The sequence below is a fragment of the Clostridium moutaii genome (genome assembly GCF_041205085.1).
In the GTDB taxonomy this organism is placed as follows: Bacteria; Bacillota; Clostridia; order Clostridiales; family Clostridiaceae; genus Clostridium_B; species Clostridium_B moutaii.
The window spans coordinates 1-57,671 of the sequence record NZ_JBGEWD010000014.1 but is presented as its reverse complement, the minus strand read 5'-3'; the positions used below and the strand labels follow the sequence as shown (position 1 = coordinate 57,671).

General features: G+C 34.2%; 58 protein-coding genes and 1 pseudogene (1 of these 59 running past the window's edge). 7 read left to right on the top strand and 52 right to left on the bottom strand.

The features are described from left to right. The 21 genes from AB8U03_RS13550 to AB8U03_RS13450 all read right to left on the bottom strand — a co-directional run. Positions 1-606: the start of a capsid protein gene (locus tag AB8U03_RS13550; RefSeq protein ID WP_369705088.1), read on the bottom strand. Its footprint begins 894 nt before the window's first position; only the first 606 of its 1,500 coding nucleotides appear in the window; its start codon is at positions 604-606; its stop codon lies off the left edge, out of view. Between the two features lie 2 nt (positions 607-608). Next, positions 609-2,000, bottom strand: a complete 1,392-nt coding sequence (gene terL, locus AB8U03_RS13545; protein WP_369705087.1) for a phage terminase large subunit — start codon at positions 1,998-2,000, stop codon at positions 609-611. Continuing rightward, entirely contained in the window at positions 1,993-2,379 is a 387-nt protein-coding gene (locus AB8U03_RS13540) for a phBC6A51 family helix-turn-helix protein (RefSeq protein WP_369705086.1), read from the bottom strand. Before AB8U03_RS13540 ends, terL begins: the two co-directional genes overlap by 8 nt. A gap of 285 nt (positions 2,380-2,664) precedes the next feature. Continuing rightward, positions 2,665-3,102: a sigma factor-like helix-turn-helix DNA-binding protein gene (locus AB8U03_RS13535; protein ID WP_369705085.1), complete on the bottom strand. Its 438-nt coding sequence runs from the start codon at positions 3,100-3,102 to the stop codon at positions 2,665-2,667. A gap of 495 nt (positions 3,103-3,597) precedes the next feature. Then, positions 3,598-5,460 carry a phage/plasmid primase, P4 family gene (locus tag AB8U03_RS13530; protein WP_369705084.1) on the bottom strand — a complete coding sequence of 621 codons (1,863 nt, stop codon included), beginning with the start codon at positions 5,458-5,460 and terminating at the stop codon, positions 3,598-3,600. Positions 5,461-5,481: 21 nt separating this feature from the next. Then, entirely contained in the window at positions 5,482-7,176 is a 1,695-nt protein-coding gene (locus AB8U03_RS13525; RefSeq protein ID WP_369705083.1) for a hypothetical protein, read from the bottom strand. Position 7,177: 1 nt separating this feature from the next. Continuing rightward, complete coding sequence (locus tag AB8U03_RS13520) at positions 7,178-7,315, bottom strand: hypothetical protein (RefSeq protein ID WP_369705082.1); 138 nt, start codon at positions 7,313-7,315, stop codon at positions 7,178-7,180. A gap of 58 nt (positions 7,316-7,373) precedes the next feature. After that, positions 7,374-7,826 (bottom strand): DUF669 domain-containing protein, encoded by a 453-nt coding sequence (locus tag AB8U03_RS13515; protein WP_369705081.1) that lies wholly within the window; start codon positions 7,824-7,826, stop codon positions 7,374-7,376. A gap of 72 nt (positions 7,827-7,898) precedes the next feature. Then, positions 7,899-9,590: an AAA family ATPase gene (locus tag AB8U03_RS13510; RefSeq protein WP_369705080.1), complete on the bottom strand. Its 1,692-nt coding sequence runs from the start codon at positions 9,588-9,590 to the stop codon at positions 7,899-7,901. Between the two features lie 23 nt (positions 9,591-9,613). Continuing rightward, positions 9,614-9,937 carry a hypothetical protein gene (locus AB8U03_RS13505; RefSeq protein ID WP_369705079.1) on the bottom strand — a complete coding sequence of 108 codons (324 nt, stop codon included), beginning with the start codon at positions 9,935-9,937 and terminating at the stop codon, positions 9,614-9,616. Positions 9,938-9,941: 4 nt separating this feature from the next. Continuing rightward, positions 9,942-10,238, bottom strand: a complete 297-nt coding sequence (locus AB8U03_RS13500) for a VRR-NUC domain-containing protein (RefSeq protein ID WP_369705078.1) — start codon at positions 10,236-10,238, stop codon at positions 9,942-9,944. After that, positions 10,238-10,729 (bottom strand): hypothetical protein, encoded by a 492-nt coding sequence (locus AB8U03_RS13495; protein WP_369705077.1) that lies wholly within the window; start codon positions 10,727-10,729, stop codon positions 10,238-10,240. The genes AB8U03_RS13500 and AB8U03_RS13495 overlap by 1 nt, the downstream gene beginning before the upstream one ends. A 143-nt stretch (positions 10,730-10,872) precedes the next feature. Then, positions 10,873-12,111 (bottom strand): SNF2-related protein, encoded by a 1,239-nt coding sequence (locus AB8U03_RS13490; RefSeq protein WP_369705076.1) that lies wholly within the window; start codon positions 12,109-12,111, stop codon positions 10,873-10,875. Next, the gene (locus tag AB8U03_RS13485) at positions 12,108-13,181 is read right to left on the bottom strand and encodes a DNA polymerase III subunit beta family protein (RefSeq protein ID WP_369705075.1); all 1,074 of its coding nucleotides are present in this window, start codon (positions 13,179-13,181) and stop codon (positions 12,108-12,110) included. The genes AB8U03_RS13490 and AB8U03_RS13485 overlap by 4 nt, the downstream gene beginning before the upstream one ends. A gap of 95 nt (positions 13,182-13,276) precedes the next feature. Further along, positions 13,277-13,399, bottom strand: a complete 123-nt coding sequence (locus AB8U03_RS13480) for a hypothetical protein (protein WP_369705074.1) — start codon at positions 13,397-13,399, stop codon at positions 13,277-13,279. A 139-nt stretch (positions 13,400-13,538) separates the two neighbouring features. Next, on the bottom strand, positions 13,539-13,682 hold the full coding sequence (locus AB8U03_RS13475) for a hypothetical protein (protein ID WP_369705073.1): 144 nt from the start codon (positions 13,680-13,682) through the stop codon (positions 13,539-13,541). Positions 13,683-13,696: 14 nt separating this feature from the next. Next, a complete protein-coding gene (locus AB8U03_RS13470; RefSeq protein ID WP_369705072.1) occupies positions 13,697-13,843 on the bottom strand; it encodes a hypothetical protein in 147 nt (48 codons plus the stop codon). A 40-nt stretch (positions 13,844-13,883) separates the two neighbouring features. Continuing rightward, positions 13,884-14,066 carry a hypothetical protein gene (locus tag AB8U03_RS13465; RefSeq protein WP_369705071.1) on the bottom strand — a complete coding sequence of 61 codons (183 nt, stop codon included), beginning with the start codon at positions 14,064-14,066 and terminating at the stop codon, positions 13,884-13,886. Continuing rightward, the gene (locus tag AB8U03_RS13460; protein ID WP_369705070.1) at positions 14,053-14,454 is read right to left on the bottom strand and encodes a hypothetical protein; all 402 of its coding nucleotides are present in this window, start codon (positions 14,452-14,454) and stop codon (positions 14,053-14,055) included. Before AB8U03_RS13460 ends, AB8U03_RS13465 begins: the two co-directional genes overlap by 14 nt. Beyond that, on the bottom strand, positions 14,447-15,469 hold the full coding sequence (locus AB8U03_RS13455) for a ParB N-terminal domain-containing protein (protein ID WP_369705069.1): 1,023 nt from the start codon (positions 15,467-15,469) through the stop codon (positions 14,447-14,449). The genes AB8U03_RS13460 and AB8U03_RS13455 overlap by 8 nt, the downstream gene beginning before the upstream one ends. 6 nt (positions 15,470-15,475) lie before the next feature. After that, complete coding sequence (locus AB8U03_RS13450) at positions 15,476-15,694, bottom strand: helix-turn-helix transcriptional regulator (protein ID WP_369705068.1); 219 nt, start codon at positions 15,692-15,694, stop codon at positions 15,476-15,478. Positions 15,695-15,908: 214 nt separating this feature from the next. Between AB8U03_RS13450 and AB8U03_RS13445 the strand changes: the two genes are divergently transcribed. The 3 genes from AB8U03_RS13445 (at position 15,909) to AB8U03_RS13435 (ending at position 18,687) form a co-directional block, all read left to right on the top strand. Next, on the top strand, positions 15,909-16,421 hold the full coding sequence (locus tag AB8U03_RS13445; RefSeq protein ID WP_369705067.1) for a helix-turn-helix domain-containing protein: 513 nt from the start codon (positions 15,909-15,911) through the stop codon (positions 16,419-16,421). Between the two features lie 27 nt (positions 16,422-16,448). Next, on the top strand, positions 16,449-16,886 hold the full coding sequence (locus AB8U03_RS13440; RefSeq protein ID WP_369705066.1) for an ImmA/IrrE family metallo-endopeptidase: 438 nt from the start codon (positions 16,449-16,451) through the stop codon (positions 16,884-16,886). A gap of 286 nt (positions 16,887-17,172) precedes the next feature. Next, positions 17,173-18,687, top strand: coding sequence for a recombinase family protein (locus AB8U03_RS13435; RefSeq protein WP_369705065.1), 1,515 nt, complete (start codon positions 17,173-17,175; stop codon positions 18,685-18,687). 97 nt (positions 18,688-18,784) lie between these two features. On the opposite strand, the gene hcp is transcribed toward AB8U03_RS13435, so the two are convergent. Then, a complete protein-coding gene (gene hcp, locus AB8U03_RS13430; protein WP_369705064.1) occupies positions 18,785-20,446 on the bottom strand; it encodes a hydroxylamine reductase in 1,662 nt (553 codons plus the stop codon). Positions 20,447-20,837: 391 nt separating this feature from the next. Between hcp and AB8U03_RS13425 the strand changes: the two genes are divergently transcribed. Beyond that, the gene (locus AB8U03_RS13425) at positions 20,838-22,391 is read left to right on the top strand and encodes a [FeFe] hydrogenase, group A (protein WP_369705063.1); all 1,554 of its coding nucleotides are present in this window, start codon (positions 20,838-20,840) and stop codon (positions 22,389-22,391) included. Positions 22,392-22,498: 107 nt separating this feature from the next. Here AB8U03_RS13425 and AB8U03_RS13420 read toward each other — a convergent pair whose 3' ends face one another. The 19 genes from AB8U03_RS13420 to AB8U03_RS13330 all read right to left on the bottom strand — a co-directional run bounded on the left by AB8U03_RS13420 (position 22,499) and on the right by AB8U03_RS13330 (position 44,642). Continuing rightward, a complete protein-coding gene (locus tag AB8U03_RS13420; RefSeq protein ID WP_369705062.1) occupies positions 22,499-23,833 on the bottom strand; it encodes a RuBisCO large subunit C-terminal-like domain-containing protein in 1,335 nt (444 codons plus the stop codon). A gap of 80 nt (positions 23,834-23,913) precedes the next feature. Then, positions 23,914-24,291, bottom strand: coding sequence for a DUF1667 domain-containing protein (locus tag AB8U03_RS13415; protein WP_369705061.1), 378 nt, complete (start codon positions 24,289-24,291; stop codon positions 23,914-23,916). A 13-nt stretch (positions 24,292-24,304) separates the two neighbouring features. Next, positions 24,305-25,570, bottom strand: coding sequence for an NAD(P)/FAD-dependent oxidoreductase (locus AB8U03_RS13410; protein WP_369705060.1), 1,266 nt, complete (start codon positions 25,568-25,570; stop codon positions 24,305-24,307). Beyond that, the gene (locus AB8U03_RS13405; protein WP_369705059.1) at positions 25,551-27,050 is read right to left on the bottom strand and encodes an NAD(P)/FAD-dependent oxidoreductase; all 1,500 of its coding nucleotides are present in this window, start codon (positions 27,048-27,050) and stop codon (positions 25,551-25,553) included. Before AB8U03_RS13405 ends, AB8U03_RS13410 begins: the two co-directional genes overlap by 20 nt. Positions 27,051-27,405: 355 nt before the next feature. Further along, complete coding sequence (gene glpK, locus AB8U03_RS13400; protein ID WP_369705058.1) at positions 27,406-28,899, bottom strand: glycerol kinase GlpK; 1,494 nt, start codon at positions 28,897-28,899, stop codon at positions 27,406-27,408. 118 nt (positions 28,900-29,017) lie between these two features. Then, a complete protein-coding gene (locus tag AB8U03_RS13395; RefSeq protein ID WP_369705057.1) occupies positions 29,018-30,016 on the bottom strand; it encodes a sugar-binding transcriptional regulator in 999 nt (332 codons plus the stop codon). Positions 30,017-30,284: 268 nt separating this feature from the next. Further along, positions 30,285-30,755, bottom strand: a complete 471-nt coding sequence (smpB, locus tag AB8U03_RS13390) for an SsrA-binding protein SmpB (protein ID WP_369705056.1) — start codon at positions 30,753-30,755, stop codon at positions 30,285-30,287. A gap of 36 nt (positions 30,756-30,791) precedes the next feature. After that, positions 30,792-32,921, bottom strand: a complete 2,130-nt coding sequence (rnr, locus tag AB8U03_RS13385) for a ribonuclease R (protein ID WP_369705055.1) — start codon at positions 32,919-32,921, stop codon at positions 30,792-30,794. Between the two features lie 189 nt (positions 32,922-33,110). Beyond that, on the bottom strand, positions 33,111-33,344 hold the full coding sequence (secG, locus tag AB8U03_RS13380) for a preprotein translocase subunit SecG (RefSeq protein ID WP_369705054.1): 234 nt from the start codon (positions 33,342-33,344) through the stop codon (positions 33,111-33,113). A 213-nt stretch (positions 33,345-33,557) separates the two neighbouring features. Beyond that, complete coding sequence (gene eno / locus AB8U03_RS13375; protein WP_369705115.1) at positions 33,558-34,850, bottom strand: phosphopyruvate hydratase; 1,293 nt, start codon at positions 34,848-34,850, stop codon at positions 33,558-33,560. A gap of 92 nt (positions 34,851-34,942) precedes the next feature. Continuing rightward, the gene (gpmI, locus tag AB8U03_RS13370; protein ID WP_369705053.1) at positions 34,943-36,475 is read right to left on the bottom strand and encodes a 2,3-bisphosphoglycerate-independent phosphoglycerate mutase; all 1,533 of its coding nucleotides are present in this window, start codon (positions 36,473-36,475) and stop codon (positions 34,943-34,945) included. Between the two features lie 21 nt (positions 36,476-36,496). Then, on the bottom strand, positions 36,497-37,243 hold the full coding sequence (tpiA, locus tag AB8U03_RS13365; protein ID WP_369705052.1) for a triose-phosphate isomerase: 747 nt from the start codon (positions 37,241-37,243) through the stop codon (positions 36,497-36,499). Positions 37,244-37,264: 21 nt separating this feature from the next. After that, complete coding sequence (locus AB8U03_RS13360) at positions 37,265-38,461, bottom strand: phosphoglycerate kinase (RefSeq protein ID WP_369705051.1); 1,197 nt, start codon at positions 38,459-38,461, stop codon at positions 37,265-37,267. A gap of 108 nt (positions 38,462-38,569) precedes the next feature. Further along, complete coding sequence (gap, locus tag AB8U03_RS13355) at positions 38,570-39,577, bottom strand: type I glyceraldehyde-3-phosphate dehydrogenase (protein ID WP_369705050.1); 1,008 nt, start codon at positions 39,575-39,577, stop codon at positions 38,570-38,572. A gap of 52 nt (positions 39,578-39,629) precedes the next feature. Then, positions 39,630-40,655, bottom strand: a complete 1,026-nt coding sequence (locus tag AB8U03_RS13350) for a sugar-binding transcriptional regulator (RefSeq protein WP_369705049.1) — start codon at positions 40,653-40,655, stop codon at positions 39,630-39,632. 130 nt (positions 40,656-40,785) lie between these two features. Further along, positions 40,786-42,147: an RNA polymerase factor sigma-54 gene (gene rpoN / locus AB8U03_RS13345; RefSeq protein WP_369705114.1), complete on the bottom strand. Its 1,362-nt coding sequence runs from the start codon at positions 42,145-42,147 to the stop codon at positions 40,786-40,788. Positions 42,148-42,354: 207 nt separating this feature from the next. Next, the gene (locus AB8U03_RS13340) at positions 42,355-43,194 is read right to left on the bottom strand and encodes a DegV family protein (RefSeq protein ID WP_369705048.1); all 840 of its coding nucleotides are present in this window, start codon (positions 43,192-43,194) and stop codon (positions 42,355-42,357) included. Between the two features lie 20 nt (positions 43,195-43,214). Further along, a complete protein-coding gene (gene trmL, locus AB8U03_RS13335) occupies positions 43,215-43,682 on the bottom strand; it encodes a tRNA (uridine(34)/cytosine(34)/5-carboxymethylaminomethyluridine(34)-2'-O)-methyltransferase TrmL (protein WP_369705047.1) in 468 nt (155 codons plus the stop codon). Between the two features lie 222 nt (positions 43,683-43,904). Further along, complete coding sequence (locus AB8U03_RS13330; protein WP_369705046.1) at positions 43,905-44,642, bottom strand: N-acetylmuramoyl-L-alanine amidase family protein; 738 nt, start codon at positions 44,640-44,642, stop codon at positions 43,905-43,907. Positions 44,643-44,821: 179 nt separating this feature from the next. On the opposite strand from AB8U03_RS13330, the gene AB8U03_RS13325 reads away from it, so the two are divergent. Further along, complete coding sequence (locus AB8U03_RS13325) at positions 44,822-45,403, top strand: hypothetical protein (protein WP_369705045.1); 582 nt, start codon at positions 44,822-44,824, stop codon at positions 45,401-45,403. Between the two features lie 18 nt (positions 45,404-45,421). Here the strand turns inward: AB8U03_RS13325 and AB8U03_RS13320 are convergent, their stop codons facing one another. The 6 genes and pseudogenes from AB8U03_RS13320 to AB8U03_RS13295 all read right to left on the bottom strand — a co-directional run. Continuing rightward, on the bottom strand, positions 45,422-46,309 hold the full coding sequence (locus tag AB8U03_RS13320; protein WP_369705044.1) for a DMT family transporter: 888 nt from the start codon (positions 46,307-46,309) through the stop codon (positions 45,422-45,424). 174 nt (positions 46,310-46,483) lie between these two features. Then, the gene (cobT, locus tag AB8U03_RS13315; protein ID WP_369705043.1) at positions 46,484-47,560 is read right to left on the bottom strand and encodes a nicotinate-nucleotide--dimethylbenzimidazole phosphoribosyltransferase; all 1,077 of its coding nucleotides are present in this window, start codon (positions 47,558-47,560) and stop codon (positions 46,484-46,486) included. Between the two features lie 155 nt (positions 47,561-47,715). Next, positions 47,716-48,096, bottom strand: coding sequence for a hypothetical protein (locus tag AB8U03_RS13310; RefSeq protein ID WP_369705042.1), 381 nt, complete (start codon positions 48,094-48,096; stop codon positions 47,716-47,718). A 599-nt stretch (positions 48,097-48,695) separates the two neighbouring features. Continuing rightward, positions 48,696-49,277 (bottom strand): TOBE domain-containing protein, encoded by a 582-nt coding sequence (locus AB8U03_RS13305; RefSeq protein WP_369705041.1) that lies wholly within the window; start codon positions 49,275-49,277, stop codon positions 48,696-48,698. 218 nt (positions 49,278-49,495) lie between these two features. Beyond that, a complete protein-coding gene (locus AB8U03_RS13300; RefSeq protein ID WP_369705118.1) occupies positions 49,496-49,735 on the bottom strand; it encodes a hypothetical protein in 240 nt (79 codons plus the stop codon). Then, positions 49,686-49,904 (bottom strand): annotated as a pseudogene (locus AB8U03_RS13295) (ABC transporter permease); the annotation flags it as partial. The gene AB8U03_RS13300 and the pseudogene AB8U03_RS13295, both read right to left, overlap by 50 nt. Between AB8U03_RS13295 and AB8U03_RS13290 the strand changes: the two are divergent. Continuing rightward, entirely contained in the window at positions 49,870-50,133 is a 264-nt protein-coding gene (locus AB8U03_RS13290; RefSeq protein ID WP_369705117.1) for a hypothetical protein, read from the top strand. The pseudogene AB8U03_RS13295 and the gene AB8U03_RS13290 overlap by 35 nt on opposite strands. A 36-nt stretch (positions 50,134-50,169) precedes the next feature. Then, complete coding sequence (locus tag AB8U03_RS13285; protein WP_369705040.1) at positions 50,170-50,376, top strand: helix-turn-helix transcriptional regulator; 207 nt, start codon at positions 50,170-50,172, stop codon at positions 50,374-50,376. A 254-nt stretch (positions 50,377-50,630) separates the two neighbouring features. Here AB8U03_RS13285 and AB8U03_RS13280 read toward each other — a convergent pair whose 3' ends face one another. The 5 genes from AB8U03_RS13280 to AB8U03_RS13260 all read right to left on the bottom strand — a co-directional run bounded on the left by AB8U03_RS13280 (position 50,631) and on the right by AB8U03_RS13260 (position 57,623). Continuing rightward, positions 50,631-50,951, bottom strand: a complete 321-nt coding sequence (locus AB8U03_RS13280; RefSeq protein WP_369705039.1) for a DUF2149 domain-containing protein — start codon at positions 50,949-50,951, stop codon at positions 50,631-50,633. A gap of 24 nt (positions 50,952-50,975) precedes the next feature. Then, positions 50,976-51,212 carry a DUF2149 domain-containing protein gene (locus tag AB8U03_RS13275; RefSeq protein WP_369705038.1) on the bottom strand — a complete coding sequence of 79 codons (237 nt, stop codon included), beginning with the start codon at positions 51,210-51,212 and terminating at the stop codon, positions 50,976-50,978. Positions 51,213-51,243: 31 nt separating this feature from the next. Further along, on the bottom strand, positions 51,244-51,945 hold the full coding sequence (locus AB8U03_RS13270; protein ID WP_369705037.1) for a MotA/TolQ/ExbB proton channel family protein: 702 nt from the start codon (positions 51,943-51,945) through the stop codon (positions 51,244-51,246). Positions 51,946-52,189: 244 nt separating this feature from the next. Then, positions 52,190-53,086 carry a molybdate ABC transporter substrate-binding protein gene (gene modA, locus AB8U03_RS13265; protein ID WP_369705036.1) on the bottom strand — a complete coding sequence of 299 codons (897 nt, stop codon included), beginning with the start codon at positions 53,084-53,086 and terminating at the stop codon, positions 52,190-52,192. A gap of 199 nt (positions 53,087-53,285) precedes the next feature. Continuing rightward, positions 53,286-57,623 (bottom strand): fibronectin type III domain-containing protein, encoded by a 4,338-nt coding sequence (locus AB8U03_RS13260; protein ID WP_369705035.1) that lies wholly within the window; start codon positions 57,621-57,623, stop codon positions 53,286-53,288. Positions 57,624-57,671: the final 48 nt, after the last annotated feature.

Sequence of the window (57,671 nt, the reverse complement as noted above, 5' to 3'; positions counted from 1 at the left end):
TTGATTCTTTATATAACCATATCCAAAAGTTTCTACAAGTCTATAATTTCTATCATTAACGGTATAATCAGTATAAAATATAACTTCTTGTATTCTGCCACGTTTTACAGTGTAATCTACTTTCTCACCGCTATAGAATTCTAGTATGGGATACTTCGTAAGGTCGGTGTCTATTGTAATTTTAAAAGCGCCATCACCAGCCACAAGAGTATCTATTATTGTATTTTTAATAAGCTTATCAAATTTATTATCCTCCGAAATCTCTTGCCAAATAGTGTCTTGTGCTTCATCATTAACCTCTATAGTGTTTATGCCACTTATAACTATGTCTGCCAAGGCTTCTACGATTATAGAAGGCATACCACTATGCATTTTTCTTATGTTTAACTTTGCACTAGGTACAGCGGCCCAAAACCTAGACCTACTTACTAAGTCAATTACTGTATTCTTAAAGAACTGATCTAATTCACTAGGTTCACCTCTATACCAAATTCTATTTCTTAATACAGTGGCTTCAAAACTTAAAGGTTCCTGTATAGTAATTGGTGACGCTGGTGCAGGCATTACATTTAACATTTTCATTATCATATTCTTAAACCACCCCATCCTTAACCTCCTAACATAATCATTGTTTCTGCTACTCCTGTAGTTGCATCAGGTGCGTCATCATGTTTGTTATCTCCTTCTCTTTGGTAAGTTGTCATAGCTTTATAATAATCAGGCCACTTATCTCTCCAATTTATAGGAAAATAAATATGTTCCATTATCCATGTGCTATGTGAAAGTATTCTTGCATTTTTATTCTTTGATTGATGAAACCATTTAATAATAGTCCTGAAATTCTTAAGTTCTTGTTTAATTATCTTTTCTACAGCTCTAGCAAATCCACTACCACCGTTATTACCTTCTACCCTACTTCTGTTTACTTTATGTTTTGTGAAAGCTTCTGCAACTGCTTTTTCAGTAACAGCCATAGGATTCTTAGTGTATATAACATCAAGTATATAGGCTTCATGGTTATATACACCCCATATAATATTACATAGATAGTCAGCTCCTTCATCTGCTGTATCTGTATAACTTAATATTTCAGTAAATAAAGGCTCTCCATGTTCATTCTTAGGTATTTCAGTGTAGGTCTTAAAGATTTCATACAATTTACCTTTTAAATCAATAGGTATCTGCTGATAGTTAGCGCTAGCAATATCCTCACCCATAGCTCTTATTTTTGACTTATAACTTCTAAGTGATAGTATTTCATTACATAGCATAGTTCCATCATCTTGAAGGGCTTTCATGCTTATATGCTTTATCTTCTTACCTTCTTCAATGAAGTGTTCTAATGCTCTTCCTGCTAAATCTCCAGTGGCCCATCTAGTCATAATGATTATTATCTTGCCGCCTTCTTCAAGTCTTGAAAGCATAGTATTTGTAAACCAATCCCAGTGCTTTTCTAAAGTATTCTCATTGTTGGCTTCTTCTGCATTTTTAATTAAGTCATCTATCATCATAAGTGAACAACCAAACCCTGTTGCAGTACCTGTAGGTGAAGTAGCTAAGTAATTATTGTATCCTCCATCTAAAGACCAAAGGTTCATAGCTCCATCACCTTTTTTAATACTTACATCTGGAAATATATCTGAATATACTATTCTGCTCTTATCTGCCTTTTCCTCAGATATACCATTTCTAACAGCCTTTGAGAATGATGTTGATAATGTTTCATTGTATGATCCTGTCATTACTTTTTCATCCTGGTTCTTTCCAAATACCCACTCAACAAATAAAGAAGCTGTTCTTGACTTACCATGTCTAGGTGGAAGGTTCAATACAAGTACTTCATCATCAGATTTATAGAAGTTTTGAAAGTCATTGCATAAATCTACAAGATATTTTCTATCCTTTTTATAAAAGTTAGGAGCCATTAAATGGCAAAAAGAAAAGAACTCACGTCTTGCAAGTTCTATCTTAGCGCCTAACACTATTTGTTTTTTATCCATCTTTATCATCAAGAGCAGCTAACTTCTTAAGTTCCTCTGTAGTTAGGTCCTTATATGGATTATTTACTGCGACATTGCCACTGTGTTCAACCTTATCAACTGGTTTTAGACCTGTCCTATCAAGAATATCTTTAGCAGCATAAAACCGGACTATTTCACTTCTGGCTTTCAATAACTTTTTCATGGTTCTTGCAGCGTCCTTGGAGGTATAATCAACGCTCTCTTTTACATGTTTGTCGTATTCAACTTTAAATTCTTCATTCTGTTTCCACTTACATATAGTCTGTTCTGATACTTTAATTTCTTCTGAAATTTGTTTCTGGTTGAATTCACTTTCAACCATTAGTTTTATGCACTTTAGCTGCTTCTTTGATAGCATGATTATACCTCCCATCTATTAAACTAAATTAAAATTTTAAAAAGACACCCAGCATACGTCGGGTGTCTTATACAAGATATAGTAATTATTATATTTACGGTTTCTCGCATTGACAGCCCCATTTAACCCTGGAGCTACAGGCTTTATTTACCCCGCCAGCATTGTTAAGATGCTTGGCGGGTTCTATTATAAAGAGGGTATTGTTATGTCTTATTAATTATTTCCTATGATGTTATAATAACACATAACATATTATATTGAATTAAGTTAGACATTATAAAAAACTTATATTTTTATAATAAAAATCATAGGTATTAATTTATTAATCACCTTGCTTTTAAATTGCATACAATACGTATCATTAATATTTAATCTTATTGCTACTTCTTTAAAATGAAGTTTATCAAAGTATCTAAGTTCAATCAATTTCCTTTCATTTTCAGATAGTGCATCAAGTGCATTGTCTATTTTATCAATCAATCTTTTTTTACCATCTCTCATATTTTGTAAATAGCTTATTTGTTTTTCTTTAGATATTATTTCATTTTCTACACTAGAGTTAAATTTATTTGTAGGTGCTGCCTTTTCTTCATATGTTATAGATCCACATCCTGTATATTCCTGTTGTAAATCTTCCATATCTAAATCTATATTTTTAATTTCTGCTTTAATATTTTTGTAATTATATAAGATACCTTCTAATTTTCTATAATTATCACGCAATTAATTCATCTCCTTTTTGTGCCAGATGGATGCCAGATGAATTTGACTATCTGGCATAGTATTTTAGGCATTGATATTACTAACTTTACAGGCATTAAAATGTCCTTATTTTTTGTGCCAGATATATAATAATTTCTTTATTATATATAATAATTTTTATTTTATTTTTTCTTATATATAAAAGAATATAAAATCATCTGGCTATCTGGCACAACAATCGCTGTATCTATTGATATTACTGTGCTGAAAGCTATGCCAGATAGTACAATTTTATCTGGTTTTTACTGGCATCTACTGGCATATTTTACGAAGTTTAACCTAAAATAAGTAAATATTGTATTGAAATGGGCTAAAATTTATAGTTTTAACTCAAATTTGTAAAAATAACTATAGCCATTGATATCACTTGTCTAATAATAGTTTTTGCAATTTTAATTACTTAATCCTTCACATTTAAAGAAATACCATGTTAACTGTTGATATTACTTGGAAACGCTAATTTTGTTTGAAAATTCTAATTCCTTTAACTCTGCTCTTAGTATTAAAACCATGTTTACATATTTCTTTACTGAATTGAATATTACTAAGAGGTTTATAGCCATTTTCTATGCACCAGGTTGAATATTTTAAATGAATATCTTTAGTAGGCTCATTTGCTATATCATCAATCCCAACATCATCTATAAATGCTAACACAGGATTATTTATAGCTTCATACTCTTCAAGTGCTGCCTGTACACATTCAACCTCTGTAAATTCATTATTATAAATAATTCTTTGGAGTCCATCCAATGCTAATTTAAGTAAATACTCCATAGCTTCATTAGTAAGTAACTTATCTTTTATAAATGGATCATAATCAGGATCATGTTTACTGAATGTTGCATTAAAAGGTATTAATAATAAGCGTCTTTTTAATCCATTGCTTTTATCATTAATACGTGGAATTTCATTTGCACTAAATATCAATTTGCTATAATTTTCAAAATCAAAAGGATCCCTGCCTTTTCTTTCAACATTAATGGTTTCTCCAGTCACTAATTTCTTAAAAGTAGCGTTATCATCAATATATTTATTACTTATATCATCACCGATGTTTGCAAGCTTACCCTCTAACTGAGCAGGCTTAAATCTTTGACTTAATTCTTCTAGCCCTAAAGATGAGTAATTCTCTTTTCCCAAAAAATATTTAATCATATCTAAAAATGTTGATTTTCCATTCTTACCTTCTCCGGTTAAAATAATGCATTTACCCAACTCATTACGCCTAAATAAGCAATATCCAATACATTCCTCTAATAAGGCTCGTAGCTCCTTATCATTACAGCTTATCTTATTTAAGACACTATCGACTGATTTATTATAAGCATTAGGATTATAACTCCAGGATATTTTATTTTTTATAATGAATGTTGAATTTAAATCTTCTAATTTTTTACTTTCTAAATTATAAATTCCATTTTCAACTAAAATATATTTGGGATTGGACATTTTGGTTTCCTGACATAATAAGTCCAAATATCTTAACACCTCGGTTCTAATTGCATTAGTAGAGTTTTTAATATACTTGAGCATTACTTTTTCAATTTGTTTCGTATCACTTGTATAAACATTATCCTTTAAAACATGCAGCATATCGTTTATTTTTATAATTTTTTCATTATTTTTCAAATATGTTGCCAACTCTTCATATTGGAGCTTTCCCTTTTTATAAAAACTCTGTTTTAAAAAAGCTTCATCTCTAAGTATTGTTTCAATTTCTCGTTCTGGTAATGGTTCTTGAAGAATATATTTATTTATAATTTTTACTGTTTCCCTTATTTCCTCTTTTTCAAAACCACTGGATTGTAGAGTTAAAATATAATTAAATAATGTCTGGTTGCGGCCATCCCCTTCTTTCATATCTGTAAAATCAATTACTTTTTTAGTAAGAGGAAATAACCATCTCGGTAATTCTTCAAATTCATCATATTTTCGTTGAAACTTACGTCTTTTCTTTTTTAATTTAAGAGGTATTACAGCATTTTGAATTCCTAATCCAACATCAATTTTTATTCCGAGTGGTGTATAATAGCCTTGTTTTCTACGATCTATACCGGGATTAATAAAATAAAAATGCTTGCCTCTATCAGTTTTTAATACATTACACTGTATATCTAAATCTTTTATTATTTTTAATAATATTTCAGATTCTTCTTCACTATCTACATCAATTTGAATTAAATTATCTGCTAATACACCACCATAACTGTCTAACTTCTCTACTTCATCTAAATTATAAAATTTTGTTCGGTTTTTATATTCCTCTTGAGGTACTTTACCATCTTTACCACCTGTAGGTATATATCCTTTAAACAAGTTATCTCACCACTCTTTTTTTTAGTTATTGACCCCAAAATCGCTTAATCTTTTACGTGCAGCTTCTATATACCATTTATAATCTAATTTTCTTGGTATGTTTGTTCCCTTTACATCATCATTGGTTATAAAACACCTTTCAGGAGTATTTGCGAATTTCTCCGGATTCTTACCATCTGCTTTTAATTTGAAAACGCCTTTGTCATGCCTGGACCTTGAAGCAAATACTCTTAAACACCTTTCATTCAAAATTTCATCTCCGTACATGGCAGTTTTATATTTACTAGAAGCCTTAACTACTTTTTGAAACTCCAATAAATTATTACAACTATTTATTGTTTTTTGTACTGAAATATCTTTAATAAAATAATTAATTAAAGCTTTATTGACTATTGGTAAATCATAATCCAAAGTACCTAATTTTTTAACATAAGCACCTTTAGATTTATAGGAACCATCTTCATGAATTACAATGTAATTATTTACATCTTTTTGAAATATCTTTTTGAAAGTATCCCATTCCAAAGTAAGTCTTGTCCTAACTTCCCATTCATGAGCTATGGATTTTATTTTTTCAAAGGTATTTTTATTATCAATCTTTAGGAATAAACCATCTGTATTACTCTGTATAACTTTGCAATATGGTTCCAATTTTTCTATTAAGTCCAATAACAAAAGTTGTCCGGTTATACACACGTTATTTGCCATAAGAGGATCATATAATTGGTTATATTTATCTTTCATAGCACCGTAGGTACTGTTAAGTACTATTTTATAAGGAGCCTGCATTGGATTTTTTTCTTTTTTTAACTTAAGTCTTGTGGCTCTTATTTCAGCGTATTTTTTTGGTTCAGATACATTCCTACTTAGATAACCATATTCAATCATAATGCTTGGATATAGACTTGCTACATCACAGTTTATATATAATCCTTCATCGCTGTATTTTTCTATTGCTCCATGTAATCCACCCCAGGCAAATATATGAGGTACTCCTGCAACTTTCGTATTTAATTTCTTTGTGTAGTCTCTATTAAGTGGATTCCTATACCAGTCAACGATATATTGATATTTAGGACCTATTTTCAAAGTATCTGGAATAGTAATTTCAAATTCATCATTGTGCTCTCTTCTATTAGCACCAAGTATTATTGCCGATAGCTGCGGTTTAGTTTTGTTTATATATTTAAGAGGCAATTTAAAAGTTTTTATAAGAGACATATGAGAGGAAAATTCCTCTTTCCTTTGAATAAATACACTCATTGTATTTTCAACATCTGATTTACAGTATTTAACGGTTTCTTGTATTTCTGCTCTAGTTAACTTTCTATCTATATTAAATGGAACACTTGTCTCTTTGATATTATTCCCTAAAAATCCCTCCAGCTGCTTTAATGACTGAGTTCTATTGGTCATAACATCATAATTGAATAACTGTATTCTATTAAATAATGAAGAATATTGCCATCCCATTTTATGTTTAACTATTATCCAGTCATTAATTTCTTTTGGATCAAAATCACATAAGATTCCTTTTAAAATATACTGGTCATAACCTCTGCTATTGTATCCACACCAGATATCAGATTTATGAGCTTCATAGAAAATTTTTAATTCTTCTGGATTGTTTATTATTACATTCGTTTTATGAGTATCAGTATCCATTATTACTAATAACCAATCATATTTAAATACTTCAAAGTCATAAAAAAGCATTTTAATTATCCTTTCTTAAAATTTTCTCATATTCAACACATTTATTAAGATAATATTCTGCTATATCCTCCGTTTGTATAGTAGAATCTATTTTTGCCATTTCTATTATTTTTTTATCTTTGTTGATATCCCGTTCCATAAAAAATCACCTTCTTTTTATATTTAAGAAGGAGCGTTAAGCTCCCTCCATGCCTCAATTATTCAGCATCAAATACATCTGTTATTTTATAATTACTAAATCCATTCTTACCTTCACTATAATCAATTGCATATTCAGCATTACCGTCTATGGCCTCATACACGTCAAGAATTAGATCATTATATTGTTTAAAATTCTTAAATTCAACATCAATACCACTATCAAGTGACCTCAAAAATTCATTAGCATTGTGAAGTCCAAAGCCTGTACTCAAAACTTGATTGTAAAATATCAATGAATTTTCATATTCTCCATTAAGTATTTTGAACCATATAGAAAGCATTGGTTTACCTTTCTTAGATTCTTTAAGTTCCATTTTATCGACTTTAACTTCATATTGACCGTGAGGCACTTCTTTAAAATCCCCACCATTTTCAGCTGCTTCTTTTGCATCCCTTGTTAATCCATCTACATCTATTTCCTTATCAAATTTATCCCAAATATTTGCCATTGTTTTATTCCTCCTAAATTTTTATTTATCCCATAAAAATATAATAAATTTCTTTAATTATTAAAGTATTATTCAGTTTTTTCTACTTCTACGTCTTCTCTTAGGCTTTTCTTCGGAAGGCTTGTCAGTATTTTCAACTGTTTTATTTTCAGTAGATTCAGTAGATTCAACTGTTTCATCTAAGTTTTTAGTATCAGGCTCAGCGTTCTCTTTTTTTGGTAAATCAATAACTTTATCTGATTCTACATCAGGAATTTTATTTTTATGTTGTCTCTTGGGTTTATTCCCTTGTTTAGTATCAGTTTTACTTTGAGCATCTTCAAGAGCTTTAATAAATTCATCTTTGTCAAGAGGTATTTTATCTACCAAGAAATTAAATCTTCCTCCCCCAAATATGTTTTCTTTTTTCTCAAGATGTAAATATCTATTTTCACCATCCATATAAGCCCTAACTGTTAAATCTACTGTTCCAGCTAATACATTGGCAACTTTATCATTTATATTAGGTTTTATAGTTGTTAACTTAGATCCATTCTTAAGACTAATTTCTGATGTAACTTCTTTTGATATATAAATTATCTGATACCCTAAATTCTTGAGTCTTTTAATTGTACTAAGGAATTCAGTTCTTACCATGTCCCAACCCTTACCATATCCAGCATCCTGCTCATGTTCAATTCCCAATTTGTCATACATATAAAGTCTGCAATATTCGTATAAGTCCTCTACTAAATCAAGAGCCACCCTCTTAAAATCATTTTGTTTCTTTTCAAGTTCACTAACCACATCCAGGAATACTTCCCATGCAAATTTTCTTTTTGTAAGTCTTCCCTCAACTTTTATTTCATCTGCTATACGAATTACCGGACTTGTAGTGTTATCAGTGTTTCCATCAGTATTCAGAAATAGTAGATTATCAAGTTGATCCACAAAAGTTGACTTTCCAACATAACTCTCAGCATATATCCACATATCCGGGTTAGTATCTATTTTCTTTTCTCTTCTTTCATTTTTAGGTAATAACATATAATCTTCTCCTTTTAAACATAAATTTTTATATTCGCACCAATCACATAAACGTGTTGGTTTTTTCTTATATTCAGACACTTCATGAATATCTATAATGTTGTCATAAAACTCTATAACTTTATTAGGATCGTATGGAATTTCAACTATTTGAATTTGTGATTCTTTAACTATTTCAATAAGTCTCTTCCTGAATTTATATAAATCTTCATCCTGTTTTTGTCTTATATTTGTTTTGGGAATAAATATAAACCCAAGCTTTCTAACCTTAAAACCTTTTTTCTCCAAGAAATATTTATATACATGAAGCTGCTCACTTTCCAAATAATTTTGAATATTGTTACTATATTTAAAGTCAAATATATCTACAGTACCATCATCATTCTTAGTTATTAAATCTAAGAATCCAATGAACTTTGATGTTAGCACTTTATATTCCTGAGCATAGATATTAATATCAGCCAGTATCTCTTTAAGTTTTGGTATCAGTATTTCAAGCTTTATGGCTTCATTTACTATCAGGTCATTTATTACATAATAATTGTTGAAATACTCTTGTATGGCTTGCTTAACATTTATTTCAGCACCTTTATGAAGTGCAGTGCCAACATAAAGAGCATTATCTGGAGCCTGGTCTGGAATAGTTTTAAGCTTATCTATATACCTCAGCTTATATTTATATTGACAATTCTTGAAGCATTCTATTCTACTATGACTAAACTGTGTAATCTTAATCACCTACCTTTTTTAACAAACACATTTTATAAAAACCCTCTAACATTTATAAAATGCACTTTGATTTCCTTTGTAAGATCTTTCATATCAATATTTTTAATTCTTCCTTTATTTACTCCGTCAACCGTATTAATTACATTTTCTTTAACAAGACCTTCTCTCTCAAAATCAACAAAATTAGCTTTTCCATTCTCACCTGCATACTCATTTACATTTTTACTTTCCAATAAATCAACCAGTTCCAGTTTCAGCGAGTCCAAATCTTCTTTATTTCTTTTGTCTTCTTCTTTTAAATCTAATATTTTATCTACTAATTCATCTGCTTTCTCCTGCCATTTTTCTTTATTCATGAATTTACCTCCTTATTAACTCATTCATATCCTTTTTAAAATTTTCAAAATCTTTTGGATACAATATATAAGCTGTTCCTTTAGATTTCTTTATAAGTCTTATTGTCCGTTTTTGTAACTCACTTGCTCTACCTTTAGGAGCCTTAACTTCTATTCCTACAAATTTGCCATTAATACAAGCTATAATATCGGGGATTCCAGCTTTACTATATGGCCCAGCCCAGTACTTAAAATACCAGGTGTTAGGTAACATATCTAAAAATGCTTTTATCTTATTCTCAAACTGCTTTTCTGCTGCCATTATTTAACCTTAAATCGCATAGAGGCTGCTACTGGTGATAAGTGGCTGCATATATTAAATACATCGGGAAACTTTTCTTTAACCTCTTTACTATCTAGTTTGCTTCTTTCTGTTGCAGCAATATAAGTAATAGAAAAATTATCGTTTTCCCATTTATTAATGCTATATCTGTCCATTTCTTCTTTAAGTTTTGCCTTTAACTTTTTTCTATCTTCATCAAGCTTTTTGTACTTTTCTTCTGCTTTTTGAAGTTTAATTAATGTTGGTAAAGCTTTTTTCTGAAATAATTCCAATGCATTGTCTTTAAACTTTATATTCTTTAAAGCTTCATTCCAGCAATTATGGCAAATTTCAAGGGTATTACCATCATCACATTTAACGGCATCATCCGTTAACCCAAAATTATTAGGACATAATATTTCATCATCTACATATTTTAAAAATTCTTCTAATGTCATTTTCTGAGATAGTTCTTCAATTGATTTTGACATTTATAAATCACTCTCCTATTTAATTATTACATAGTCAATTTCACTTAATCATAATATGCATAAATTTTAAACATATAATAATCTATGGTTAAAGCTGATATTATCTAACTTTATGTCTAATTTAAAAAATATTTTCCGACAATTTACGACATTTCCTCAAATAATTTATTTGTATAATCACGTCTTTCCTTAAGTGTCTGGTATATCTGTTCTTCAATACTGTTTTTAGTTATTAAATACCAATAGAAACAACTTCTTTCCTGTCCTATACGGTGAATACGCTTTTTTGATTGCTCAAATAATTCACTCTGTAGTGGTAAACTAAAATATATAATCTTATTGGCTTTCTGTAGATTAAGCCCCATAGCTCCAGCCTGATATTGCACCAGGGTAATACTATCTAATTTTTTATTAAAATTATCTAAATTCTTAATATTTCCATTGACAATACTTATTGGTTTATCTAATTTCTCACATAGTATCTTAATTATTTCTAACTCTTTATTGAAGCTATAAAAAATAATTACTCTGTCTTCTGTAGATTCCAATATATCTTTTAACATAGCTAATTTATTTTTGTTATAGTGACCTGCTAATTGTCTTAAATAGAGCATTTTTGTAAGTGATGTATCTCCGACTAATTCAATACCATCAATAGTAATTAAGCGATCTTTCTTAAATTTTTTATACTCTCTGGTATTCTTAATTTTTACCTCTTGTTCTATCTGTTCAGGTAATTGAAATACTTCATCAGTTTTCATAAATATAGCTCCATGTTCATGTAACTTCCTCTTGAGCCTGTCTACATTCTTATACCCGGTTACTTTTTTAATTTTGAATCCTCCAACATCCAACAGCACATATTTTATAAACTCCTGCCAATATAATTTTTTACTAATTTTCCATCCAAGTAATTTACATTGGCTCCAAAGCTGCTCATATTTTCCACCTGTAGGAGTACCACTCAAGAGAATTACATTTTTAGCTTTCATTTTTAATATGAATTTCGCTCTCTCTGATTTTTCATTTTTAATCATGCTAGATTCATCAAGCATAAGAGTAAAATCTTTTAAGTTCATAAGTTCCGATCTTCTCCAGATAAGATCATAGTTTATGATTATAACGCTGTGTTCCGGTATATCTTGCGTTTTATTATATTTAATAATTTTATAATCATAGTAAGTTTTCATATGCTCATACCAATCATTTATTTTGGATTTTTGGCATATCAGCAAGTTATAAGGTGCATCTAATTCATGTAATTTTTCAGCCCCAACGAAAGTTTTACCAAGACCCATATCCAGATAATAAGCACATTTATTAAAATTTTCAGTCTCATTTAATGCTTTCTCTTGATGCAGATATAATTTAATTTTTATCACTCCTTTTCAAGTCTTACGGGTAATACTAAATCTAGATCGTTGTTTGCCTTAATTACTGCTGGTGATATTCTTGTTGTAAATTGCATTGTGGCAAGTACATTATATTTTCTCAGTGCATCCCTTAAATAGAGTGGATTAAAAGCTATACTAAATGGTAGGTCACCATGTTCTATAACATTAATTCCTATAGAGTCTTTTATATCAGCACTTGAATTATTGTTTTCAATATATAACTTTGTGCGGTCAACAGTGAGCTTGACAAATTCTGGAACTGATTTTTTCAGTTCAAACATGAATTTTAACTTTTTCAAAAGTTCTTTTACATCAATCTCTATTTTATAAAGATACTCATTGGGTATTATGGATTCATATTTTATATAGGCACCATCTAATAAATGGGCTGTAACAGTTATATTATCAATCTGTATAATTACAAAATCTTGCTTTTTGGTAATATAGAAGGTAACTGCATCTGCTGATTTCTTATCCAGTAGTTTAAGAAGTAATTTAACCGTTGGTTCAGATAAGGTTATTGAATTATCTATATCAAATTCTTCACTTTCACTTACTGCTAATCTGTAGCCATCTAGTGCAGCCACCTTATTTTTGTTTATATTTAACCCCGTAAGAATAGGTCTTGTTTCGTCCTGCGCCACAGCATAAAAAGTGCTTTTAATCAATCGGTAGAGTTCTTCCTGTGATACTGAGAGTAATAAGGTCTTTTCATGATCTGCCACATCCAGTATTGCAAAATTGTCGGGATTACCTGGTACATAGTTAATTACGTAGTCGCCATAGTTGATTTTGTTGTTTGATATAGTGATGCTATATTCATTTATAGCTGCTATCATTTTGTGTAAATAGTATGGTATACAAATATTACCCTTTTCCTTTATATCAGCAGATAGCGGCATTCTTATTTCAATTGAACTTATTGGGTCACAAATAAGGCATTCGGCTTTATCGTAAGCCCTTATGAATAATGATTTTTGCTTATTTGCTACACCTTTGACATAAGCTAATTTATTCAGTATTGGTTTTAATTCAGATGTCTTAATACTTATTTTCAACTTTTTAATCCTCCATATTTGACTTATTTTCAACTCTATATTAGAATTGAATTAGCTTTTAATTTGCTTTTGGACCCTCTGTAAAGGGTTCTTTTTTATTTCTCAATTTCAAAAGTCACATCTCTACCGTCTTCTACAATAAAATTCAAGCCTATTTTTTCATGAATTCTAATGCAATCTTCCAGTGTTACATCTTTAGCGCCATTTTTAAATTTCATGCTTCCATCTCCTTTCTTAACATATCCAGCCCTCTCTTTTGCCTCTGTGTTACTGTGGCATATGATATGCCCAAAACTCACCCAAATTTAGGTCTTTCTTCTCTCGTGTGGACATATTGTAGACTTTTTTATATTGCATTTAATCATCATCCTCTACCACTTGTATAATTGGATAATTCCCAACTTCTTGTTTAAATTTCTTTCTAGTAGCATCTTCACTTTCTGCGACTACATAAGTCTCCCTGAACATATCACTTACATATACAATTAAATACTCATTCACCTACCCACCTCCTCCTATTTTCTAAAAGCTTTCCTATATTCTTTAAGTGCCATGTTTTTCAGCTTTTTTGCATATTTCTCAGCATCCACGTGCGATAGACTGAAACTTTCTGCTATAATCCTAGTAAGTTCAGCCATTGTATTGTACTGTTGCTTTAACATTGTTAACACCTACCTTGTAAATTGCTATGTAGGTGTAGCTCTAAGCTTCTTTTAAATCATTAATAATTTTTTTAGCAAAGCATTCCACTATGACCTTGTAATATTCATCATCCGATATATCAACATTTTCTATTATTTGCGAGCTGATTAATTTACCAGTTTTTCTATCAAGTATTTTTTGTTCAAGTTTATACAAGCCCATCACATCCTTACTTAGCTTCAATATCTTTTATAGATAGCTGCCCAGATAATACTTGTTTCCTTAAAGTTACTTTTTTCTTAGATGCATTTAGTCCTTTGTATTTTTTATTCAGCTGGCTTTCTACATTTTCAAGAGCCTTTAAATTTCTTGTTTTATCTACATTCACATACTTGGAAACACCCTCATCTTTATAGTTGAAGCAGGTTCTTATGCCTTTATCATCTTTGTATTTTCGCATTAGGTTATTGGCCGTACGTCTAAGTGCTTGATTTCTAAGTTTACGAATATCAAAAATATAGTGTGGTCTTATAAGCTCCATTACATCATCTGTAGTAATTTCTCCAAGTTCATCCATTTGTTGCAATATGGCTTCTCTTGCCTTTTTCTCAAGACTGCTATAATTACCCATCCTTTTTTACCCCCTTAAAATAATTTTGGATCTCAATTAATCTTTTTATTGCTAAGTTAATAGATTCTAGTTCAAGGTCAACCTCTTTTTGATTTTCAAGTATACAATTCCATGCTTTTAGCGATTCATCACCTGTACTGAGCATTGCAGTTTTATAAATTGTAGTCTGGTACTTCTCTGTATGCTTTAAGCATTTATCAAATTGTTCCTCAGTTAAATTGTTAAAATCCTCAATACCAAAAATATGAGTTTCTTTTGGTTTTCTGAATTTATCAATCAGGATTGTATTTTCAGGAAGATTTTTTTCAAGTTCCTTTTGCTTTTCCTTTTCCTCCCATTCCTGTTTCTCTTTTTCAAGTTCCTCCTGATATTCTTTTTCAAGCTGCTCATTTTTCTTCTTGGTTTCCATTGCTGACTTGGTAAGAATATAAGCATTATTGATTGTTAAATCTCCTGCTTTAACCTGCTTTTTGATATTATCTGGAGCCTGTTCCTCTATAACTTCAACCTTATGAATTGTATCTTCTGATACCCCTGCTATTTTTGCTATTTCTTTTCTTGTATTTACTGGTTTAGTTGGTACTTTAATTTCTTCATTATTCGTTTTTGATGTTTTCGTCAAAAACGAATTTTGTTTTTTGGGATTATGAATATCAGCTTTTTTAACAGCTTCAATTTTATTTTCTTTTGCTTTAGCTTCTATTACAGGCTTGAATTTAAGTGCTATCTGAGCAAGTTCATATTTATTTAAATTCCTTCGGTTCTTCTGATTACTCCAAATCCATTCCATAGCTTCTAATTTATCTTTAAATTCCATTTCAGTTAGGTCAAAGGGTATATTGTTTTTAGTGCAGATATCATAACGATGATACCCATCAATTAATGTATTATTCCAAACTATAAGTGGAGTTAAGCAGCCATTTTTTATAATGTCTTTTTCAAGCTCTGTATTTTGTTCCTCCGTTAGTGGTGGTAACAAATGCTTAAATTCTTCATTTATTCTTAAATCAATCAATTTTATTTACTTCATCTCCTCTTCTTTTAGTTCTGGAAAAACTTCTTTAATATCTGCATTTAACGTCTTACATATTTTTATAGCTGTATCTAATCTAGGAATACATTCTCCATTTAAAATTGCATAGAATTGAGTCCTTCCAACTCCACTGTTTTTTATAATCTGACTAGTAGTAATTCCTCTAGATTTTAAGTCTTGAACCAATTCTTTTATATTATTATTCAATTGTGTACCTCCTTTCATTCGGTTATCCGATGTTCTAATAATACGTTCTTTTACCCGAAGTCGCAATGTTTATATATTCGGTAAACCGACTATTAAGTAAAAGTAGCTCTCCATTACTCTAATTTTCTAATTATTTCTTTAATTACCTATTTACTTTGCCGAATATTTATTGTATAATTCATTATACCGAATAAAATTGAAAGGATTGCTTATTATGAGTAAAATTGGTGATAATATAAAAAATTTAAGAAAACACTTTAATATGAGCATTAGAGAATTATCTGAGAAATCTAAAGTAGGCCAAAGTACTATATCTGAAATTGAGACTGGAAAAGCTACTAATCCTAAAAGCGAAACTTTATCTAAAATAGTAAACGTCTTTAATTTACCTATCGATATCTTATTTGTAAATGACGCTTTAGAGGTACTCGGAAATCCTATAACAAGAGATCGTCTAAAAAATTGGGACAAAAACCATCCTCTTATAGCAGCAGAACTCAAAGAATTTGAGTTAGATAATAAATCCAACTCAAAAGAACATAAAAAGAGATCTGATGAAATTGAATTTAAGACTCCACAAGAAGCTATGCAATTCATATTAAATCAGCCTGCTATTGCTGGATATGGCGGTTTTGATCCTAATAAAATGAGTGATGAAGAAATTATGGATTTTGCTAATGAATTATTAAATCAATTAAAACTACTAGGATATAAATATAAAAAATAGATAACATTTTTGGGGGATGAGGTCTATATGGAATGGATTGATAATATTGTATCTGGATTATTAGAAACATATGATACAAATAATCCGTACGAACTTTGCGATTCTTTGGGAATCAAAATTGTAAAACTTAAACCTAGTAATATACTTTTAAGAAGTAAAGATGCTTTTTATTATAGAGATATAGAAAATAATGAAGTAATATTTATAAGAAATGATTTAAATGAAATATTGGAAAGATTTATTTTATCACATGAACTAGGGCATGCCTTATGTAATCCAGACTTATTATGTGCTGCGTTTAATTTCTCCAATAAAGGTAAAATAGAAAAACAAGCTAATTATTTTGCTTTTAAATTATCTGGCATAAAATTTGATGAAACTGAATTGCAAGGTATGACATTAAAACAAATATCCGCATACACAGGTATTCCATATAATATTTTAAGCCAATTATTTTTAGAATAATGCCAGTAAAAATTTTACTGGCAACTTATCTGGCATGCCTTTCAGTTTAGCAATATCAATAGTTTATAATGCTTCTCTTGCCAGATAACCAGATAAAATGTCATACTTATAAATTACAGAAAAAATAAAGAAAACTTTTTATATATTATATAAAGATAATATATATTATACTGGCATGATTTTTTGAAATTTAATTGCCTTTAACGCATTGATATACCTTAGTTATAATACCATGTCAGATGATCTAAATTTTTGCCAGTAAAATTTTGGAAAGGAGGATTATTTTATGTTATTAGCAGTTGCATATTGTAGATTTTCGTCTGACAATCAGCGTGAAGAAAGCATAGATGCACAATTAAGAGCCATAAAAGAATATGCCAGTCATAATAGTATTGAAATAACTAAAGTTTATATAGATGAAGCTAAGTCAGCCACGACTGATGATAGACCCCAGTTTTTAAAAATGATAGAAGATAGCAAATCAAAGACATTTGATGCTATAATAGTACATAAATTAGATAGATTTTCACGTAATAGGTATGACTCCGCTGTCTACAAGAAAAAACTGAAAGATAACGGGGTAACTCTAATATCCGTACTTGAACATTTAGATGGAAGCCCTGAGAGCATTATACTCGAATCGTTGCTTGAGGGCATGGCTGAATATTATTCCAAAAACCTTGCACGGGAGGTTATGAAAGGTATGAAAGAAACAGCACTACAATGTAAACACACAGGTGGTAAGTCACCCCTTGGATATGACATTTCTCCTGATAAGACCTATATAATAAATGAAACTGAGGCACAAATTGTAAAATTAATATTTAAAATGTATGTTGATGGGTTTAGTTATGCTAAAATAATTAATAAATTAAATATAGAAGGATATAAAACTAAAAAAGGGAAGCTATTTGGTAAAAATAGTATTTATTCTATATTATCAAATGAAAAATATTGTGGTACTTATGTATTTAATAGAAGTTCAAAAAAAGTAAATGGGAAGCGGAATAATAATAAATCAAAGTCAGATGATGAAATTATTAGAATTAAAGGTGGTATGCCTCGGATCATATCAGATGAAGTTTGGAATATTGTTAAAAATAAGATGGTTGCTAATAAAAGGAAAAGCGCTTCATATGGTGCAAAAGAGATTTACCTACTAAGTGGAATTATTTTTTGTGGTAAATGCGGTGGTGCTATGGTTGGTAATAGAAGATATGCTGGTAGAAATAAGACTTTATATTGCGCTTATGAATGTTCAACACGTAAAAGAAATCATACCTGTGATGCAAAATCTATAAATAAAGAATTTGTCGAAGAAGCAGTAATAAATCAATTAATTCATGATCTTTTCGCACCAGAGGCAATGGATAAAATAGTTGATAAAGTGATTGATTATGCGGAAGCCCAATCAAGTCACATCAAAGACGATATAAAACAATTGGAATCCGAATTAACTTCTATACAAAATCAAATTGATAACATTGTTAATGCCATAGCTGGTGGTATGTTTTACTCTTCCATGAAAGAAAAAATGGATAATTTGGAAGCCAGAAAATCAAAAATTGCTATAGAATTAGAAGAAGCTAAAAGGCAACAAAAAATAAATTTACCATCAAGAAAATTAGTTAAATCCTATATACAAAAAGATGCTGATATAAAAGAAAAGTCTCCTGAAGAACAGAAACGTATAATACAAACTTATGTAAAGAAAGTAATTGTATATGAGGATACAATTGAAACAAATACTATTGTGGATTTAAAACTCTTCCCCTCGCCTCCACCAATTTTAATCACATAAAAAAATGGTTTTAACTTAGTTGATTTTACATAATTAAATGATAAAGGGAGCACGTTAAAGTTTACTTCAACGTGCTCTTTATATATAACGGCTTTATTTATGAGCGTATTGGTGAAACATTCAATGAGCTCCTTAAATCATCTTCTGGAGTACTAATAGGCTTTATTTCAAAGGTATCTACTAAATATTGCAACACGTTCGGAGATATAAAAGCTGGTAAACTTGGCCCTAAATATATTCCTTTTATTCCAAGTGACAACAATGCTAATAAATCAGCAACAGCCTTTTGCTCATACCAAGAAAGTACAATTGTTAATGGCAATGAATTTACATCTGTTTCAAATGCATCTGCAAGACCTGTTGCTATTCTAATTGCTGAATATGCATCATTACACTGTCCTACATCTAATAGTCTTGGCAATCCAGCTACTGTTCCAAAATCTAATTTATTGAATCTGTACTTACCGCAAGCTAAAGTAAGAATTATGCAATCTTCTGGAACCATTTTAGCAAAATCAGTATAGTAACTTCTTCCTGGTCTTGCTCCATCACAACCACCTATTAAGAAGAAATGTCTTATCTTTCCTTGCCTAACTGCATTGACTATAGTTTCTGCATTAGATAATGTTGCATGATGTCCAAATCCCACTAGTATTTCTTTTTCTTCTTCATCTTCTTTAAATCCACCTAATTCTAATGCTTTATTTATTATTTCACTGAAGTCCTTAGTTCCATCTTCTAAAACATCTATATGCTTTACTCCATCCCATCCTACAACACTTGTTGAAAATATCCTATCTTTATATGTTTCTCTTGGTCTCATTAGACAGTTAGTAGTCATTAAAATACATCCTGGTATGTCATCAAATTCTTTTTGTTGGTTTTGCCATGCAGAACCAAAATTGCCTACTAAATGTTTGTATTTTTTTAATTCTGGATACCCATGTGATGGTAGCATTTCTCCATGAGTATATATATTAATTTGCTTACCTTCTGTTTGCTCTAAAAGCATTTCTAAATCTCTCAAATCATGACCAGATACTATAATAAATGGACCTTTTTTAATATTAACATTTACTTTATGAGGTGAAGGATTTTTATATGTAGTAGTATTAGCTTTGTCTAAAGTCTGCATTACCTGTACTGCCATATCTCCAACTCTCATAGTCATACGTATCATATCCTCAAGAGTTAAATTATCATTCGTGGTAGACTCAAGCCCTAAGAAATAAATATTATCTACTTGTTCATTATTATATCCAAGAAACCTTGCTTGATGTCCATAGGCACTTATGCCTTTTAATCCATATAATATAGTTGATCTTAAGGAACGAATATCAGCATCAAGATTCTGATCATACATAATGCCTGCTTTTACTGAATCCTTTAGCATCTCTTCTTTTGTATCACTTAGATTATATGTAGCTGCATCTGGATACTGTCCTTCAGGAGCTTGGTCTCTTAAAGCTTCTTTTATCTTTTGTGATTCCTTTAATAGTGTTACGTGAACTTCAGCATCAAAGTTCACATTTGTTAATGTTGTAAATAGACCATTCTCTACAAGTTTTACTATTTCTTTATCAATAATTTTTCCTTGTTCAATTAAAGACTTTGCATAACAAGAAATTCCCTTTAATTGATATATCAATAAATCTTGTAAGTTTGCAATTTCCGGTGTTTTGCCACAAACTCCGCTTTTTGTACATCCTTTCCCTCCAGCTGTTTGTTCACATTGATAACAAAACATTGAATTTTCCATTTGTATCTCTCCTTTATAATAAAAACACTTTTTATTGTATTAGTGTTTCCACTCTCTACCTAAATTATAGATACATCCTTATCAATTACTAAGTCTTAAAACAATATCACTATTGAAAAGCTTCAAAAAAGCATAAATTTCTATCGTTTTTCTTACAACTAATCCAGAAGAATTTTTAAACGTTGATACAAATGCTTTTATAGGTATGGACCCTACAGTAAAACAGTCTGGTGAGTTTACCGGTAACCTTGTGAATTTTATTGTTCATAGAAAAGTTCTCTTTTTTATGATATACTAATAATAATTATTATATAAGTATAAATTTTCACAGCATCCATCATATATAATAAAATTTATACAGAAACCTATTTACATCAAGGAGGCTTTTTTTATGAGTAAACATCTTTTCTCAGATATACGTATTCCAATTGAAGCAGACAATCCAGCTATTAAAAGAATTGAAGAGCTTTGTATTAAATGTGGACAATGTAGACGCGTATGTGAAAATGACATTGCAGTGGGCCGTTTATATAATCTTGAAAGCACTGGCGACATTCCAATTTGTATCCACTGCGGCCAGTGCGCAAATATTTGCCCTGTAAATTCCATTACAGAAGTTTATGAATACCAAAAAGTTGCTGAAGCAATAAATGATCCTAATAAAATAGTTATTTTCAGTACCTCCCCATCAGTACGAGTAGCTCTTGGTGAAGAGTTCGGCCTAATACCCGGCTCTTTTGTGGAAGGACAAATGGTAACGGCGTTACGTGCTCTGGGCGGTAATTATATACTAGATACCAACTTTGCCGCAGATCTTACCATTATGGAGGAAGCTGCCGAGTTAGTTGAACGTATAACCAAAAAAACAAGACCCCTTCCTCAGTTCACCAGTTGCTGTCCAGCCTGGGTAAAATTTGTAGAAACTTTTTATCCTGAAATGATACCAAACCTTTCATCGGTAAAAAGTCCTATTGGAATGCAGGGTCCCACAATCAAAACTTATTTTGCAAAAGAAAATCATATAGATCCTAGAAAAATCGTCAATGTAGCCGTTACTCCCTGTACTGCCAAAAAATTTGAAATTCGCCGGCCGGAGATGAACTCATCTGCGTCTTATAGCAAGATGCTGGAACTCCGAGATATGGATTATGTAATCACCACTCGTGAACTGGCAAAATGGATGAAGAAAGAAGGCATTAATCTAAACGCTCTTTCATCGTCAAAATATGATAAGCTGATGGGAGCAGCTTCCGGTGCAGGCATAATTTTCGGCAACACAGGCGGAGTAATGGAAGCAGCCGTTCGAACAGCTTATTATGTAATCGCAGGTGAAAACCCACCAGAAAACCTTTTTGACTTAAAACCAGTACGGGGTATGGATGGAATTCGCCAAGCTGACTTGAATATAGGAGATATTTCTATAAAATTAGCTGTGGCACACGGAACTGCCAATGCTCAAATTCTGCTTGAAAAAATCAAGTCGGGAGAAGCATCCTATGACTTCATAGAAGTAATGACCTGCCGAGGAGGCTGCATAGGCGGTGGTGGCCAGCCAAAGACAACCGTACCCATGAGTGATGAAATCCGCTCTCAGCGAATTGCCGCTTTATACAACAAAGACAAATCGCAATTTCTGCGTTTAAGTTACGAAAATCCAGATATTAAACGCGTGTACAGAAACTTTTATGGAAAACCACTGAGTGATCTTTCAGGACAACTGCTTCATACAACTTATTTGGATAGAAGCATGAGTCTTGGTGAAAAGGGCATGATTAAAAAAAGTGGACAGGAAAATGAAAAAGTTGAACATAATATTCCTGATTCAGGTAAAAGAAAATTCAGATGTAAGGTTTGTGGATACATATACCAGGGCGATAGCCTTCCGGAAAATTACAAGTGCCCCCTTTGCGGCGTAGGTGCAGACCAGTTTGAAGAACTTAACTGACGTCCTCTGGATAAAAGATTTGATTTTCATGAATTATTTAAAAACATCATTGGAATGAGCATAGATTTGTGTAAAAACCAAGTCTGTACCCATTCCCTTTTTATCCTTTAAATTGCATAGAGTCCCTTTACATCATCTTCTCCATATATACCCCATTTTTCAATTGCAGCACGTAATTCCTCATGATTTTTAGCTATTTCTTTTAAACTCATGCCTTTCATATGACCATCAATTGCCTGTCTGAATGCTCTTGCTCCTGCTGCTGGTCCCATTGGATGTCCATGAATTCCTGCTCCAACTCCCAGCATACAATCATTACCTGCGTCCTCCATAATTCTAGGTACCAGCCCAGGTATCACTCCACCTCCCATAAACGGAAGAGAAGGTTTCAAATCATAAAATTTACCGGTGCAGGCTATCAGGTTCTTTATATATTTAGATACAGTAATATCAAATTTTCCATAAGGAGCTTCCAAAAGCATTGTATCTGCTCCGCACATTCTAGTTAATTTAGTTAACACAACAGAACTTATGCCTTGATACTGGGATATGGTCCAAGAAGCACCAAAACAGCAATGGGATAATATAGGTACATTGATTTTAGGATCTTCTGCTAAAGCTCTAAGTGCCGACAGCCCTACACAAAATGTATCAACCATTATGCAATTGGCTCCTGCATTTATTACTTTCATGGCATCTTCTTTAAGTCTTGATACTTCATCAGTTATATTAACTGCATATAGAGTCTTTTCACCTTTTATCTTATCTGCCTTAACTGCAGCAGCCATATTTTTTTCTACACGTTCTTCCAATTTATTAAATTTTCTATCTCCGCCTATTAATTCATCATCTTTTATGATATCCACTCCACCTACAGCTGCTTCATAGAATAATTTAGCTCCCACATCAGGAGTATAACCTGTACAAGGTTTAATCATATTGTTAAGCAATGGTCTTTCCTTAACTCCTAAAATATCCCTTATTCCCTGAATCCCAAATTTAGGTCCCTTAAATTTAGATACAAAGCTCTTAGGAAAATCTATATCCAATATCCTCAAATATGGCATGGAAGTTATATTACCCGTAATTGTGGCAAAAAGCAGTGGTATATTATCATCAATGTTGGCAACAGGGTAGCCTATTCTTACAATATAAAATCTGGTTCCATTTTCCGAAACACTTTCCCTAATATTAGTCTCATTTTCATAATCAGGCACTTCATATATTCCAATAATTTTTGAAGCATAATTTAATCTTATTTCATCTGTCTCTTCTGGGACATCCGTCCATGAGCCTGTTGTCTGTTCTATTCCAATACTTGCAGCTTTTACAATAGGATCTTCATCTCTAGCTGCACCAATCAAATAAGTAGCTACACACAAATCATCCAAATTTACTCCCTCATATAACGGATTCAATATAGAGCTATAAAATCTGTTCATAAATATTACCTCCACTATTTTTTATTATTAAACTTTTATATTTTCTTCTAACATACGAAGCAATTGTACGTGAGAAGATACTAATCGGTTTTCATATACTTTATATTTCTAGTTGCTATAAGATCCACTCCCGTTCGAGCTATATCAGCTTTTATAACAGCTCCTATTTTTACAGGCGAGTTTACCTCCAATTGACTTATCTCTTTCATACAATCAAATATTTTTTCTTTAAGAATTGGAACCTTTGTTTTAACAGGTACATAGGGCAGTTCTCCGGATTTTACTTTAACAGTACTCGTTAATATTCTTTTAGGTTCCATGAATTCATTTTTTGCATACTCAAGTCCATTCTTACAGCTGTATCCAGAAACACTCTCAATTTTTTTTCCATTATGTTTTATATCTATACCGCATCCTTTTGGACAGCCAATACAAATTATTCTTGTATTATGAATCATTTTTTTCACCTCCCTATTTCCCCATAGAAACATCAATTTGGTCCATATCCTTCGAAAAAAGTCTTGCAGGCAAGGTCACCGTTATCATAGATCCCGGTGTTACTATTTCCTTTTTTAAACTTGATAATTTCCTATCGTTATTATCTTTTACTACTATACTTACATTTTTATCTGGATATTTTACACGCATATATAATTTAATTGAATCCTTAGAATCCTGTTCATACTCTATAAATTGAGGAACAACATACCCGATATTTTTTCCATGACTGACTTTAATCTTTTTATTTCTGACTTTTAAATTATTATTTATATAATCTGCAGCTGATTTACCTGCTATCTCACCTTCCATGGTGACATTATCCACCAAATCATGAACATGAAGCACATTTCCACAGGCAAATACCCAGGATACTTTAGTTTCGCGTTTTTCATTTACCTTTGCCCCTTTTGTTGCATTATCGAATTCAACATCCAGCTTTCTTGTCAATTCATTCTCCGGTATCAAACCTACAGAAAGCAAAAGTGTATCACATTTTACATATTTCTCTGTTCCTTCAATTGGATTCAAGTTTTCGTCCACTTTAGCAACGGTTATTCCCTCTAATCTTTCTTTGCCATGAATATAAGTAACTGTATGATTTAAATACAATGGTATATTATAATCATCCAAACATTGTACCTTATTACGGACTAATCCTGTAGAATAGGGCATTATTTCCAATACACCTTTTACATTAACACCTTCCAGTGTTAATCGCCGTGCCATTATAAGTCCGATATCTCCAGATCCTAAAATCACAACTTCCTTTCCACATAAAAATCCTTCAATATTTACATATCTTTGAGCTTTACCAGCTGTCATGATACCTGACGGTCTATCTCCTGGTATTGTCAGTGCTCCGCGGGTTCTTTCCCTGCATCCCATGGCTAAAATCACTGCTTTTGTTTTTACCTTGAACAATCCGTCAGTACTATTTACTGCAATTATTTCTTTATCATCAAGTAAATCAATTACCATAGTATTGAGTTTAACATCAATATCATTTTTATTTACCTTAGTTATAAATCTATCTGCATATTCAGGTCCAGTTAATTCTTCTTTAAAATACTGCAGTCCAAAACCGTTGTGTATACATTGCTCTAAAATTCCGCCAAGGCAGGAGCTTCGTTCACATATTAGCACATTTTTGATTCCATTTCTTTTAGCCTCTAATGCAGCCGATAATCCAGCTGGCCCTCCACCTATTATCACAATATCATAATTTAATTCTTTCAAAATTTTCTCCCCCTTTCAGTAAAGATAATTCTTTACTTCTTGAAGCTAATATATATGAACCCTTACCTTTCTTTGTAACTTGGAGAGGGGAAATATTTAATTCCTTACTTAATATATTCAATATCTTAGGCCCACAAAATCCTCCCTGGCAGCGGCCCATTCCTGCCCTTGTCCTGCGTTTAATTGCATCTGCATCAGTTGCTGGTATAGGTCGATGTATTGCATCTATAATTTCCCCCTTACTTACAGTTTCACATCTGCAAACAATTACACCATAATCAGGATTCTTTTTTATATATTCATTCTGTTCATCATAAGAAAGTTCTTTAATTACTGTAGGTTTAGGTCGACCCCTTTTATAATTTTCCTTGGTTGAAAAATCCAATTCATAATTCAATCCTCTAATCAGTTCTTCAACCATTTGTGCCACCGCCGGCGAAGATGACAACCCAGGTGATTGCATTCCAGCTACATTGATAAATCCTTTTACGCTTTTAGCATAACCGATAATAAAGTCCTCTCCAGTGGCAGCGGCCCTCAAGCCTGTAAATTCTGTAATGACATCTCCCATCCTAGGCAGCTCAGGGAAAATATGGGAGATGGTTTTCCTATATATCTCCTCCATACCTTTATATGTGGTGGCAAAATTTTCTTTATCATCAATCATTTCAGCATTCGAACCTGCCAATATATTTCCCTCTGTGGTAGGTAAAATTATCATCCCCTTAGATACCTTGCTGGGGGCAGAATATATAGCATGCTTAACAATATGTCCTAATCTTTTATCATATAAAAAATACTGACCTTTTCGTGGTTTAATTTCAAATTCGATATTTTCAACCATACTTGCAATTTTATCTGCAAACAACCCTGCAGCATTTATTATTACTTTAGTTTCAATAATCCCCTTATTTGTTTTAACTGCTTGAACTTTTTTATCCTTCGTAATAATATCCTGTACTTCAGTATTTAATAATACTTTTACCCCATTGATAACAGCATTTTCAGCTAAAGCTATAGTTAATTCAAAAGGATCAATTATCCCTGTATTTGGATTATATAATCCAAATTTAACCTGAGGATTTATATATGGCTCCATTTTAAGCAGCTCTTCTCTATCAATAATTCGCAGACCCTTTATACCATTTTTATTTCCATTTTCCAGCTGATTTTTCATTACCACCATATCTTCATCATTAAATCCTACAACAATGGAACCTAAATCTTTTAAAAATGGTATATAAAGATCTTTGCACAATTGCTCAAAATAAGGATTAGCCTTTAAAACCAACTTTCCCTTTAATTTACTTCCATCAACATTATATCCGTCATGCACCATAGAAGAATTGGCTTTACTTGTACCCATGCAAATATCATTTTCCTTTTCAACTAATACTACGTCCAAATTATATTTTGACAGTTGATGTGCAATTGCCGCTCCAATTACACCACCCCCAATTATTAAAACATCAGTTTTCATACTTACATCCCCTTATCCCCTTCTGAAAATATATCTTATATACATAAGTTTCCCCTCTGTCTCACTCATAGTGATCTAAAATAAAAAGCCCTGGCAATAAGCAGTCATAATAATCACATATCAAAATTAATTCATATGGATTTTACATACACCAGGATTAATAAAATTTATTCTATTTATAAAAGCCGGACCTGAAATGTCCAAAATCATCTTTACACAACAATTCCCTAGCACATGCAATTATTTATTAATATAATTTATTTAATTATATTGTTACATGAATTTATTTTCAATATAGAAAATATTTTCAATAATTAGAATTTGTGTATTAATGTGAATTTATTCATTTAAATATCTATCTGTTCCGGCTCCAATTTAATGCTGCACCAATAGCTCTTCTCCATCCCTTATAAAGTTCATTACGTCTATCTTCATCCATATTAGGCTGAAATACCTTATCAACTTTCCTATTTTTAATTATGTCTTCTTCATCTTTCCAGTATCCCACTGCCAAACCTGCCAGGTAGGCTGCTCCTGCTGCGGTGGTTTCAACTATTTCAGGTCTTTCTACAGGAATACCCAGTATATCTGATGTAAACTGTGTGAGAAGATTATTTTTACAAGCTCCCCCATCTACCTTAAGTATCGGTATTTGTTCACCTAAATCTTCATTTAATGCATCCCTCAAATCTCTTGTCTGATAGCTCAGGGATTCCAATGTAGCACGAATAATGCTGTTTTTATTAGTCCCTCTACTTAGTCCCACAATAATACCTCTTGCGTAAGAATCCCAGTAAGGCGCCCCTAATCCAGTAAACGCTGGAACTACATAGACTTCATCGGAAGTATCTACTTTTTTTGCAAAAAATTCAGAATCAGGAGATGCTTCTATAAACTTCATTTCATCCCGAAGCCATTGAATAGATGAACCCGCATTGTATACTGTACCCTCAAATAAATACTCCACTTTTCCATTTAGCCCCCATCCAATAGTAGTCAACATTCCGTTTTTTGATAGTATAGGTTTGTTTCCAATATTCATTGTCATAACTCCTGCAGTACCATAAGTGATTTTAGACATTCCCCTTTGAAAACAACATTGTCCAAAGGTGGCTGCCTGTTGATCTCCAGCATCTCCTGTAATTGGAATTTCAGTATTAAAAACATCTGTAGCAGTAGCAAAATATCCACTGCTTGGTTTAACTTCCGGAAGCATACTAGCAGGTACATCCAGCATTTCTAATAATTCATCATCCCATTTCAATTCATTAATATTAAACATCAATGTTCTAGAAGCATTGCTGTAATCGGTTACATGAGCTTTACCCTTAGTCAAATTCCAAATTACCCATCCATCAATATTGGAAAAATAAAGTTCACCTCTGTTTGCTTTCTCCTTTGCACCTTCCACATTATCCAATATCCATCTAACTTTTGTTCCTGAAAAATATGAATCTATCAAGAGGCCTGTCTTATTTCTAACCATGGACTCAAATCCTTTATTCTTTAACTCGTCACAAAACTCCGCTGTTCTTCTGTCTCCCCAGACAATAGCATTATATATAGGTCTTCCTGTGTTCTTATCCCAGACAACTACTGTTTCTCTTTGATTTGTTATTCCTATGGCTTTAATTTCCGAGTCACAAATATTTCCATCTGCCATTGCTTTTTTAATAACTTCTATAGTGGTAGTCCAAATTTCAACAGGATCATGTTCCAACCATCCTGATTTAGGATAATACTGGGTAAATTCCTTACTGACAGCGCTTACACATTTTCCATCATGATCAAATAGGATGGCTCTTGCACTGGTAGTTCCCTCGTCAATAGTTAAAATATATTTCCCCATTTTAATATACACCCCTTTTATATAAAATAAACAGCTTACAATATCTTATACCGGTCTTAAATCATGTGAGCATATGTCCATATTTTATATAAAAACATTACCATATTTACTATTATAATTAATTCACATTACTAGTCAGTTCCATTATTGAGTTTCCAAGTACATAATCTATTATAAGCACATCGATCAGTCCGCCTCTTAAAGCTGATAATACAGAAACAGCTTTATTTTTTCCTGAAGCTATAGTTATCTTAGTTTTTATTTTCTTAAAGGTTTCTAGATCTATGGACATAGTTCTCTCTTTTAAATCAGTGTCACATTCTTTACCATTGGCATCAAAAAATCTGAGTATAATATCACCTACCACCTTTTTTTTCTGTAGATTTTTTAATTCATCTTCTGTCAAGTACTCCCTTTTAGATAGTGCAGAATTTAGAGTTGGGTAAAAAGATCCAATTCCACTGATTGAAATAGTGATTTTATCAAACATATCAAATACTCTTTTAATGTTTTTTTCTTTTTTTATAGAATCCGCAATACTTTTATTACTCATGAGTCCTGAAGTTAGAAGATAATACTTTCTTCCATAAAAGGCCTTTGCCATCCTTGATACAAGCGTCCTAACATCCAATTCGCTTTCACAGCATGAAATGCTACCATGAAGAGTTACAAAAGCTGCATCTACTTTCTGACAAGGATTTAAATAACTTATCAGATTATACATTGTACTTCCCCAGGCAATTCCCAATACATCTTCCTCTTTTATAATTCTCTGTATGTATCTAGCTCCTTCTAAAGCAACAAGTTTTTTTATATTTTCTGATTCTAATTTTAAATTATCCATAGAATTATCTACAGGATTAGGAGCTATTATAACATCTTTTAATTTAAAAGCCTGTTTTAATTTTTCTTCTAAACGTATACATTTTATATATGGATCTCTAATAACGAATTCAACTATTTTTTCATCTTTTGCTTTTTTTATAAGACGGGATACAGTAGTTATGGATATATTCAGCATATCAGCTATTTCATTTTGAGGCATATCTTTTATATAATAAAGATATGCTGCCTTTAGAATTATAAATGTAGACTGGTTATACACTTCAGGTCGCATATTTACTCCTGCTTTCATTATAATTTCTATTCTATATTATGGTTTACATTATAATATTCAATTAATATATTATCAATATAGAAAATATTTTCACTATTCACAATTGATATATTTTTCATGTGTCGTATCAATCGCACTCCAATTTTAGAATTAAAATCATATTTAAGAGTTCCTAGTTAAAATTTAATAGTTAACAGTTTTGGTTGATTTTCGGTGTTCGCCAAAAATATTCATTCCCTGTTAACTATCTATTATTATCTATTTTATTCTATCTGTATTTCTGCTTCATCTGCCTGTCTATATCTCTCTTGGCAGATTTCTCCAAAAGTGCATCCCTTTTATCATAATTTTTCTTTCCTTTTGCCACTGCCAAATTCACCTTTACCCTTCCATGTTTAAGGTAAAGAGCTAATGGGACAATGGTATATCCCTGCTGAGCTGTGTATCCAGCCAATTTGACTATTTCTTTTTTATGAAGAAGTAATTTTCTATCTCTTAAAGGATCCTTATTGAAAATATTGCCTTTTTCATAAGGGCTTATATGCATGCTGCGTATAAATATTTCTCCATTTCTTATCTCACCATAGCTATCTTTTAAATTGGCTTTGCCCTCTCTTATAGACTTAACTTCTGTTCCCACTAATTCTATTCCGGCCTCCATGGTCTCTTCAATAAAATAATCATGTCTTGCCTTTCTGTTCTCCGCAAGAGTTTTATTATTAGACTTGACTTTAGCCATAATAATCCATCCCCTTTTCATTTCAATATTCAGTTTCTATTCTTCAATGTCACTTTTTTCTACTAATTCAAAATATATTTCATGGGCGGACATATCCACCTTTAACACACGAATTCTCACTTCATCTCCTAATTTATATATATTCCTGGTTTTTTCTCCCATAAGGCTCAGATGTTTTTCATCATATATATAATAATCATCTTCTAAAGTGCTCATATGAACCAATCCTTCAATTGTATTTGAAAGTTCAACAAACATTCCAAAATTGGTAACTGAAGATACTATACCATTAAATTCTTCACCAATTCTTTTGCTCATATACTCTGCTTTCTTCAGATCATCTACTTCCCTTTCAGCATCCTGAGCCAGTCTCTCCATATCAGAAGATTGTCTTGATGCATAATCAACTTCTTTAGCCAGCCTCTTTATTCCGCTCTCATCTAATTGTCCATTTATGAACTTCTTAATTATTCTGTGAATTATTAAATCCGGATATCTCCTTATAGGTGAAGTAAAATGGCAATAATATTTAGCTGCCAATCCAAAATGACCTACACACTCTGGTGAATATCTGGCCTGTTTCATAGAGCGGAGCAGCAGAGTACTTACCACCGTTTCTTCTTTTTTTCCCTTTACTTTCTCTATAATATCTTGAAGAACCTTAGGATGAACTTCTTGTCCCCATCTAATTGTATAACCCAAGTTATGGACAAATTCGTTAAAACGCATTAATTTTTCCTCATCAGGATCTTCATGTATTCTGTATACAAAAGGCGTATTGGTCCAAAACATATGTTCCGCTATGGTTTCATTACACACCAGCATAAATTCTTCTATTATTCTATTTGATATTCCTCTTTCATAAGGCTCAATTTTTATAGGTACTCCCAATGAATTCAAAATTATTTTACATTCCTGAAAATCAAAGTCTATGGCACCTCTTATCTTTCTCTTTCTATTTAGGATTTTACAAAGCTTTTCCATAAGCTTAAATGTATCCACTAGATAATCATATCTTTTTATAGTTTCAGGATCCTCATCTCTAAGTATTTTAGTAACATCTGTATAAGTCATTCTTTCATTAGTTTTTATTATACTCTCTACAATATCATGCTTTAGTACTCTGCCATCTTTGTCTATCTCCATAAGACAGCTTAAAGTCAATCTATCAGTATTAGGATTTAAACTGCAGATGCCATTTGATAATTTTTTAGGAAGCATTGGTATAACTCTATCTATAAGATATACTGAGTTCCCTCTTTTTAATGCTTCTTTATCCAATGGACATTTTTCTGTTACATAATGGGATACATCTGCTATGTGAACACCTAAATAATAATTTCCGTTTTCAAGCTTTCTTAGAGATACAGCATCATCTAAATCTTTTGCATCTTCACCATCTATTGTAACTGTAAGCACATCTCTTAAATCAACTCTTCTTTTATATTCCCTCTTAGGTATTTCTTCAGAGATATTCTCGGCATATGTCAAAACCTTTGGAGGAAACTCTTCCGGAAGGTTGTTCTTTTTTATTATAGTCAATATATCTATGCCTTTTTCTCCTCTTTTACCTAATATATCTACTATTTTTCCCTCTGGGTTTCTTCTATTATCAGACCATTTAGTTATTTGTACAATTACTATATCTCCTGTTTCCGCATCTTTCTTACATTCTTTAGGTATAAATATATCTTGATCTATGCGTTTTTCTTCCGGTACAACAAATCCAAAATTCTTACTATTTTCAAATGTGCCTATAATTGTCTTATTTGCTCTTTCAAGTACCCTTATTATTTCACCCTCACATTTCTTCCCTCTATTTTCTTCCTTAGTTACTTTTACTACAACTTTATCCCCGTTCATGGCACCATTCAAGGAAGAAGAAGATACAAACACATCCATTCCTTCATTATCCGGTATAACAAATCCATATCCCTTTTGATGTCCTTGAAATTTCCCTGTCACAAGCCCCATCTTATCGGGTATGCCATATCTGTTAGTACGTGTTTTAATTATTAATCCCTCTTTTTCCAACTGATCCATCACTTTCTTGAAATCTTTTATTTCATTTTTCCTTATAGAAAACACTTTTCCCAATTCTTTTATGGTCATAGGCTTATATGCCTGTTCCTTCATAAAATTTATAATTGCTTCTTTTATATTCATTTTTTCACCACCTTTTATTATATTGACATTAGGGAGAAAAAATATTCAACATCGCCCAAATTTCTCACTTTAATTCAATAATATATTAATCTTATTTTAAAAGTCAATACATTCCAGTCATCATAAATTTCTATAAAAAATAAATAGAGTAAATCATACTCTATTCATATAAACTACTGCTAAATACAATTATTTTATTAAATTTTGCACTATACATATAATTGCAAATATTATAGACAAAAATACAGTCACTCTGGATAACATTGCTTCTGATGTTCTGGATTTATTTCTTGAATAAAAACTTTCAGCTGCTCCACCAGATATAAAGCCACTCAATCCATTGGTTTTTCCCGGCTGCATAAGTACAACCGCCACAAGCATAACACCTATTATCAATTGTAAAATTATCAAAAAAGCATGCATGGTTCTTCACCTCCTGCTACTATATGTAAAATATTACCCTACCAAAATTAATATACATTTAATAATAACATATATATGTATTAATTTCAATTTACACTTCTTAATAGATGTGTAAAAACTCTTAAGACCTACACAAATACTAATTCATTTAAATCTTAAGAGTTTCTATTTAAAGTTTGACTGAACTCAATTCACATAGATCAATTGCCTGGTTTATTTTACATTATAAAATGCATCCAGTCCTCTATATTCAGCTGCTTCTCCTAACTCTTCTTCTATTCTCAAAAGTCGATTATATTTTGCAACCCTTTCACTTCTAGCTGGTGCCCCGGTTTTTATCTGTCCTGCATTTACCGCTACCACTAGATCTGCAATAGTTGTATCTTCTGTTTCACCGGATCTGTGTGATACTACTGCCGTATATCCAGCTCTTTCTGCCATTTCTATAGCATTCAATGTTTCTGTAAGTGTTCCTATCTGATTTAATTTTATTAATATGGAGTTCGCAACCTTTTTAACTATACCTTTTTTTAATCTCTTGGTATTTGTTACAAAAAGATCATCACCCACTAACTGAATTTTACTTCCCAACTTTTCAGTTAATATTGCCCATCCTTCCCAGTCCTCTTCTGCCATACCATCTTCCAGTGAAATTATAGGGTATTTTTCTACAATTTTAACATAAAAGTCTACCATCTCTTCAGGAGTTAAAACTTTTCCCTCACCTTTTAAATTATACTTGCCATCTTCATAAAATTCCGATGAAGCAGGGTCAAGTGCTATATATATATCCTTGCCTGGTGCATATCCAGCCTTTTCTATAGCCTCAACTATAATCTGTATTGCCTCTTCATTTGATTTTAAATTTGGTGCAAATCCTCCTTCATCACCCACTCCAGTATCATATCCCTTAGATTTGAGAAGGGACTTTAATGTATGATAAACCTCTGAGCCCATTCTAAGGGCTTCACTAAAGTTTGGTGCACCTGCAGGCATTATCATAAACTCCTGAAGATCTACATTATTGTCTGCATGCTTTCCTCCATTTAATATATTCATCATTGGAACGGGGAGAACTTTTGAATTTACTCCTCCTATATATTGATATAAACTTAGTCCCAAATATTCAGAAGCAGCTCTTGCACATGCCAGTGATACACCTAAAATAGCATTAGCTCCTAATTTTGCTTTATTGTCAGTGCCATCCAGTTCTATCATAGTTTTATCTATTAATACCTGATCAAATGCATTCATTCCTATTAGCTCTTCTGCTATGTAGTTATTTACATTGTCAATGGCTTTTAATACACCTTTTCCCTTATATTTTTCAGCATCTTCGTCTCTAAGTTCCACGGCTTCAAATTCTCCAGTAGATGCACCTGAGGGTACTGCTGCTCTACCTATAGTACCATCCTCCAGTAAAACTTCTACTTCTACAGTAGGATTTGATCTTGAATCAAGGATTTGTCTTGCAGTTACGTCCACTATTTCTATATAATTTTTCATAAACATCAGCCATTATGAAAATTATAATGGCCTTTTCAACTCCCTTCAATATTTTATTTTTGTACATTACACCTGGAAATTTTTTAAACTTATTATTTCAAAATGAGACTTTTACCAGTCATTTCTTCAGGTTTCACAAGTCCCATAACTTCAAGCATTGTAGGCGCAATATCTGCTAATATACCACTTTTTTTTAACTTTTTAGCATTTTTTGATATATATATAAATGGTACTTTATTCGTAGTGTGAGCTGTCATAGGTTTTTGTGTGGAATAATCTATCATTTGTTCACAGTTTCCATGATCTGCAGTTATAAATACTGTTCCGTCTTTTTCCAATACTTTATTTACAATTCTACCCAGACATTCATCCACCACTTCTATTGCAATTTTAGCTGCTTCAAAAATTCCTGTATGTCCTACCATGTCAGGATTTGCGAAATTCAATATTATCATATCATATTTATCCATATCCAATCTATCTAAAAGCTTATTAGTAACCTCTCTGGCACTCATTTCAGGTTTTAAATCATAAGTGGCAACTTTAGGTGACGGGATAAGAACTCTATCCTCATTTTTATTAGGCACTTCAATTCCACCATTGAAAAAGAAAGTCACATGTGCATATTTCTCAGTCTCCGCTATTCTCAATTGATTTTTTCCCATATTACTTACATATTCCCCTAAGGTATTTTTATAATACTCATTCTGAAAAGCTATATCTACATTTTTGATGGTAGCATCATATTCAGTCATGGTTACAAATTCCAAATTAAGCTTATCTCTCTTAAAACCTTCAAATGTATCATCATTTAATGCCCTTGTAAGCTGTCTTGCCCTATCAGGCCTGAAGTTGAAAAATATTACGGAGTCCCCATTTTTTATAGTGGCCACCGGAACCCCCTTTGTTTCAATTACAGTTGGAATTATAAATTCATCTGTTTTGTTATTTTCATAGGAAGTTTCCACAGCTTCCAAAGCGCTATTTGCCTTATTGCCCTTGCCATATACCAACGCATTATATGCCAGCTGTACTCTTTCCCATCTTTTATCCCTGTCCATGGCATAATATCTGCCTGATACTGTTGCTATCCTTCCTATCCCAATTTCTGTCATATACTGACTTATATCCTTTATATAACCAGCAGCTGAAGACGGCGGAACATCCCTTCCATCTGTAAAGGCATGAATATATACACTGTCAATACCTCTTTTTTTGGCAAGCTGCAGTAGTCCTTTTAAATGATCTGTATGAGAGTGTACCCCTCCCGGTGATAAAAGTCCCAAAAGGTGAAGATCTGAATTGTTTTCAATTACGTTATCCATGGCCCTATTTAAAGCCTCATTCTCAAAAAAGTCTCCATTTTCTATGGATTTTGTAATTTTAGATAAATCCTGATATATTATTCTTCCCGCTCCTATATTCAAATGGCCTACTTCCGAATTGCCCATCTGTCCTTCCGGCAATCCCACACTCAATCCACTAGCTGCTAGCTCAGTATGGGGATATTGTCTGAAATATTTATCAAAATTAGGTTTATATGCTGCCTTGACTGCATTTCCCTCTCTCTTTTCAGAAATTCCAAAACCGTCTAATATCATAAGCATTGCTGGATTCTTTTTCATTTTTACCTCCAAATATAAAACTTAATAATTTACTATTGCTGCAAAATCTGCCGCTTTTAAGCTAGCTCCTCCAATTAATGCTCCATCTATATCTGATTGTTCCATCTGAGCTTTAATTGTAGCAGGCTTTACCGAACCACCATATTGTATCCTGATTTTTTGTGCTGTACCTTTTCCATACATCTTTTCAATTATACTTCTTACATAAGCTATATTCTCATTTGCCTGTTCATTGGTAGGTGTTTTCCCCGTTCCTATTGCCCACACTGGCTCATATGCAACTACCACTTTTTCCACCTGCTTTTTTTCAAGCCCTGCTAGATCCAATTTTATCTGTTTTCCCAAAACTTCTTCTGTTATATTGGTTTCTCTCTCGCTGAGAGTTTCCCCGCAGCAAACTATTGGAATCATATCATGTTCAAAAGCCTTTTTAACTTTTTTATTAATAGCTTCATCCGTTTCACCAAAATATTGTCTTCTCTCACTATGCCCAATTATAACATAATCTATCCCAATGGACTTAAGCATTTGAGGAGCTACTTCACCAGTATAGGCTCCACTTTCCTCATAATACATATTTTGTGCTCCGACCTTTATATTTGTTCCCACTACTGCCTTTACTACGGAATCTAAACAAACATAAGGAGGACATACCACTACATCACATTTTGCATCTTTTACAAGGGGCTTTAATTCCTCTACTAGTTTTAACGCCTCATCTACAGTTTTATTCATCTTCCAATTTCCAGCTATTATTGGCTTTCTCATACGAATTACCTCCATTAATTTCTATTTATCATTTAAAGCTGCTATTCCAGGCAGTTCTTTGCCTTCCAAAAATTCAAGAGAAGCTCCACCACCTGTGGATATATGTGTCATCTTGTTTCCAAATCCCAATTGATTAACAGCTGCTGCACTGTCCCCTCCACCTATAATTGTAGTGGCACTGGATTCTGCCATGGCCTTAGCTACGGCAAAAGTTCCATTTGCAAAATTTTTAAATTCAAATACTCCCATAGGTCCATTCCAAACTACGGTTTTGGCACCTGCTATAGCATCCTCATATAATTTACAAGTTTTCGGTCCAATGTCCAGTCCCATATATCCATCTTTTATATTTTGATCTTCTGTTATAACAGGTTTCGCATCTTCATGAAACTTGTCTGCCACTATATTGTCTACAGGCAAGAGCAGCTTTACATTTCTGGCTTTTGCTTTGCTTATCATTTCTCCAGCATATTTTATTTTATCCTCTTCCACAAGAGAATTCCCTATAGTATGTCCCTGGGCTTTAGAAAAAGTATAACTCATACCTCCACCTATTATCAATGTATCTACTTTTTCAAGCAAGTTGTTTATTACATTTATTTTATCTGAAATCTTAGCACCACCTAATATGGCAACAAAAGGTCTGGTTGGATTTTCAACTGCATTTCCCAAAAATTTAAGTTCTTTTTGAATTAAATAACCGCATACAGCTGTATTTAAAAATTTAGTAACTCCCACCGTGGAACAGTGTGCCCTATGTGCTGTCCCAAATGCATCATTTACAAAAATTTCAGCAAGAGATGCCAGCTCTTTCGAAAAATTATCTTCATTTTTAGTCTCTTCCACTCTATATCGTGTATTTTGTAACAGTATTACGTTTCCATTTTTCATATTTTGAACAGCATTTTTTGCGTTTTTCCCGACTACATTATCATCTGCTGCAAACACAACCTCTTTTTTTAACATTTCTGAAAGCCTCTCTGCAACTGGTCTCAGTGACATCTCTGGTTTTGGCTCTCCCTTTGGTTTTCCGAGATGTGAACAAAGTATAACCTTTGCATCATTTTGTATAAGATATTTTATAGTCGGAAGAGCTCCAATCAATCTATTCTCATCTGTTATTTTACCATCTTTTAAGGGAACATTAAAATCACATCTTACTAATACTCTCTTTCCCTTTACATCTATGTCCTCAATTGTCTTTTTATTAAAAACCATGTCTGCACTCAACTCCTTTACTAAAATTTTACTATATATTTACCATTAAGTATATAGTAAGCAGGCCCGGCCTTATAGCCAAAACTACAAAACCAGGCCTTATAATAATTATAATCTATCAGCTACATACTTAGTCAAATCTGCCAGTCTATTTGAATATCCAAACTCATTATCATACCAGGCAATAACCTTTACCATATTTCCCTCTATAACCATAGTTGACAATCCATCTACTATAGAAGATCTCTCATCTCCCCTATAATCTACAGATACCAATGGTTCATCGCTATAGCCAAGTATTCCCTTCATATCAGTTTCAGCAGCTTTTTTAAATGCAGCATTCACCTCTTCTACTGTAATGTCTTTGGATAATTCCGCCACCAAATCTGTACACGATACTGTAGGTGTAGGCACCCTAAGTGCAAATCCATTCAATTTGCCTTTTAATTGGGGGAGTACCAATGCAACTGCTTTTGCTGCTCCCGTAGTTGTTGGAATCATTGATTCTGCTGCCGCTCTTGCTCTTCTCATATCTTTGTGTGGAGCATCCAGTAATCTCTGATCTCCTGTATATGAATGAACAGTAGTCATTAATCCTTTTACTATCTTGAACTCTCTATCCAAAACTTTAGCAAATGGTGCCAAACAGTTTGTAGTACAGGAAGCATTTGAAATTATATTATCTTTAGCAGCATCATATTTTTCCTCATTAACTCCCATAACTATGGTTATATCTTCATTTTTAGCCGGAGCAGATATCAAAACCTTTTTAACTGTTCCACCAAGATGTACCTTAGCTTTTGTAGCATCGGTAAACAATCCTGTGGATTCTATAACTATTTCAGTGCCTAATGAATTCCAGTCTATGTTTTTAGGATCTCTTTCTGCGAATATCTTTATTTCATTTCCGTTTACAACTATTGAGTTTTCTTTTGCTTCTATAGTTCCATCAAATTTTCCGTATAACGAATCATATTTTAAAAGATGTGCCAATGTCTTTGCATTGGTTAAATCATTGATACCTACGATTTGCAGTTCGCCTGTATAATGTTTAACTAGTGCCTTGAATACATTTCTTCCTATTCTTCCGAAACCATTAATTCCAACTTTGACCATTTATAATTCCTCCTAAATAATTAAATATTTATGTTTAATATTAAATTAACAGCTAATTGATAAATTTCACAATTTCCCTGGCAGCTCCCTCATCGGTAATTAAAATACTGTTATGATTGTTTCTTTCAGTGGACAATATTGCCTCTGCCTTACTGCTTCCTCCCGCCACGGCTATTAGTGTCTTAATTTTTCCTATTTCTTCATTCTTTATTCCTATGCTGGGAGTTGAGTATATTATTTTCCCCTGTTTATCGAAATAATATCCAAAAGCCTCCCCCACTGCACCTTCCAATTGTATTTTGTTTATCTTATCTTCCGGAATTCCTCTTCTCTTGGCCATTTTATAGGCCCTGCCTATACCATATATGAGTACATCCGCATTATATATATTTTTTACTATATCTTTTATATCCTTTTCCTTGACAATAGTTTTTACAACCTGATCACTTAAATTGTCAGGCACATGAAGCAACTTATAAGTGCCTCCAACTTTATTTGCCAATCTGGCAGATAAAGTATTGGCCTGAGTTTCCATATTTCTTCCCATGCCTCCTCTAGCCGGTACTACCAATATATTTCTCAAATTAGAAACTTCAGGAATATTATCAATTACTCTCTTTATAGTAGAGCCACCCGTAAGTGCAATTATATTATTGTCTCTTAATATATCTTTAAGGTAATTTGCTGCAGTTCTACCTATTTCATTCATCACAGTTTTATCTTTATCACAATCTCCTGGAACGATTATAATATCCTTTAATCCGAGGTTATCTTTTATGAGCTTTTCAATTTCAGATAATCCTCTTAATTCATGTATAAAATCTTTAAGTTCATTAATAATCTCTTCCCCTTCTTTTGTCACTGTCATACCGGGGGTATTTATTTTAATAAATCCTTGAATTCTCAAGAAATTTATTTCTGTTCTAACTATCCTCTCGCCAATGCCTAAATCATTTGCCAATACTCTTCTTCCAACAGGCTGATTATAATATATAGTTCTTAAAACATCATATCTTTTTTCCAACAATTCTACTAATTCAGGTACTATTTTCTGCTGAAATTTAAGTATTTTCTCCAAAATCACACCTCCTGGTCGTTAATTGTCCCACCGCATTACTAATTGTCCCACTTATATTATAAAACATATACGGATTTTTTTAAATAGTATTTTAAAAATTTTATTGCTATTTTTAACTATACAGGGAGAATTAAAATCTTTTTCTCCCTTTTGATGATTTTATACCCATCTCTTCTCTGTATTTTGCCACAGTTCTTCTGGAAATATTCATACCTTGTTCATTTATCAAATCACATATTTTTTGATCCGATAATGGCTTTTCCCTATCTTCTTCATCTATCATTTCCTTAATATTATTCTTAATAATTAATGCTGATACATTTTCCCCATTAAAACCTCTCAATATACCTGTAGTAAACAAATCCTTTATTTTTATTGTACCTCTGCTTGTGTATATATACTTATCTCTTATAGCTCTGCTTATAGTGGACTCATGCATCTGCATGCTATCTGCTATTTCTTTTAAAGTCATGGGCTTTAAGTAGCTTTCCCCATAATCAAAATAATCCCTCTGTAATTCCAATATTTTTTCAATAACCCTATATATAGTACTTTTTCTATGTTGTATACTTTTTATTAAAAACAATGCACTATTCAGCTTTTCTTTTACATAGCTCACTGCATCTTTATCATTTTCTTTGTTTATTATATCCTTATACATTGCATTTATAGTTAATCTTGGTGCTAAATCATCATTCATAATTATATAATATTCATTATCAATTTTCTTTATATATGCATCCGGGGTTATATATCTTACATCTTCCCCAGTGTAAAATCCTCTAGAAGGTTTTGGATCAAGAGTCTTTATTAAATCACCATACTCTTGAGCTTGCTTTACATCTATATTTAATTCCTTTGCTATAATATTATATTTATTTTCTGCTATCATCTCTAAATATTTATCTATTATTATAAATATATTTTCATCATCCATTCCTTTTTGTCTTATTTGAATTTTTAAGCATTCTGCCAAATTCCTCGCTCCTATTCCATAAGGCTCCAAATCCTGGATTACGTTTACACAATGTGCTGTAAGTTCTTCTGAAATTTTAAGTTCCTCTTCTATTTCTCTATTTTCCAACACTAAATATCCCTTGGTATCTATATTTTCTGCAATATATAAACATATTGCCTTTACATAATCATTTTCATCAAGATCCCTTATCTGATCTTTTAGATATTCCTTTAAAGATTTTTTTTCAGAAATAAAATTAAATGGAGATACTTCATTATCATCATTCTTTTCATAACTATGATGGCTATAATTATCAAAGTCAAGATTTTTTATAATTTCCTTATAATCCAATTTATCTTTTTCTATTTCATTAACATTGGATTCCTTAACATCAAGCACTGGATTTTCTTGAATTTCTTTTTCCACATATTCTTGAAGCTCAAAACTTGACATTTGAAGCAATTTTACAGATAATTGCATCTCCTGAGTCATCACCAATTTTTGTTCTTGAGTTAAATTAAGGCCAAAATCCATGTTCACTTTTACACACCTCCATTCACAATCATTATTAAATCATTCCTATTATCTTTATTATATCATGAAGTCATAAAATTAATGAAAGTTTTATTGAAAGTTTTTTAATCAGTACTATAAAAATAGGATTTAGTACTAAAACTAATTTTATTTTAGTATTAAATCCGAAATTTACTGCAACTTAAAAATTTTTTTCTATTAATCCTATTAATAACTTTCTACAAAGAATACCCCGCAGGCTCCCGTACCCGAGTGTACCCCCACTGTACATCCAACTTCACACTCTATAAAATCTATTTTTCTATATTTAAGATCTTCTCTCAATGTATTTAATATATCTGTTTCTCCAACATGGAGCAGTACAGCAATTTCCCCTTTTTTAATCCCTTTTTTATCAATATACTCAATCATGCTTCTAAGGGCTCTTTTACTTCCTCTTACTTTGTCAATTACAGCCATCTCACCATTTTCAACTGCAACTATTATCTTTATTCCTAAAATATTACCTATAATTCCTGATGCTTTAGGCAGACGTCCTCCTTTTACAAGATTGTCCAAACTATTAAAAAACAAAGTACTTCTAATATGAGAAGAAATCTCTCCAACTCCGCTTTCTATTTCTTTTATCCCAAATCCAGCTTCTTTCAATTTTGCGGCTTTAATAACTTGAAGTCCCAATCCAGAGGTTACATTTAGACTGTCAATTACAGTTATATCTTCTGTATCCAGCATCTCTTTAGCAATACATGCAGATTGATAGGTTCCACTCATTTTAGATGAAAGGTGGATGGAAACTATTTTATACCCTTGTTTTATATATGAATTATAACATTCTAAAAATATTTGAGGATTTACTTGAGCTGTTATGGGAAAGACATTACTTTTCTCCATTTTACCTAGAAGAGTATGAATATTTATATCAATTCCATCTCTGTAAGACTTTTCACCAAAATTAATAAGAAGAGGAAGTACCTCTATATCATACCTTTTTATTATGTCTTCAGGAAGATCCGCTGTACTGTCTGTGATTATTTTTATCTTTTCCATTTTTTAATATAGCTCCTTCCTTACTTCATATTTGGAAAGCTTAATTGTCTTAAAGCTTCATATGCAACTACTGCCACAGTATTAGATAAGTTTAAAGATCTAGTGCTGGTTTTTATCATAGGTACTCTTATACATCTTTCAGGATCACTATCCCTTATTTCATCAGGCAGTCCACAAGTTTCCCTTCCAAATACTATAAAATCTCCATCTTTAAATTTGGCATCATAATAAAAATTTTTACCATGGGTGGTAGAAAAATAAAAAATGCTTTGTTTATATTTTTCTCTAAGTTCTTCATAAGAATCATATAAACTCAGGTCCAGATACTTCCAATAGTCCAGTCCTGCTCTTCTCAAATGTTTTTCATCCAAACTAAATCCCAATGGTTTTATCAGATGAAGTCTGGAACCTGTAAGTACACATGTTCTTGCAATATTACCTGTGTTCTGCGGTATCTCAGGTTCAAATAACACTATATTCAAACTCAATTTTATTTCCTCCTCTGATTTTATAGTCAATACCATAAAATATGTAAATATAAAATTCAATAATGATCTGTAATTTTAAAATTAGACTTACTAGTACAAAAGTCCTATTAAATATATTACTCCATATTAATGTTACAGTAAAGAGGAGGTATTACTAAATTATATTATATAACTTAACCTTCATATCCTTTAATTCTTCTTACTAATGGAAAAACTATAATATTATTTTTTATTATTTTCATTTAAATAATCAATTATTCCATTTGAAATATTTTGTCCAAGTTTCTTTAATACATCTTCATTTGACAACCTGATTCTATCCTGAGGATTAGTTATAAAACCACATTCTACTAGAACTCCCGGTATCTTGCTGTACCTAAGCACTGCTAAATTTTGTCTTTTTATTCCCCTGTTTTCCCAATTATCATTTTTTACAGATTCTTTCTCTATTGCCTTGGCTAACTTTATTCTTTCATCTTTCTGATATCCATTTGCATCGTAATATAATGTGGTTATTCCCCCAAAACTTTTATCATTTAAAGAGTTCACATGTATTGATACAAATACGTCTGCATAAGAAGAATTGACTTTGTCCCCTATCTCATCAAGACCTAATAGCTTGTCCTCATTTCTAGTAAGAAACACAACACTCCCTTTATTTTTTAAATATGACGCAGCATATCTAGCTATTTTCAAAGTCAAATTTTTTTCATACATATTTCCATAACTTGTACCTTTATCTATTCCTCCATGTCCAGGATCAATCACTATATAATACTTTTTAAGCGGAATATGTTTATTATAGGCATCCTGTTCATCTATTTCTTTAGTACTAGGAGCTGCCATCATATTAATTGAATTATTTACATTTAATATTTTCATACTCTTACTGAAAATAAGCATTAGCAAAACAAAAAAAACACATGGAAACATAAAACTTTTTCTGCCATTAATTCTCATAATATCACCATCCTTTTTAGTCCTCCATTACCACGATATAATTATTATACCATTTATTTCCTTAATCTTCCATAAAGTATTTTCTTTGTTTTCTCTTTAAAATAAATGCATACTTAACTTAATTTTAATATGTGGTTAATAATTATATATTAATATAATTATTAAGGAGATGATAAATAATGAAAACACTAAATATATGTATTGACATTGATGGAACAATTACCGATCCATATTTTTGGCTAAATAGTGCAAATGCCTACTTTAATAAAAATCTGACTGTTGATGAAATAACACAATATGACATCAGTAAAGCTATGGGCGTACCTAAAAGTGAGTATGTGGACTTTTATAATAAAAACAAATTCAGGCTTCACGGCAAGGAAGAGAATATACGTAAAGATGCAAAAAAAGTAATTCAAAAACTTATAGAGGAGCATAATATTTATTTCGTAACTGCAAGAGACAAAGATCTGGAAATTTTAACTCACCACTATTTGAAAAAGAACCGCATTCCTTATGACAATGTTTTTGTGTTAGGTACTACTTATAAAGTGGATATGGCCAAAAAATTAAGCTGTGATATATTTATAGAAGATAGTTATGAAAATTCCCTCCAGCTATCTCAAAACGGATTCAAAGTACTTTTAATAAATACAAACTATAACCAGATGCAATTGAACGAAAATATAACAAGAGTTTTCAATTGGGAACAGATACATGATATTATAGATAAAATGCTATTACAGCAGGAAACTATGTAATAGCATTTTTTATTAACTTTAACTATCTTCTTTAGCAGCTATACACACTGCAATAACTATAAATATTCCCCCTATAAAAAAGCTTGGGGTAAGTTTTTCTCCAAGATAAATCCACCCTAAGATTGAACCTGTAACAGGCTGAAAAAATAAAAATAAGGAACCAATTCCAGCATCCATAAGTTCAATTCCTTTATTCCATAAAAAAAATGCACCGGCGGTAGATACAATCCCAAGGTAAATCAAACCCAACATAATCTGTCTGTTACCCAAAATCAATGAAAAATTATTATGTTGTGCCATCATAAATGGTGTAGTAAATATCAATGCAAACAATATGGCATAAGTAGTTATACTCAGAGAATCCAAGCGTTTAGATGCAACTTTCACATAAACAGACAATAGTGCCCAGGTAACTGCAGCTCCAACAAGAACTATGTTACCTAAAATATGTTTCATAAACATGGTATCCAATCCAATGACTATAATAACTCCTGCTGTAGCAAGCACAAGTGAAATGATTTTTTTTCTGGTAAATAATTCACCTAAAATAAATCTTGCAAATAAAATTACAAATACAGGTGTTGATGCTGTAATCAATGAACCCATATGAGCATCGGAGAACTTTGTCCCTATAAACTGCAGACATATGGAAATAAAATAGCCTATAAACCCTATCCATGCTATGAGAAGCCAGTCCTTCTTTTTTATAACCACTTTAGAGCCCTTTTTATATTGAATGAACATAAGCACTATAAACAATACTGTAAATGCAATAACATATCTAAGCCATACCAAAGTCACAGGTGGAACGAATTGCAGTATATATTTACTGACTACATACATTCCTCCCCATATAGAAGCTGCTAAAAATAAATATATGGAACCAATTAATCTTTTTTTCATCATTAAATACCCTCTATCTCATTATTTTATATAAAATAATATCCAAGACGAGGCGCATTGATTTAATCGTTAATCCTCATCTCAGTTTAAAGATGAGCAGCTGGTTGATCATTTTCAAATAAGTTAAAATAATACATTTCATTTACCCCCCTCTTTCAATACGTTTAGAAACTATACTTACGCCTTGATGCCTTTGCGGTACTCATTATCCATATTCACCTCTTCAAAGGTGCTCATGTTATTGATGACAGCCATAGCGCTGCCCACGATTCCCATGGCAATGGGGCAGCCAGTACCCTCTCCAAGACGCATGCCGAGATTCAGCATCGGTCTTAATTCCATTGCTTCTGCCGCAAGCCTGTACGCAGGTTCTTCAGAAATATGGGAGGGAATCATAAATTCCTTTGTAAGAGGGTTGAATTTATATGCCAGCAATGCCGCGGCGATTGAAATCACGCCGTCGGTGATCACCGGTTTTCGGTAATAGGCCGCTCCTATGTACAATCCCGCCATGGCTGCGATATCAAGGCCTCCCACCTTGGAAAGGATGTCGACAATGTCACCCGCATCAGGTTTATGCATCGCAAGCGCTGCAGTGATCACACGCTTTTTATTTTCAAAAGCTTCATCACTTAGGCCACCGCCTCTTCCCACGGCCTTTTCCACATCGTTTATTTCAAGCGCTGCCATGATGCAGGCCGCAGCAGTGGAGGTGTTGCCCATACCGACCTCGCCGGCTCCGATGAGATCGTAGCCCTCACTGAAAGCGGTTTTTGCAAATTCAAAACCCACTTCTATGGCTTTTAACGCGATCTCACGGCTCATGGCTTTCTCTTTGTAAAAATTGCCGGTGCCATTTGGCATAAGCCTTCTGTTGCAAATACGCGGATCTTCAATTTCACCAATAATGCCCATATCAACAAGCCGGAGGTCCACATGATTGTACTCGCAAAGAACATTGATCCCGCATTTTTTCCCTGAAGCATAGCCCCTCATCAAAAAGTTTGTGAAATATTGCGGGGCCGCAGCCACACCTTCCGCATAGATGCCGTTATCTGCCCCAAACACAAAATGTACTTTTTTCTCCACACTGCTTTTTACTTTACCTGTAATGCCCGCCATCTGAATACTGATGCTTTCAAGCACACCCAAACTGCCGGCTGGTTTTACAAGGCTGTCCTGCAGGCTGCGCGCAGCCTCAGCCGCTTTTGTGTCCAGCCCTATGATTTTTTCTGAAATTTCTTTAAGTATCATTTTACTACCTCCAATGTTTTTAAAATTTATGGCAAACCAGTTTCCCAAAAGCCTAGCCACAGGGAGAAGAACTTCTGAAAACAAGAAAGATATATCTCTGAGTCCACTGCTTCCACTGTTCGGCATGGACCGGTCCAGCCAAAAGATGGGCATTACTAATGCTTCCCATCAGCTGCCTGTACACTAATGGGATGTTTTGTCAGCGCAGCAAATACAAGCCCTATGAGTATCCACACCAGAATGATATATGGGTATATGTTTGACGGATAGGATGGAATCGGATAGATACTGCAAACCAGAGAGATCAGCAGGACGATGATGGCGAGAAGAGGCAAAATAAGATTCTGGACTTTCCATATTTTCGTTCTGTAAAAATACACAACACCCGATAGAGTGATAAGAAAATAGGCTACAAGAACGGCAAGGGAAGCCGCGGTAAATGCAGCACCAAAGAGCACACTGCTATTCTGCCCTGTTGAAATAAAATAAATAAGCTGAATTGCCATCAAGATAATCATGACTGCCGAAACAGTCACATAGGGTGTACTATATCTGCTGTAAACCTTTGAGAGACTTTTATGGATGATTCCATAATATACTATACTATAATATAAAAAATATTTGCTGTCAACATGAATCTGGGCTGTTCCCAGGGCACACGGTGGTTATTTATTTTTACAGAAAATATACCCCATACCCTTGCTTACTCTATATGTAACACTTGTGTCTTGTTCTAATCTAAAGTACAATAATCTAAAATTGCCATGTCAATAAAAATGACTCAAATCCAGAAGGACATTTTACCGTAATTTCAATTCAAAAGATGAAGTACTGACTCTGATTATGGAATATATATTTCATAATCGTTCCAAAGGTTTCCGTTTGCGACTTTTCGGTTCCTTTATTCAAATTGACATAACGAACTGCGGAACAAGTGCAAAAACAATATGGCATAAGCAGTTATGCTCAGAGAATCCAATCGTACTACCATAACATACCTAAGCCATACTAAAGTGACAGGTGGAACAAATTGCAGTATATATTTACTGACTACATACATTCCTCCCCGTATAAAAGCTGCTAAAAATAAATATGATATAAAAAAATTAATACAGATCAATAAATATTACAAGTATTAATTTCGACTCATTATCATGACATCTGTTGCCTTTATATCTGTACTAACATTTGATCCAACTCTAATGCAGAGATTATTTATTGCCGTAGTCGGAATTATTGCTGAAACAATATTTCCGCATCCAATATCCACAACTACTTTTCCCACTATACTTCCTCTATTTATTTCGGTAACTACACCGGGGAAACGATTCCTTGCACTAAAACCATTGCCGCCATTTTGCTTTCTTATCATTACAGAAGTTGCTATAAAGATAACATTAACTCTTGATCCAGATCTAAGATTAAGATTTTTTATTGAAGTAGCTGTAATTACAGCAGAAGCCAAATGATTGCATCCCAAATCAATTTGCACTTCTCCAACTACTCCAGTTACTTCTACTGATGTAACCACTCCAGGAAGCTGATTCAGTGTACTTAATGTCATATCTGAATTATTACAATCATTAGATTCCGGCATAGCTTCATAATCATTTTCTGAAGAATATCTATATCTATATGGACAACCTCTTTTATATATTTCCGGATAATAATTTATAGGTTTATTATTGTAGCAGAACCCATTGCAGTTTACATGCATTTTTAAATCCTCCAAATAATATTGTATACAGAATTATTTTATATATATTGATTGGATTTTATTACTATTTTGGGGATTAAATTCCTATCATCATTTACCTCCAATCACTTTCTACATTATGATAGATGCAGATATAATTGTCCAAACTTATCTAGGGGTTTGAGAGTCAGCGCCTCCGGGCAGCCTTTCACCGCCCGCCTTACGGATCAGGTCATAGCTTAATTCATATCTCTGGTTTTTCTCCATCGTAAAAACTTTGGATTGTATTTAACGCACGCTGCCGCAGATTGTACACCATGCAGGTCGTCACCTCCATGTATTTGGATATTTTTTCGTCCGACCAAGAAATAACGGCAATAGCTTTCATACACAAAAGCCATTGCCGTCCAAGATGGGTCTATCAATGCCTCACGCCGTTCTCCGTTTATAAGCCAGCATGGCGAATATATACGCAACAATTAGAATACCCAGACACCACGCGAGTGCAATCCAAATGTCGTTGCCAACAGGCTGCCGCGCGAGCAGAGAACGGATCGCGTCGACGATGGAGGTAACCGGCTGATTTTCGGCAAAAGCACGCACTGGCCCGGGCATGGACACCGTGGGTACAAACGCCGAACTGATAAAGGAATGGGAAGAAAAGGTCTTTAGAAATGCTAAAAAGAAAGGCATTAAGAAAAGTGCTAATACAATTGATTTGATAGGAATAATTGGTGTAGTTAGTGATTGCCATGTAGTAACTATTTTTTTGCTAGAGATTAAAGAATTAGCGAGAGTTGAGAAGTTGCGTATAAGTGTATATATTCATATATCTTTTCTTACTGCATTAAGGAAGGGAATACATATGAAACCATAGAATGATAAGAACTATATTATTTTTAAGTAGGTGTTAATGGTGATAAGGAATAGACTTCTGGAAATAAGATTGAAGATGGGATATAAAAAGCAAAAGGACTTTGCCGAGTTTTTAGGTTTAGATGGTAATGACTATAACAGAATTGAAAATAATAAGAAGCAAGTAACAATAGAGACGGCTTTTAACATATCTGAAAAGTTAGGCATTAAAATTGAAGATATATTTTATAAGTCCAATCAATAGGGCTTATTTTTTTGTGTACTAAACTTAATGTCTATACATTTTTTTATAATAAAGATAAAGTTTTTCTTAATGGACAAGCAACTTTTATAATATATGACATAAGATATACTAGTAGTTGCAACACGGCATCGTTCTATAGCTTGTTTCAGAAATTGAGCAATTTTAATGACTATCATCATGTGAGTTTATACTTAAATATGATAGTTTTTATCGGCTCAACTTCTGAATCCAAACCTATTCATTTTTTCACAATGTTATTTTTTCTGTGGCTGTGGCTTCACAATATAAATTTTTCCTGTCTTGGGGTCCAAAACGGCAGATCCTACATTGCCACTTGAACTTTTATCTTTCATCTGCGTGGTTAATTCTTTCGGATTGTTGATCTTTATAAGCTGTTTTTGGTTTAAAATGATCACCAGGTTTTTCATGTTTATATTCCAGAAAATAATAATTGAAAGTAAAAGCCCACAGATAAAAACAAGCATAACATCAACCAGATTTACCATGCTTTCCATGGGATTTATCTCTTCCCTGTAACTGGCTCTTTTGGATTGAAGTCGTCCTCTGTTCAACATAATCTTCTCCTTTTGCTGTATAAATTACTTCGCCCCGGTTTTAGAAGTATCTTTGCTTTTACTTTCCGCAGGTTTAATAATATACATTTTTTTTGTCACCGGATCTTCATAAACCTGTCCCATATCTTGATAACTATTACTCTTTGTCTTGTTAATCTGGTTACTCGCATTCATGTTAATATTCCAGAGAGAAGCAATTGAAACCATTAAGCCGCAGGCGAAAATCAGCATGATGTCAATTAAATTGACCACGCTTTCCATCGGGCTAATTGCCTGCCGGTTATATTTTCTTCTAGGCTTGATTAATCTTTTTCTCATAGCTTTTTTTCATTCCTTTCTCATCAATTAAGCCGATTAGCTTATCAGGAACATCAATGATCTTATCCATCAAACTTTCTACGATAGCTTCATTGGTGCTGATATAACCCTCATACCAGTGACCTCTCAAATAGGAAATTGAGAAACAAATCGCTGCGACGAATACTCCGGATATGGTCGTATCAAAACCGACGCCGATAGAGCTGGAAAGAGTCTTGATATCGCCCTTCCCCAAGGCTACAATTCCGGGGCCCAATGGAATCAAGGTGCCCAGCAGGCCGATCATTGGCCCCAGTTTGGCGATTAGATCAGTAGGCGCCATAATTTTCCGATAATAAGCGTCTTCTATGCTTATTAGTTTTTGCGCATAGGCTGCCAGAGAATTTTCTGGCATATTTTCGGCCTCAGTTAGTTTTACGGCAAGCTGTTTCTGACGCTTAAGCAGTTTGCTGTCCTTGATAATTTGTAGGGCACTTCCTTTCCCCACGCGGTTGATCTTCTTTAACAGTTCTGGAACGTCTTCTTTCATTTTACTACGTTCTATGATGTACTCCATTAGGAAATCCCCAATTTGCCAGATTGTGATGACGATCATAATAAGCAGGACAACCATACAAGGGTTGAGAATGCCTTGGCCGAAAGTGTGAAGAATGTTTCTTAAAAAAATTCCCATCATAATAACCTCCAAATTTTCGCGATAAGGTAGTCTGTTAGTTTCAATTTGAGAGCTAACCGGCTATCCTTTTTTTCTTAAATGTAAAACTTTTATTTTTATAAATTCACGGAGCGTTTGTTTATTATTGTAAGGCAAACGCTGTCGTTTGATTAGCACAATGATAGAATGCCCTATTGATAGAATACCCTATTGATAGAATGCCCTATTGCCTGATAACAAATGCCTTCTTAACTATTCTTAACTATTACTGAGCAGGGCTAAATCCAAAGTATTTGAAAACACTGCCGCCGTTAATGGGTAGGTCTGTTGATTTAGCGATATCTGCTTTGAGAAAATTAACAAGTGCCTGGGATGCTGGTGCTCTGCTGACAGTATCACTCATGGCAGCATTCGTGATGCCAATAGGATAGATGATATTAACATCTTCGGTAGCTAACACGATAAGATTAGAGTCAGTTTTAGCGTCAGTTGCATAGACAGAGCCGAGTTGGTTCACATTATTAGCAACAGCGGTCAGCACATTGGTAACATTGCTATATAGCGTTGCATGAGTTAAAATGTCATTCCATGTAGTGCTGTCAATGGCATCGAATACCTGCTTTGTGTAGGTTCCTGCCGGTACAACAGCCGGGTCTCCAACGGCAATTGTCGTGCCGGGATTATCATTCAACCAACCTAATACGTCTGAATATTGAAGGCTGTTTTCTGTAAGACCGGTGTTTGGATTTGCGATGAGCACCAATTTATTATTAAGCAAATTGTATACCGTGTCAGCTTGTATGATATTTGCAGTGACCGCAGAATTCATTCGCGCCAAGTCCGCAGAGATGAAAATATCGGCGCTGTGATTGGGATCCGCTATCATCTGATTGAGCAGATTTCCGGAGCTGTCATAGGTCACATTAACCTTTATGTTGGCATTCTGGTCCTCAAACGCTCTTAGCAGGGTGCCGCTCGGATACGCTCCGTCCACCCCCCGCTCGCCAAGGGAATAACGCGTGCTGGCAGCTGCCATTAAATTAAGCGTTGTTGTTGAATTGGTGTCGGTGGACGCCGCAAATGTAGGAGTCACGAAGCCCAGCATTAGTACTAAGCTCAACGCAAAGGATGAAACGAACTTCAAGAGTTTATTGAATTTCATTATTTATCACTCCTTAATAATTTTTTTGTAAATGTGCCATGAATCAAGGCATTTGTTATGAAGGCTTAAGGCACTCTATCATTGCGCTAATCTGGACTAAGAAAATATATATCTTTTCAACGTGTACCGTTTAACAGCGGTGCACGTTGAAAGCTAAGTTAAGCACATTTTATCTTATTTTTATCAATTCCCGGAGCGTTTACTGCTCGCGGCTTTTTCTGTATCGCCTAAATCCTCCTAGACCCGCTAGGATAACAATAAATAGAAGCAGTACTCTAATGATGATCGGATTATTTTGGATTGCATCCTTGACGACCTCGTAAATGGCCTCACTTTTTGAAACTGGTTTCGCTGCTTTTTCGGATACTGCTGTCGATTTGCCCGAGGTATTGCTGGCATCTTCTACAGGTGCTGGGTTCGACGCTGTAACCGATTTGTCTGTTATCGGTGCAGTATTAGGGCTGTTCGATGCTACTAATGTAGTCGCTTGAGCACCAAGTGCGGTGCTGCCAGGCTTACCAGAAACAGATGGATTTACTCCAATTGGATTGCTATTGCCCTTTGGATTGTTATTACCTGTTGGATTGTTGTCTCCAGTTGGATTATCATTTCCAGTTGGATTGTTATTACCTGTTGGATTATTGTCTCCAGTTGGATTATCATTTCCAGTTGGATTGTTACCACCAGTTGGATTATCATTTCCAGTTGAATCGTTACCACCAGTTGAATTATCATTTCCAGTTGGATTATTACCACCAGTTGGATTATCGCTAGAAGTATTGTTGTCGCCGATACCGGCATGGTCGCCCGAGCCAACAATTGGGCTTCCGTTTGTGGCGATGCCCTTATCGACTTCGCCGAAACTGTTGTTGCCTGAGATGTCGAGCCCGCTTAGACCCTGTGCGGCACTGCCCATAATGCCGCCGACGTAGATATAATCTGGGTTAATCGGCTTCGGAATCCCATAATAGCTGTTATCCACGGCATTGGGATCAACCGTGCTGATTACCTTTCCAGAGTTGGTGGAGTTCGTAATCTTTATGCTCGTGTCGCCATAGATGCTCCATGAGGGGCCTGCAACGCCGACGATACCGCCTAGGTTATTCGCCGTGCCCGTGACGACACCGGAGTTTTGACAGCCTTCGACGTTCACGGTGATGTCAATTGCACCACCGAGTATTCCGCCGGCGGAGTTCATATAAGGCGGATTGTATATTCCCGACGCACCCGACGATGTCTGAGCTATTGAGATAACTTTTCCTGTGTTGCTGCAGTTGATGAAGTCGGCGGTGCAATTGTCGCCTTGGGTTATCCCGCAGATTCCGCCGATTGTTAATTCGCCGGTGATATTGCCTGAGTTTACGCAGTTAATAATAACCGAATGCGTCGGCGCTGCAATGTCAAATCCGCCGAGCGCGCCGACAATGCCGCCGATATCGCCACGTTTGCCTCCCGTGATATTGCCGCTGTTCGTGCAGTTCGAAATGGTACTGTTCGTCGCCATATACGCAATACCGCCGTTCATGCCGTCGGTTGAGTTGATATCCGCTTTGTTGTGGCAATTTTCGATGAGGCCGTTCATGATTGTATTGGCGATACCTCCGCCGCCGACAGGCCCAGTAAAGTTAAGCGAGCCGTCAACGGTCAGGTTTTTAATCGTAGCGCCTTCGCAGCAGCCGAAAATCGAGGAATTTTTGATAGTCACTGTATATCCCGCGCCATCGAACGTGCCGGCGTAATAAGTATAAACTGGGCCGTTGATTCTTCCTATTCCCGAGAATTGCGCCGACGGCACTTTGGACATATCAATGTTGTTCACAAGCCGGCCGTTAATCTTGTTTTGCGTGCCTGATTCGACATTATTGTTTACGGTCTGGTAGAACCAGAGGATGTCGCCCACCGTTGACAGCAAATAAGTCCCGTCCGCGTCGGTAAGAGGCGGCTCCGAATTGTAGATGTATATACCGGGCGAAACTGAACTTACTTTCGTAAGAGAGAAGCTATCGGGGTTGGAGGCACTGTTTGCGTTCGAATTCCCGCTATCATCCGTAAATGTCGTATTGTCTAGCGCGTCGCTAATGCCCGAATTGATCGAGCCGGTCTTAATATAGTAGTTGCCCGTATAAACCGCCGGAGCTGCTGTGGCCTTGCCGACAATCCCTCCTGCATTCAGCTTGGAGTCCGTTGCGGTGACGTTGCCGAGATTGAAGTTAGCTGCGATGGACGAGTCGGACGAGTCGTTTTTGCCGACAATTCCGCCGGCAGAAGCATCTGAACCGGTGACCGCGGCGTTATTGTACGATTGCAAAACACTTGTACCAGTGCCGTAAATGGCACCGACGATGCCGCCGGTACTGCCGCCGGAACCGCTGACCGCGCCGGTGTTGAATACGGTGTTGAACGTCGTGCCTGTGGCTTGCCCGGCAACGCCGCCGGTATTGCCGACGCCGCTGACTGCACCGCCGCCGCTCCATAGTTTACCGACTGCGTCGTAGACGCCGTTGCCGCTTTCCTTGATAATGCCGTTTTTAATCGAACCGACGATACTCCCTGTGTTGGTTCCGCCGCTGATATTGCCATTATTGTAGCAATGGTACATCTGCCGGTTCGAGTCGGTCGTCTGACCCGTCCCGTCAAACATGCCTGCGATACCGCCGACGTTGACGTTACTGCCTTGTACCGCCGTGACGGAAATACTGCCATTGTATATTGTTTTGCTGTAAGCGCTACCGCCATAGTTCGAGAATCCGACGATGCCGCCGATATTCGCTCCGTCAGAGGCTGTGCCGGATATCGACACGCTGCTTATGATTGACGGGGTGATGCTACTACCGGTCGATACGCCCACAAGACCTCCGACGTTCGCGCCTCCGAAGGCGCCGGTAATGGTACCTGCCACCGATACACCGGTAAGAGCACCTCCGCTACCCAAGTAATTGACCAAACCGCCGACGTCTGAGCTTCCGTCCGTTACCACGCGGGCAATTTTGATCGTGTGATTCCCGCCTGAAATCGTTCCTACAAACGGATGGTCCTTCGTGCCGATACCGGCGAAAGTCGTTCCTGTCATGTCAATATCGTTTTTTATAGTAGCGTTGATAGCGGTATAGCCCAAAGTATTGACCGCGTCCGCAAACGTCAGCACGTCGGCCGGAGTGTATAAGTTGTAAGAACCGGCTTTGCCGGAGACGGAAGCCATGGTAAGGCTGGTGATTGCCCTCGTCAGCGTTATACTTCCGTCCGTAGATCCAGCGATAGCGATAGTCCCGAGGCTTTCCTGCGCTGATACCATGTTAGCGTTATCAACGTCTATCGTCGTCAGACCATCGCCCGTGGCTTTCGCGCGTATGGACGGGTCGGTGAACAGCACCATACAGGGTGAAACGGTGACCTTACGCGTACCCTCGCTGTCGGAAGGCAGTATTTTGAACACCAGCTTGAGATCAAGCATCTCACCCTTTTTAATAATAGGGGTCACTCCGTCCGATTCGACCCATATATCCGCGCCATAATTTGGTTGACTATTTAAAGCCCAAACGATGACATTCAACTTTCCCGCCAAAATTTCGGCGTTGGCCGCTTTAGTCGCGACAGGATCCAATTGTAAATCCGATGCAAGGTTTTTATTGCCACCATAGTTGATGTTTGTTTTAAATCCGTACACGTCCTTATCGGTCGGTGCCGTAATCTTTGCAGTGACCGTAGTGGACTGTTCGTTGCCGCCAACATTGGCGGTAGGCGTGTCAAACACCACGCTGGCGGAAAATAAAGTATGCAGATTGGCGGCGGAACCGCTGAGTAAAGCGATCAAGGCCTTGCCCGCCGCTACTGCGTCACAGATTTTGGTATAGGTGTCAAGTTCTGCGCTGGTTTCACCTGGATCCGTGAACAGCACCAGCTGGTTTTCCAAACTGCCGACGTTGACAGTAAGGTCTTCCGTCGCCGACTTCGCCGTGCCGACTACCTTAAACTTCAAGATAAGAGTAAGCGGTGTGCCGGCGGTGATAACCTTCGTTTGCCCGACCGGATCACAGGCAAAACTCACATATCCGGCTATCGGGGTATCCACCGTCAGACCGCTTATCCCGCTGTTTGCGGCTTGAGTGGCAATTAGATCCGGCATTATCTTGCCGTAAGGCGTATGGGCACTGGAAGGGTCTTTAAACGTTGCCTTAAAGCCGTACGCGTCCACTTCCGAGTTGATCGTCGCCTCGACTGTAAGCGTGTCGCCGATTTTACCGGAATCCGGGCCGACCACCGCAAGTGTAAAGTTTGGGGCCGGCAAAGTCTTCGTTTTCGCAGTAATACTGCTCAATTCTTTACCATCGATGTCCAAAGCCTTGACGGTAAACGTATAATCTGTGTCGGCAGTTAAACCAGTGACATTGTACTCCGAGTCAGTTTTTGTGCAAGTAGCTATCTTTGTAATATCATTAAACACTTCATAAGTGTTTATATATGGATTAGCCGATTGTGGCCAGTTTAATGTCAGAGTAGTTGATTTAATATTCTTGACACTAAGCGCATCAGTTGGCACCGAGACGGCGCAATTCGCCGTAAATCCCCCGTCAGCTGTAGTGACAGT

Coding starts and splice junctions, on each gene's coding strand:
- AB8U03_RS13540 (WP_369705086.1), bottom strand. CDS start 2,379: ATGCTATCAAAGAAGCAGCTAAAGTGCATAAAACTAATGGTTGAAAGT.
- glpK (WP_369705058.1), bottom strand. CDS start 28,899: ATGGGGAAATATATTTTAACTATTGACGAGGGAACTACCAGTGCAAGA.
- cobT (WP_369705043.1), bottom strand. CDS start 47,560: ATGATACTTAAAGAAATTTCAGAAAAAATCATAGGGCTGGACACAAAA.
- modA (WP_369705036.1), bottom strand. CDS start 53,086: ATGAAATTCAATAAACTCTTGAAGTTCGTTTCATCCTTTGCGTTGAGC.
- AB8U03_RS13415 (WP_369705061.1), bottom strand. CDS start 24,291: ATGATTCATAATACAAGAATAATTTGTATTGGCTGTCCAAAAGGATGC.
- AB8U03_RS13480 (WP_369705074.1), bottom strand. CDS start 13,399: ATGAAATTTAAAAATGGCGCTAAAGATGTAACACTGGAAGATTGCATT.
- eno (WP_369705115.1), bottom strand. CDS start 34,850: ATGAAAAATTATATAGAAATAGTGGACGTAACTGCAAGACAAATCCTT.
- AB8U03_RS13505 (WP_369705079.1), bottom strand. CDS start 9,937: ATGAATAAAGAAAAATGGCAGGAGAAAGCAGATGAATTAGTAGATAAA.
- AB8U03_RS13405 (WP_369705059.1), bottom strand. CDS start 27,050: ATGAAAACTGATGTTTTAATAATTGGGGGTGGTGTAATTGGAGCGGCA.
- AB8U03_RS13420 (WP_369705062.1), bottom strand. CDS start 23,833: ATGAACAGATTTTATAGCTCTATATTGAATCCGTTATATGAGGGAGTA.
- AB8U03_RS13515 (WP_369705081.1), bottom strand. CDS start 7,826: ATGGCAAATATTTGGGATAAATTTGATAAGGAAATAGATGTAGATGGA.
- rnr (WP_369705055.1), bottom strand. CDS start 32,921: ATGAATATAAAAGAAGCAATTATAAATTTTATGAAGGAACAGGCATAT.
- AB8U03_RS13280 (WP_369705039.1), bottom strand. CDS start 50,951: ATGTTGAACAGAGGACGACTTCAATCCAAAAGAGCCAGTTACAGGGAA.
- AB8U03_RS13460 (WP_369705070.1), bottom strand. CDS start 14,454: ATGGGTAATTATAGCAGTCTTGAGAAAAAGGCAAGAGAAGCCATATTG.
- AB8U03_RS13290 (WP_369705117.1), top strand. CDS start 49,870: ATGGACACCGTGGGTACAAACGCCGAACTGATAAAGGAATGGGAAGAA.
- tpiA (WP_369705052.1), bottom strand. CDS start 37,243: ATGAGAAAGCCAATAATAGCTGGAAATTGGAAGATGAATAAAACTGTA.
- AB8U03_RS13525 (WP_369705083.1), bottom strand. CDS start 7,176: ATGCTTTTTTATGACTTTGAAGTATTTAAATATGATTGGTTATTAGTA.
- AB8U03_RS13470 (WP_369705072.1), bottom strand. CDS start 13,843: ATGTTAAAGCAACAGTACAATACAATGGCTGAACTTACTAGGATTATA.
- hcp (WP_369705064.1), bottom strand. CDS start 20,446: ATGGAAAATTCAATGTTTTGTTATCAATGTGAACAAACAGCTGGAGGG.
- AB8U03_RS13495 (WP_369705077.1), bottom strand. CDS start 10,729: ATGTCAAAATCAATTGAAGAACTATCTCAGAAAATGACATTAGAAGAA.
- AB8U03_RS13520 (WP_369705082.1), bottom strand. CDS start 7,315: ATGGAACGGGATATCAACAAAGATAAAAAAATAATAGAAATGGCAAAA.
- secG (WP_369705054.1), bottom strand. CDS start 33,344: ATGCATGCTTTTTTGATAATTTTACAATTGATAATAGGTGTTATGCTT.
- AB8U03_RS13360 (WP_369705051.1), bottom strand. CDS start 38,461: ATGGTTTTTAATAAAAAGACAATTGAGGACATAGATGTAAAGGGAAAG.
- AB8U03_RS13330 (WP_369705046.1), bottom strand. CDS start 44,642: ATGAGAATTAATGGCAGAAAAAGTTTTATGTTTCCATGTGTTTTTTTT.
- AB8U03_RS13395 (WP_369705057.1), bottom strand. CDS start 30,016: ATGCGACCTGAAGTGTATAACCAGTCTACATTTATAATTCTAAAGGCA.
- rpoN (WP_369705114.1), bottom strand. CDS start 42,147: ATGGATTTTGGCCTTAATTTAACTCAAGAACAAAAATTGGTGATGACT.
- AB8U03_RS13435 (WP_369705065.1), top strand. CDS start 17,173: ATGTTATTAGCAGTTGCATATTGTAGATTTTCGTCTGACAATCAGCGT.
- smpB (WP_369705056.1), bottom strand. CDS start 30,755: ATGGCTAAAGTCAAGTCTAATAATAAAACTCTTGCGGAGAACAGAAAG.
- AB8U03_RS13425 (WP_369705063.1), top strand. CDS start 20,838: ATGAGTAAACATCTTTTCTCAGATATACGTATTCCAATTGAAGCAGAC.
- AB8U03_RS13270 (WP_369705037.1), bottom strand. CDS start 51,945: ATGATGGGAATTTTTTTAAGAAACATTCTTCACACTTTCGGCCAAGGC.
- AB8U03_RS13445 (WP_369705067.1), top strand. CDS start 15,909: ATGAGTAAAATTGGTGATAATATAAAAAATTTAAGAAAACACTTTAAT.
- AB8U03_RS13340 (WP_369705048.1), bottom strand. CDS start 43,194: ATGGAAAAGATAAAAATAATCACAGACAGTACAGCGGATCTTCCTGAA.
- terL (WP_369705087.1), bottom strand. CDS start 2,000: ATGGATAAAAAACAAATAGTGTTAGGCGCTAAGATAGAACTTGCAAGA.
- AB8U03_RS13325 (WP_369705045.1), top strand. CDS start 44,822: ATGAAAACACTAAATATATGTATTGACATTGATGGAACAATTACCGAT.
- AB8U03_RS13285 (WP_369705040.1), top strand. CDS start 50,170: ATGGTGATAAGGAATAGACTTCTGGAAATAAGATTGAAGATGGGATAT.
- AB8U03_RS13305 (WP_369705041.1), bottom strand. CDS start 49,277: ATGCATGTAAACTGCAATGGGTTCTGCTACAATAATAAACCTATAAAT.
- AB8U03_RS13275 (WP_369705038.1), bottom strand. CDS start 51,212: ATGGAAAGCGTGGTCAATTTAATTGACATCATGCTGATTTTCGCCTGC.
- gpmI (WP_369705053.1), bottom strand. CDS start 36,475: ATGAAAAAGAATCCAGCAATGCTTATGATATTAGACGGTTTTGGAATT.
- AB8U03_RS13440 (WP_369705066.1), top strand. CDS start 16,449: ATGGAATGGATTGATAATATTGTATCTGGATTATTAGAAACATATGAT.
- AB8U03_RS13500 (WP_369705078.1), bottom strand. CDS start 10,238: ATGGCAGCAGAAAAGCAGTTTGAGAATAAGATAAAAGCATTTTTAGAT.
- gap (WP_369705050.1), bottom strand. CDS start 39,577: ATGGTCAAAGTTGGAATTAATGGTTTCGGAAGAATAGGAAGAAATGTA.
- AB8U03_RS13320 (WP_369705044.1), bottom strand. CDS start 46,309: ATGATGAAAAAAAGATTAATTGGTTCCATATATTTATTTTTAGCAGCT.